The 57,671-nt window shown below is 45.4% G+C and carries 54 protein-coding genes, 1 pseudogene, 2 riboswitches and 1 other annotated feature (2 of these 58 running past the window's edge); of the genes and pseudogenes, 2 read left to right on the plus strand and 53 right to left on the minus strand.

All coding sequences use genetic code 11. The features are described 5' to 3' along the window. Together BV11031_RS10035 and BV11031_RS10040 are read right to left on the minus strand one after the other, a co-directional pair. Nucleotides 1-619, minus strand: the 5' portion of a protein-coding gene (locus BV11031_RS10035) for a DAK2 domain-containing protein (RefSeq protein ID WP_010327887.1). It extends 1,043 nt beyond the left edge of the window; 619 of the gene's 1,662 nt are visible here — the first part of the coding sequence; its start codon is at nt 617-619; its stop codon lies off the left edge, out of view. Between the two features lie 15 nt (nt 620-634). Then, nucleotides 635-997 (minus strand): Asp23/Gls24 family envelope stress response protein, encoded by a 363-nt coding sequence (locus tag BV11031_RS10040; RefSeq protein ID WP_003238605.1) that lies wholly within the window; start codon nt 995-997, stop codon nt 635-637. A gap of 278 nt (nt 998-1,275) precedes the next feature. On the opposite strand from BV11031_RS10040, the gene rpmB reads away from it, so the two are divergent. Continuing rightward, nucleotides 1,276-1,464 (plus strand): 50S ribosomal protein L28, encoded by a 189-nt coding sequence (gene rpmB / locus BV11031_RS10045; protein ID WP_003221548.1) that lies wholly within the window; start codon nt 1,276-1,278, stop codon nt 1,462-1,464. 72 nt (nt 1,465-1,536) lie between these two features. Here rpmB and spoVM read toward each other — a convergent pair whose 3' ends face one another. The 17 genes from spoVM to BV11031_RS10130 all read right to left on the minus strand — a co-directional run bounded on the left by spoVM (nt 1,537) and on the right by BV11031_RS10130 (nt 19,095). After that, complete coding sequence (gene spoVM, locus BV11031_RS10050; RefSeq protein WP_003221545.1) at nt 1,537-1,617, minus strand: stage V sporulation protein SpoVM; 81 nt, start codon at nt 1,615-1,617, stop codon at nt 1,537-1,539. Between the two features lie 70 nt (nt 1,618-1,687). Beyond that, nucleotides 1,688-2,332: a thiamine diphosphokinase gene (locus tag BV11031_RS10055; RefSeq protein WP_010327888.1), complete on the minus strand. Its 645-nt coding sequence runs from the start codon at nt 2,330-2,332 to the stop codon at nt 1,688-1,690. Nucleotides 2,333-2,402: 70 nt separating this feature from the next. Continuing rightward, nucleotides 2,403-3,056, minus strand: coding sequence for a ribulose-phosphate 3-epimerase (gene rpe, locus BV11031_RS10060; protein WP_010327889.1), 654 nt, complete (start codon nt 3,054-3,056; stop codon nt 2,403-2,405). A 4-nt stretch (nt 3,057-3,060) separates the two neighbouring features. After that, a complete protein-coding gene (rsgA, locus tag BV11031_RS10065; RefSeq protein WP_010327890.1) occupies nt 3,061-3,957 on the minus strand; it encodes a ribosome small subunit-dependent GTPase A in 897 nt (298 codons plus the stop codon). Between the two features lie 14 nt (nt 3,958-3,971). Then, a complete protein-coding gene (gene prkC / locus BV11031_RS10070; protein WP_129550751.1) occupies nt 3,972-5,918 on the minus strand; it encodes a serine/threonine protein kinase PrkC in 1,947 nt (648 codons plus the stop codon). After that, a complete protein-coding gene (gene prpC / locus BV11031_RS10075; RefSeq protein ID WP_010327891.1) occupies nt 5,912-6,676 on the minus strand; it encodes a protein-serine/threonine phosphatase PrpC in 765 nt (254 codons plus the stop codon). Before prpC ends, prkC begins: the two co-directional genes overlap by 7 nt. Before the next feature lie 6 nt (nt 6,677-6,682). After that, nucleotides 6,683-7,774, minus strand: a complete 1,092-nt coding sequence (gene rlmN, locus BV11031_RS10080) for a dual-specificity RNA methyltransferase RlmN (protein ID WP_010327892.1) — start codon at nt 7,772-7,774, stop codon at nt 6,683-6,685. Between the two features lie 2 nt (nt 7,775-7,776). Next, nucleotides 7,777-9,120: a 16S rRNA (cytosine(967)-C(5))-methyltransferase RsmB gene (rsmB, locus tag BV11031_RS10085; RefSeq protein ID WP_010327893.1), complete on the minus strand. Its 1,344-nt coding sequence runs from the start codon at nt 9,118-9,120 to the stop codon at nt 7,777-7,779. After that, entirely contained in the window at nt 9,110-10,060 is a 951-nt protein-coding gene (gene fmt / locus BV11031_RS10090) for a methionyl-tRNA formyltransferase (protein ID WP_010327894.1), read from the minus strand. Before fmt ends, rsmB begins: the two co-directional genes overlap by 11 nt. A 4-nt stretch (nt 10,061-10,064) precedes the next feature. Beyond that, nucleotides 10,065-10,547, minus strand: coding sequence for a peptide deformylase (gene def, locus BV11031_RS10095; RefSeq protein ID WP_010327895.1), 483 nt, complete (start codon nt 10,545-10,547; stop codon nt 10,065-10,067). Nucleotides 10,548-10,573: 26 nt separating this feature from the next. Continuing rightward, nucleotides 10,574-12,991, minus strand: coding sequence for a primosomal protein N' (gene priA, locus BV11031_RS10100; protein WP_010327896.1), 2,418 nt, complete (start codon nt 12,989-12,991; stop codon nt 10,574-10,576). Beyond that, on the minus strand, nt 12,988-14,208 hold the full coding sequence (gene coaBC, locus BV11031_RS10105; protein ID WP_010327897.1) for a bifunctional phosphopantothenoylcysteine decarboxylase/phosphopantothenate--cysteine ligase CoaBC: 1,221 nt from the start codon (nt 14,206-14,208) through the stop codon (nt 12,988-12,990). The genes priA and coaBC overlap by 4 nt, the downstream gene beginning before the upstream one ends. An 81-nt stretch (nt 14,209-14,289) precedes the next feature. Continuing rightward, complete coding sequence (rpoZ, locus tag BV11031_RS10110; RefSeq protein ID WP_003221520.1) at nt 14,290-14,493, minus strand: DNA-directed RNA polymerase subunit omega; 204 nt, start codon at nt 14,491-14,493, stop codon at nt 14,290-14,292. 2 nt (nt 14,494-14,495) lie between these two features. Next, nucleotides 14,496-15,110: a guanylate kinase gene (gene gmk, locus BV11031_RS10115; RefSeq protein WP_010327898.1), complete on the minus strand. Its 615-nt coding sequence runs from the start codon at nt 15,108-15,110 to the stop codon at nt 14,496-14,498. 7 nt (nt 15,111-15,117) lie between these two features. Next, nucleotides 15,118-15,387 carry an extracellular matrix/biofilm regulator RemA gene (gene remA / locus BV11031_RS10120; RefSeq protein WP_003154355.1) on the minus strand — a complete coding sequence of 90 codons (270 nt, stop codon included), beginning with the start codon at nt 15,385-15,387 and terminating at the stop codon, nt 15,118-15,120. Between the two features lie 76 nt (nt 15,388-15,463). Beyond that, entirely contained in the window at nt 15,464-16,339 is an 876-nt protein-coding gene (locus BV11031_RS10125) for a YicC/YloC family endoribonuclease (RefSeq protein WP_010327899.1), read from the minus strand. 83 nt (nt 16,340-16,422) lie between these two features. Further along, nucleotides 16,423-19,095 carry a calcium-translocating P-type ATPase, SERCA-type gene (locus BV11031_RS10130; RefSeq protein WP_010327900.1) on the minus strand — a complete coding sequence of 891 codons (2,673 nt, stop codon included), beginning with the start codon at nt 19,093-19,095 and terminating at the stop codon, nt 16,423-16,425. A 121-nt stretch (nt 19,096-19,216) separates the two neighbouring features. Here BV11031_RS10130 and rqcH point away from each other — a divergent pair, with 121 nt between their 5' ends. After that, a complete protein-coding gene (rqcH, locus tag BV11031_RS10135; protein ID WP_010327901.1) occupies nt 19,217-20,929 on the plus strand; it encodes a tRNA modification protein RqcH in 1,713 nt (570 codons plus the stop codon). Nucleotides 20,930-20,967: 38 nt separating this feature from the next. Here the strand turns inward: rqcH and sirC are convergent, their stop codons facing one another. The 34 genes and pseudogenes from sirC to BV11031_RS10305 all read right to left on the minus strand — a co-directional run. Then, a complete protein-coding gene (gene sirC / locus BV11031_RS10140; RefSeq protein WP_010327902.1) occupies nt 20,968-21,456 on the minus strand; it encodes a precorrin-2 dehydrogenase in 489 nt (162 codons plus the stop codon). Beyond that, the gene (gene sirB / locus BV11031_RS10145) at nt 21,437-22,222 is read right to left on the minus strand and encodes a sirohydrochlorin chelatase (protein ID WP_010327903.1); all 786 of its coding nucleotides are present in this window, start codon (nt 22,220-22,222) and stop codon (nt 21,437-21,439) included. Before sirB ends, sirC begins: the two co-directional genes overlap by 20 nt. A gap of 2 nt (nt 22,223-22,224) precedes the next feature. Further along, complete coding sequence (gene cobA, locus BV11031_RS10150; RefSeq protein ID WP_010327904.1) at nt 22,225-22,998, minus strand: uroporphyrinogen-III C-methyltransferase; 774 nt, start codon at nt 22,996-22,998, stop codon at nt 22,225-22,227. A gap of 98 nt (nt 22,999-23,096) precedes the next feature. Beyond that, nucleotides 23,097-23,690, minus strand: coding sequence for an adenylyl-sulfate kinase (gene cysC / locus BV11031_RS10155; protein WP_010327905.1), 594 nt, complete (start codon nt 23,688-23,690; stop codon nt 23,097-23,099). 12 nt (nt 23,691-23,702) lie between these two features. Further along, complete coding sequence (gene sat / locus BV11031_RS10160) at nt 23,703-24,851, minus strand: sulfate adenylyltransferase (RefSeq protein WP_010327906.1); 1,149 nt, start codon at nt 24,849-24,851, stop codon at nt 23,703-23,705. A 48-nt stretch (nt 24,852-24,899) separates the two neighbouring features. After that, on the minus strand, nt 24,900-25,964 hold the full coding sequence (cysP, locus tag BV11031_RS10165; RefSeq protein ID WP_010327907.1) for a sulfate permease: 1,065 nt from the start codon (nt 25,962-25,964) through the stop codon (nt 24,900-24,902). An 11-nt stretch (nt 25,965-25,975) separates the two neighbouring features. Continuing rightward, on the minus strand, nt 25,976-26,677 hold the full coding sequence (locus tag BV11031_RS10170; RefSeq protein WP_010327908.1) for a phosphoadenylyl-sulfate reductase: 702 nt from the start codon (nt 26,675-26,677) through the stop codon (nt 25,976-25,978). Nucleotides 26,678-26,837: 160 nt separating this feature from the next. After that, nucleotides 26,838-26,943, minus strand: a riboswitch (SAM riboswitch). Nucleotides 26,944-27,087: 144 nt separating this feature from the next. Continuing rightward, nucleotides 27,088-27,720 carry an orotate phosphoribosyltransferase gene (gene pyrE / locus BV11031_RS10175; protein WP_010327910.1) on the minus strand — a complete coding sequence of 211 codons (633 nt, stop codon included), beginning with the start codon at nt 27,718-27,720 and terminating at the stop codon, nt 27,088-27,090. Continuing rightward, nucleotides 27,717-28,436 carry an orotidine-5'-phosphate decarboxylase gene (gene pyrF, locus BV11031_RS10180; RefSeq protein ID WP_010327911.1) on the minus strand — a complete coding sequence of 240 codons (720 nt, stop codon included), beginning with the start codon at nt 28,434-28,436 and terminating at the stop codon, nt 27,717-27,719. The genes pyrE and pyrF overlap by 4 nt, the downstream gene beginning before the upstream one ends. Further along, a complete protein-coding gene (locus BV11031_RS10185; protein ID WP_010327912.1) occupies nt 28,405-29,340 on the minus strand; it encodes a dihydroorotate dehydrogenase in 936 nt (311 codons plus the stop codon). The genes pyrF and BV11031_RS10185 overlap by 32 nt, the downstream gene beginning before the upstream one ends. Next, on the minus strand, nt 29,340-30,110 hold the full coding sequence (pyrK, locus tag BV11031_RS10190; protein WP_010327913.1) for a dihydroorotate oxidase B electron transfer subunit: 771 nt from the start codon (nt 30,108-30,110) through the stop codon (nt 29,340-29,342). Before pyrK ends, BV11031_RS10185 begins: the two co-directional genes overlap by 1 nt. Then, entirely contained in the window at nt 30,107-33,322 is a 3,216-nt protein-coding gene (carB, locus tag BV11031_RS10195) for a carbamoyl-phosphate synthase (glutamine-hydrolyzing) large subunit (RefSeq protein WP_010327914.1), read from the minus strand. Before carB ends, pyrK begins: the two co-directional genes overlap by 4 nt. Further along, a complete protein-coding gene (locus BV11031_RS10200) occupies nt 33,307-34,401 on the minus strand; it encodes a carbamoyl phosphate synthase small subunit (protein ID WP_010327915.1) in 1,095 nt (364 codons plus the stop codon). Before BV11031_RS10200 ends, carB begins: the two co-directional genes overlap by 16 nt. Then, nucleotides 34,398-35,684 carry a dihydroorotase gene (locus BV11031_RS10205; protein ID WP_010327916.1) on the minus strand — a complete coding sequence of 429 codons (1,287 nt, stop codon included), beginning with the start codon at nt 35,682-35,684 and terminating at the stop codon, nt 34,398-34,400. The genes BV11031_RS10200 and BV11031_RS10205 overlap by 4 nt, the downstream gene beginning before the upstream one ends. Further along, entirely contained in the window at nt 35,668-36,582 is a 915-nt protein-coding gene (locus tag BV11031_RS10210; protein WP_010327917.1) for an aspartate carbamoyltransferase catalytic subunit, read from the minus strand. Before BV11031_RS10210 ends, BV11031_RS10205 begins: the two co-directional genes overlap by 17 nt. 145 nt (nt 36,583-36,727) lie before the next feature. After that, on the minus strand, nt 36,728-38,035 hold the full coding sequence (gene pyrP, locus BV11031_RS10215) for a uracil permease PyrP (RefSeq protein WP_010327918.1): 1,308 nt from the start codon (nt 38,033-38,035) through the stop codon (nt 36,728-36,730). 174 nt (nt 38,036-38,209) lie between these two features. Further along, the gene (pyrR, locus tag BV11031_RS10220; RefSeq protein ID WP_010327919.1) at nt 38,210-38,755 is read right to left on the minus strand and encodes a bifunctional pyrimidine operon transcriptional regulator/uracil phosphoribosyltransferase; all 546 of its coding nucleotides are present in this window, start codon (nt 38,753-38,755) and stop codon (nt 38,210-38,212) included. Between the two features lie 182 nt (nt 38,756-38,937). Further along, a complete protein-coding gene (locus BV11031_RS10225) occupies nt 38,938-39,849 on the minus strand; it encodes an RluA family pseudouridine synthase (RefSeq protein WP_010327920.1) in 912 nt (303 codons plus the stop codon). A gap of 1 nt (nt 39,850) precedes the next feature. Next, nucleotides 39,851-40,315 carry a signal peptidase II gene (gene lspA, locus BV11031_RS10230; RefSeq protein WP_010327921.1) on the minus strand — a complete coding sequence of 155 codons (465 nt, stop codon included), beginning with the start codon at nt 40,313-40,315 and terminating at the stop codon, nt 39,851-39,853. A gap of 102 nt (nt 40,316-40,417) precedes the next feature. Next, complete coding sequence (locus BV11031_RS10235; protein ID WP_010327922.1) at nt 40,418-40,792, minus strand: TraR/DksA family transcriptional regulator; 375 nt, start codon at nt 40,790-40,792, stop codon at nt 40,418-40,420. Nucleotides 40,793-40,936: 144 nt separating this feature from the next. After that, on the minus strand, nt 40,937-43,702 hold the full coding sequence (gene ileS / locus BV11031_RS10240; RefSeq protein ID WP_010327923.1) for an isoleucine--tRNA ligase: 2,766 nt from the start codon (nt 43,700-43,702) through the stop codon (nt 40,937-40,939). A 52-nt stretch (nt 43,703-43,754) separates the two neighbouring features. Beyond that, nucleotides 43,755-43,981: a binding site (T-box leader), on the minus strand. A gap of 62 nt (nt 43,982-44,043) precedes the next feature. Further along, nucleotides 44,044-44,538 (minus strand): septum site-determining protein DivIVA, encoded by a 495-nt coding sequence (gene divIVA, locus BV11031_RS10245; protein WP_003221468.1) that lies wholly within the window; start codon nt 44,536-44,538, stop codon nt 44,044-44,046. Nucleotides 44,539-44,631: 93 nt separating this feature from the next. Then, a complete protein-coding gene (locus BV11031_RS10250; RefSeq protein WP_010327924.1) occupies nt 44,632-45,405 on the minus strand; it encodes a YlmH family RNA-binding protein in 774 nt (257 codons plus the stop codon). Nucleotides 45,406-45,465: 60 nt separating this feature from the next. Beyond that, the gene (locus tag BV11031_RS10255) at nt 45,466-45,738 is read right to left on the minus strand and encodes a YggT family protein (protein WP_010327925.1); all 273 of its coding nucleotides are present in this window, start codon (nt 45,736-45,738) and stop codon (nt 45,466-45,468) included. Between the two features lie 6 nt (nt 45,739-45,744). Continuing rightward, nucleotides 45,745-46,200, minus strand: a complete 456-nt coding sequence (gene sepF / locus BV11031_RS10260) for a cell division protein SepF (protein ID WP_010327926.1) — start codon at nt 46,198-46,200, stop codon at nt 45,745-45,747. Further along, a complete protein-coding gene (locus tag BV11031_RS10265) occupies nt 46,197-46,889 on the minus strand; it encodes a YggS family pyridoxal phosphate-dependent enzyme (protein WP_129550752.1) in 693 nt (230 codons plus the stop codon). Before BV11031_RS10265 ends, sepF begins: the two co-directional genes overlap by 4 nt. A gap of 6 nt (nt 46,890-46,895) precedes the next feature. Beyond that, nucleotides 46,896-47,731, minus strand: a pseudogene (gene pgeF, locus BV11031_RS10270) (peptidoglycan editing factor PgeF). A 162-nt stretch (nt 47,732-47,893) separates the two neighbouring features. Continuing rightward, nucleotides 47,894-48,139 carry a YlmC/YmxH family sporulation protein gene (locus tag BV11031_RS10275; RefSeq protein WP_003232153.1) on the minus strand — a complete coding sequence of 82 codons (246 nt, stop codon included), beginning with the start codon at nt 48,137-48,139 and terminating at the stop codon, nt 47,894-47,896. A gap of 82 nt (nt 48,140-48,221) precedes the next feature. Further along, nucleotides 48,222-49,502 (minus strand): acetylornithine deacetylase, encoded by a 1,281-nt coding sequence (locus BV11031_RS10280; RefSeq protein ID WP_010328074.1) that lies wholly within the window; start codon nt 49,500-49,502, stop codon nt 48,222-48,224. Nucleotides 49,503-49,586: 84 nt separating this feature from the next. After that, a riboswitch (TPP riboswitch) is annotated at nt 49,587-49,689 on the minus strand. A 12-nt stretch (nt 49,690-49,701) separates the two neighbouring features. Next, nucleotides 49,702-50,496, minus strand: coding sequence for an ABC transporter ATP-binding protein (locus BV11031_RS10285; protein WP_010328073.1), 795 nt, complete (start codon nt 50,494-50,496; stop codon nt 49,702-49,704). A 148-nt stretch (nt 50,497-50,644) separates the two neighbouring features. Continuing rightward, nucleotides 50,645-51,427, minus strand: a complete 783-nt coding sequence (gene sigG, locus BV11031_RS10290) for an RNA polymerase sporulation sigma factor SigG (protein ID WP_003221449.1) — start codon at nt 51,425-51,427, stop codon at nt 50,645-50,647. Between the two features lie 140 nt (nt 51,428-51,567). After that, nucleotides 51,568-52,287, minus strand: coding sequence for an RNA polymerase sporulation sigma factor SigE (gene sigE / locus BV11031_RS10295; RefSeq protein ID WP_003221446.1), 720 nt, complete (start codon nt 52,285-52,287; stop codon nt 51,568-51,570). Between the two features lie 62 nt (nt 52,288-52,349). After that, complete coding sequence (gene spoIIGA, locus BV11031_RS10300) at nt 52,350-53,279, minus strand: sigma-E processing peptidase SpoIIGA (RefSeq protein WP_010328072.1); 930 nt, start codon at nt 53,277-53,279, stop codon at nt 52,350-52,352. Between the two features lie 188 nt (nt 53,280-53,467). Beyond that, a protein-coding gene (locus tag BV11031_RS10305) for a S8 family peptidase (RefSeq protein WP_010328071.1) crosses the window boundary here: on the minus strand, nt 53,468-57,671 show its 3' portion. The gene runs 101 nt beyond the window's last position; only the last 4,204 of its 4,305 coding nucleotides appear in the window; the start codon falls outside the window, past its right edge — the gene reads right to left on this strand; it ends in the stop codon at nt 53,468-53,470.

The raw sequence follows: 57,671 nt of genomic DNA on the forward strand, positions 1-57,671 counted from the left end.
TTTCACCTTTTAATGAAGCGAGGAAACCTTCATACACACAAAGCAGGCCTTTGCCCCCGCTGTCGACGACTCCTACTTCCTTTAGAACTGGAAGCAATTCAGGTGTCCTGTTTAAAGATGCCTCTGCTTCCTCTGTCACTGCAGTCATCAGCGCTGTGATATCGGTTTCTTTTTCTGCCAGAGCCACCGCTTTTTTCGCAGCGTCTTTTGCAACTGTTAAAATGGTGCCCTCTACAGGCTTCATGACAGCTTTATACGCCATATCAACACCGGCTTGCAGCGCAGCGGCAAACTCTTGTGCATTCATTTCTTTTTTCGTTTCAATGCTTTTACTGAATCCGCGGAACAATTGGGACAGGATCACTCCTGAATTTCCGCGCGCTCCCATGAGCAGCCCTTTCGATAACGCGGAACCCACCTTACCGATATCATCCGTATCCATTTGCTCCACTTCTCTTGCTCCGGAAGTCATCGACAGGTTCATATTTGTCCCCGTATCGCCGTCCGGCACCGGAAACACGTTGAGCGCATCAACCGCACTCGCATTTTGAGACAGATTCTGCGCTCCCGCGAGAATCATCCCGGCAAAGGTTCTGCCGTCTAATGTTCTAATAGACAATCCTACTCCTCCTAACTACGGGTTCGTCACTCGGACGCCTTGGACATAAATATTAACAGAGTCCACTGCCAATCCGATGGTTTGATTTACTGTGTACTTTACTTTTGTTTGGACATTATGTGCCACTTCAGAAATTTTCGTTCCATAGCTGACAATGATATACATGTCAATATGTATCTGTTCTCCTTCTTGGCGAACTTGGACGCCTCTGCTGAAATTCTCTTTCCGAAGGATTTCAGTCAGTCCGTCTTTAATCTGGTTTTTAGAGGCCATTCCGACAATGCCGTAACAGTCGATCGCCGCGCCTCCTGCCACCATCGCAATGACTTCATTAGATATATCAATCTGCCCGTACTTCGTTCTTAATTCAATGGACACACTAGTTCCTCCTTCGAATGCATAGAGTTACAGCTATTCTACTATATGGTTTCCATTATGAAAAGAAAAGACCCAGCTATTGCTGCCGTCCCTCTACATATACTATAGCACCGCTGTTTGCGCAAGATGTCAAGTGAATTTTCTTGAAAGATGATGAAACAATAGTTGCAAACGTTTTTTAGCTGTGGTAAATTATTTAAAGTATCCATATCGAAAGCATCTAAGATCATATGAAATGTTAAAAAGTAGATGTTTTGTGCAAGTGAGGAGGGAAACAAATGGCACGTAAATGCGTTATCACAGGTAAAAAAACAACAGCTGGGAATAACCGTTCTCACGCAATGAACGCTTCTAAGCGCACTTGGGGCGCGAATCTTCAAAAGGTTCGTATCCTTGTGAACGGAAAACCTAAAAAAGTATATGTATCTGCTCGAGCTTTGAAATCCGGTAAAGTTGAGCGTGTATAACAAAATGAACGCCTGCCTCTATATGTGGCAGGCGTTTTTATGTGGTGAAAGAGGGCTATGAACCCCTGGGCCTTAATCTTTTCTAAATGAACCCAGCATCGCCCGGACAATTCCTCCTAAAAACTTCGGCAATTTAATGGTGTAAAATTTCATTTTTTGTCCCCTCCTATAACGTCCCGTAACCGCCTGTTCACTGATGTCAGCAAATGAATGAAAGCACATGCTAATCCGTGCTTCTTATCATTATTAATATGCCTTTTGCAAACGAAAAAGTACCTCGTGAATGAATGAGTTCGTTACTAATACATAGTGTTGAACCGAGCGTAATATGACAATTATTCAGCGGATATTTAAAACCGGCCAGTGTCAGCTCATGTATTTCTTCGGAAAACGGTATGAAGGAGATATATCGCTTGTTTTCATCCTTCTCCATATCATATTCACCGGGAGGGAACATTTGAATATGATTTTGTTTGTCTATCAGCCTAATTTTGATATTCGTTTTTATACCTCTGTACAGAAGCTGAATATTTCCTAAAAAATGATCAGCTCTGCCGCCTGTAATGCCGAAAATCTGAATGATATCCGGCTGTTTTTCCAGCGCCCAATCAAGGGCGAGATCTAAATCTGTTTGATCTTTTTCTGCTTGATACACATGAAGTGCGGGAGCGGCATTTTCAATTCGGCTGCGTTCTTGCTCTGTTATGCTGTCAAAATCTCCAAAAGCTTCATCAGGAATGAGCCCGGCATCTAAAAGAGTAACGGTGCCTTTATCAACACCGATCCAAAGGATGTCCCCAGCTGTATAGCCGGTTAGATCAGGAATGAGATCTTTAGGGCCTCCCGCAACGATATTGATTGTTTTCATCTCTGATCCCTTTCTCAGCATACAGGAAAAAGAGCTTAGGCTCTGCATGCCCAGCTCTTTTTCCTGCTGCTTATTTACTTCCTCTGATTTCAGAAATTGCTTTTTGGCGGTCAGGCTGGCTGTAAACAGCTGAGCCGGCTACGAGTAAATTTGCGCCCGCTTCAATCACTAGCGGAGCGGTTTCTTTATTGACGCCGCCGTCTACTTCAATTAACAGATCTTTTTTTCCTCTTTCATCCGCCATTCGCTTAACCTCTTTGATTTTAGGAAGGACAGAATGAATAAATTTCTGCCCGCCAAATCCCGGGTTCACCGTCATTAAAAGAACAAGATCAAGGTCGTCGAAAACATGCTCGATAACTTGTACAGGCGTATGCGGGTTCAGAACAACACCGGCCTTCACCCCTTGCTCTTGAATAAGCTGGATGGTACGGTGCAGGTGCGGACATGCCTCAGCATGCACCGACAGGATATCTGCGCCGGCTTTAGCGAAAGCCGGGATGTAACGATCCGGCTCTTCTATCATTAAATGAACATCCAGCGGCAGGTCTGTTACCGGCCGAACAGCCTCTACAATCAGCGGACCGATCGTGATATTCGGGACAAAGTGGCCGTCCATGACATCAATATGAATACAATCGGCTCCGCCCTTTTCTACATCTTTAATCTCATTGCCTAGAGCGGCAAAATCAGCGGATAGAATAGATGGTGCAACCTTTATCATTATGCTAATACCTCGGCTTTCTGTCTTTAATCTCCGTCATAAATTCAACATAATGGTCGTAGCGGTACTGCTTTAATTCCCCGTCTTCAACAGCTTGTTTGACTGCACATTTTGGTTCTTTCAGATGCAAACAGCCTCTGAATTTGCACGAAGCGCTTTTTTCTCTGATATCAGGGAAGGTATAACCCAGCTCTTCTTCCTCAATGTCTGTAAATTCGAGCGAGCTGAATCCCGGAGTATCTGCAACCAAGCCTCCGGACGTGTGAATCAGCTCTACGTGGCGGGTAGTGTGTTTCCCGCGGCCCAAATGTTCGGAAATCTCGTTAGTTCTTAAACCAAGCTCCGGACTGATCGCGTTGAGAAGCGAGGATTTTCCCACACCGGACTGACCGGCAAATACCGTTGTTTTGTCCTGAAAATGCGGGATGATATCCGTTAAACTGTTTTGGTCCTTAGAGGAGGTGAGATACACGTCATACCCAATATTCCGGTAGTCTTGTGCATAGGTTTGAATCGCATCATGTGTATCCTGATCTTCAATCAGATCCATTTTTGTAATGCATATAATCGGCTGAATATCATTGGCTTCAACGAGAACCAAGAAGCGGTCGAGCAATGCCGTGCTGAAAGAAGGCTGAACCGCTGAGAAAACAAGGACCGCTTGATCCACGTTGCAAATTGGCGGCCTGATAAGCTCATTGGTTCTTTCTTTAATTTCTAGCAGATATCCCTCTTTGTCATTTTCAGCTTGATACACAACGTAATCACCGACAAGAGGGGTAATTTTGTTCTTTCTAAAAATGCCTCTTCCTCTGCATTGAACCACTTTATCTGAATCACCTGATTCATCCAGTACATAGTAAAAACCGCTTAGCGCCTTAATAATTTTGCCCTCGGGCATATTTTCCCTCCTTGTTATTCACCTTTAGGATACTCAATGGTTTTGTAGCTGACGACTTTATTGTTTACCATCACTTGATAGTACCCTTTTTGGCCGGATTCAATCTTCAATTCGATCGTTCGTTCTGCCGGCTCTTTTATCTTAAATTCCTCGTAAGTGTCAGAGATGCTGTGATCCGCATCGTCAATCGCGATTTGCACCTCAAGCTCGTCCCCCTCATTTTCTGGCTCGTAGGGGATCTCGACCTTTTCTTTTACTGTTTTCGCGGGTTTTTTCTCAGGTCCCAGAGAGAATGTCACCTCAACTTCGTTTCCCGGCTTTACTGCCGTTCCTGCCGCTGGCTTTTGTTTGACAACCTGCCCTTCTGGAACATCATCTGAGTATGCTTCTTTTTCTATCAGCTTCAGTCCGTTGTCTTCCAGATATCCAGACGCCGCTTCTTTACTGTACGTTTTCAAGTCTCTAAGCGTAATGTCTTCGGGCCCGATACTGACCGTGAGCTTGACTTGATCTTCACTCGGCACAAGCTCAGTCCCTGCAGACGGATTCTGTTCGATGACAGTGCCAGCGCTTTTCTCGTCGTTCACTTCATTCACTGTAACATGTTTAAATCCTTGGTCCTTTAACGCTATTTTTGCCTGATCGGCCGTTTGGCCTGTCACGTCGCCGATCTCCATTTTAGCTTTTCCGGTGCTTTTATAAAGCGTGACCGTAGCGCCTTCTTTAACTGTGGAGTCTGCTTTAGGATCCGTTTTTACAATCAGGCCTTCGTCAATTTTCTCATCTGAGATTTCCAAAACCTCGGAATCAACCTGCAGGCCGTCTTTTTCCAAAAGGTCTGCCGCCTTTTCGTATTCCATTCCGGAGACATCAGGTATTTTGACATCTTTAAGCATAAAAAGCGACGGGAAAACGGTGACAGCGAGAATTCCAGCTGTGATGAAAATGATGCAAACCGTTAGCAAAACCCACGGCCACTTTTTTCTTTTGCCGTTTTTCTTTGTTTTATTTTCGTTGATGGGTGTCAATTCAGCTTCTTTTTCTGCAACAGCTTTCGCGAGCTCTTCATCTTTAATGATCGGAATCGCTTTTGTCATCTCTTCATCTTCTTGAATCGTAAATTTCTTCTCATTGAGTCTGTCGGCATCAAAAGCTGTTTTTATATCTGCTTCCATATCTTCAGCTGTCTCATAGCGATGAAAAGGGTCTTTGGCAGTTGCCTTTAGGATGATGTTTTCAACGCTTTGGGGCAATGACGGGTTCCACCTTCTCGCCGAAGGAGTTTCCGCCTGTAGATGCTTTAAGGCGATGCTGACTGCCGATTCTCCATCAAACGGGATACGGCCGGTTAAAAGCTCGAAAAGAACGATTCCAAGCGCATAAATATCAGATTTTTTTGTCGCCAAACCGCCCCGCGCCTGTTCAGGTGATAAGTAATGGACTGAGCCCAGCACAGAATTGGTATGGGTGATTGTGGTCGAGCTTAATGCCGTCGCAATTCCGAAATCCGTCACTTTGATATTTCCCATATGGTCGATCAAAATGTTGTGCGGCTTAATGTCTCTGTGAACGATCTGATTTTGATGGGCATGCGCTATGGCTGAGACAATTTGCTCCATGATGTTCAGCGCTTCTTTAGGGTGAAGCGGCCCGTTTGCTGTTATGTATTCTTTAAGCGTCATGCCCTCAACGTATTCCATGACAATATAATAAATATCATCTTCCTCACCCAAATCGTAAATACTGACGATATTCGGGTGATCGAGGCTTGATGCGGATTGGGCTTCTCTTCGGAAACGCCTGATAAACTCATTGTCATTCACATAGTCAAACCGCAGGATTTTGATTGCGACTTCACGGTCTAGAATCATATCCTCAGCTAAGTACACGTTGGCCATTCCTCCGCCGCCTATGACGCGAAGAATTTGGTAACGCCCGCTGATCCGCTTGCCGATTAGCACTGATCTTCACCCTCTTCAACATGTAAAGCAAGCTCAAGCAAAACTGCTGTAATGTTGTCTTCCCCGCCATTCTGATTGGCTTTGTCCACTAGCAGGTTTACTTTTTCCTGAGGAGCTTGATCGCTTTGCAGGATGTCTTTTAATTCAGTGCCTTCCACTTTATTCGTCAGTCCATCAGAACATAGAAGCAGCTTGTCCCCGGGTTCGATATCAAAGGAACGAGTGTCAATGCTAACTGACTGGTCTGTTCCAAGCGCCTTCGTCAGCACATTTTTCCGCGGATGATGTTCAGCGTCTTCTCTGGAAATCTCCCCAGTGCGAACCAGCTCATTTACAAGTGAATGATCTTCTGTCACCTGGATGAAATCACTGTCCTGAAGCAAATAGCATCTGCTGTCACCTATATGGGCAACAGAAACCGTTTTCCCTGTAAAAAGCGCACATACAATCGTTGTTCCCATGCCTTGGCATTCTTCGTGGGCTTGGGCATGCTCGTATATTTTACTGTTTACCGCAAGAATCTGCTCATTTAGCCAATTTTCACATGCTGCGGGCGCAACTGGAATCGTCTCCGCCTCATTCCATTTCTCCCCCATGGCTTTTACAGCCATCTTGCTCGCAACATCTCCAGCAAGATGGCCGCCCATGCCATCAGCGACAACCGCTAATACAAAATCGTCTTTCCCTTTGAATATCCCCGCATCATCTTCGTTATGCTGGCGGATTTTTCCTGTATCTGTTTTTAAGGCTGTTAACAACCCTCATCACCTCGTCTCGTCTTGACGCTCCTTCGCGCGAAGCTGACCGCAGGCTGCGTCAATGTCATGGCCTTGCTCTCTTCGGATTGTGACATTTACTCCGCGGGATTTCAGCGTTTTTTCAAAAGCGAAAATCTGGTCACGCGGTGTGCGCACATAGTCCCGTTCAGGCACGTAGTTTACCGGAATCAAGTTCACGTGGCATTTGATTCCTTCCAGCAAATCGGCAAGTTCTTCCGCGTGCTCCACCTGGTCGTTTACGCCTCCGAACAGCCCGTATTCAAAGCTGATACGGCGTCCCGTTTTGTTAATATAATATTTAACAGCTTCCATTAATTCAGGCAGCTTGTACGCTCTGTTAATCGGCATCAAACGGCTTCTGATTTCTGTATTCGGCGCATGCAGAGAAATCGCAAAGTTAATTTGCATTTTCTGATCAGCGAATTCGTAAATTTTCGGGATGATCCCGCTTGTAGAAACTGTAATGTGGCGCGCGCCGATATTTAGGCCATTATCATGGTTAATGATTTTCAAGAAAGCGAGCATTTCTTCAAAGTTATCAAAAGGTTCACCAATTCCCATGATCACGACAGAGCTCACTCGTTCATCCGTCTCATCAAGAGCTTGTTGGACTTTGACAACTTGAGCGACAATTTCGCCCGCTTCAAGGTTTCGTTTCAAGCCTCCAAGCGTCGAAGCACAGAATGTACAGCCAATGCGGCAGCCGACCTGTGTCGTTACACATACAGAATTACCATACTCGTGTCTCATTAACACGGTTTCGATTGTATAACCGTCATGAAGCTCGAATAAAAACTTCATTGTACCGTCTGAAGAGGTTTGTTTGACGGCCGTTTTCAACGTTGTTAACACAAAATGAGCGCTTAATTTCTCACGCAAATCCTTAGACAGGTTTGTCATTTCTTCAAATGAAGATACGCGTTTTTCATATAGCCATTCAAAAATCTGTGCCGCTCGGAACGGTTTTTCTCCGTTGTCTGTCAGCCATTGTTTGATTTCATCTAATTCAAAAGAATAAATAGACGGACGCTCTGTCCGCAATTCTTTTCTTCCTTTTGTTTTTTTCATTTCTGCCATTGTTATCCCTTCTTTCTCATGCTGCAAATAAAGAAACCATCTGTTCCGAAATAATGAGGAAGGATTTGCACCCTTCCATCCCGAACAAAGGGTCTCGCCTTTTCGGGCAGCCGCTTTTCAAGAGACAAATCGGGTTCAAAATCAGGATGTTCTTGTATAAACGCATGTATGACTTCTTCATTTTCTGTCCGGTCCATTGTACACGTACTGTAGACAAGAGTGCCACCTTTTTTTACTAATGGTGCAATTTCTCTCAAGATCGACAGCTGGATCTCAGCAAGCCGCGCGCTGTCATCTGGCTTTTTCGTATACTTCATATCCGGCTTTCTCCGGATGACACCAAAACCTGAGCACGGAGCATCTACCAAAACCCGGTCAAATTGTTCGTTTTCAAACGTTTCTCCTGCTTTTCTCGCATCCATTTCTTGCGCATCAATGATTGTAAGTCCAAGCCGGTCTGCCGCTTCTTTGATAAGCTTCACTTTATGTTTGTGAAGGTCAAGCGACGAAATACTTCCTTTGTTCTCCATCAATTCGCCGATATGAGCCGACTTTCCGCCAGGCGCCGCACATGCGTCAAGCACCGTTTCACCGGGCTTAGGATCAAGGGCCCGGGCGACGAGCATCGAGCTCTCATCCTGGATGGACACTTCACCGTTTAGGAAAAAATGAGTTCCGGCGATTGTGCCCTTTAGGAGCTTCACAGCATCATCAGCGAGGTCGCCTTTTTCAACTTCAATTCCGTCAGCTGCCATTTGATCAAGCAACTCCGCTCTGTCTGCTTTCATTTGATTGACACGCAGTGTTTGCTTCGGCGGAATAAGATGGATGCGGCAAATCTTTTCAGCCGCATCAAACTCATATGCATCCACCCACTCTTTTACAAGCCATTCCGGATGGCTTGTCTCTGTCGCCAGCCGGCGGACAGGGTCTTCGATGGCGTCAAAGGATGGAACACCTTCCCGCTGTATGGAACGAAGCACACCGTTGACAAATGAAGCAATGCCTTTGTGTCCGCGGATTTTAGCGATCTCAACCGCTTCATGGATGGCAGCCCTATCTGGAATCTTCTCCAGATACTCCATTTGGTATAAGGATAGGCGAAGAAGCTGAATCACCCACGGCTTTACTTTTTGGGGCTTATTAATAAACGGTTTAAGCATATAATCAAGCGCGATCTTATTTTGCAATGTCCCGTAGACAAGTTCAGTCAAAAGCCCTCTGTCCTGATCACTCAGTTCATTTGATTTCATGACCGATTTCAGGAGCAGGTTGCTGTATGCCTGGTTTTGTTCTAGTTTGATCAGCGCCTCAAGGGCGATATCACGAACACTATTATTTTTCATTGTTTACTCCTAACTTTTCACCAGCTTCAACATGGGCGCCGCGCACAAAATCCTCGCCCTTCATGCGTTTTTTTCCAGCCGGCTGAAGTTCGGTTAATAACAGGGCCGTTTCGTTGCCTGTGGCCACGATAATCCCTTGCTTTTCAATCGCCACGACTGTGCCAGGCTCAGCTTTTTTAGGTGCGGGAGTTTTTTTCGACGCCCATACTTTCAAGTTTTGTCCATTCAGAGTCGTATAGGCAACAGGCCAAGGATTTAAGCCGCGGACTTGGTTGTAAAGCTCTTCTCCTGTTCTAGACCAGTCGAGGAGCTCTTGCTCTCTTTTGATATTAGGCGCGTATGTCGCTTTCTCTTCATCCTGCTTTTCAGGTGATATGCTGCCCGAAATGACATTAGGAACGGTTTCAGACAATAGCTTTGCCCCAGCTGCGCTTAATTTATCATGCAGCGTTCCAACATTGTCGGTTTCTTCAATGTCCACTTCCACTTTTGAGATCATATCGCCGGCATCCAATTTTTCCACCATATACATAATGGTTACACCGGTTTTTTTCTTTCCCTGCAAAATGGAGTAATGGATCGGAGCTCCACCGCGCAATTCCGGCAAAAGAGACGCGTGAACGTTAATGCAGCCGTATTTCGGGCTGTCAAGAAGCTCCTTCGGCAATATTTGGCCAAATGCTGCCGTTACGATAAGATCAGGCTTTAATGCCAGCACTTTCTCGATTTCTTCTGTCACCCTGACTTTTTCCGGCTGAAGAACCGGGATGCCGTGACGCAATGCCTCTTCCTTTACCGGAGGAGGTGTCAGCACTTTTTTTCTGCCCTTCGGACGGTCCGGCTGTGTGACGACTCCCACCACTTCATATCCTTCCTCTATCAAGGTTCTTAAAACAGGAACTGAAAAATCCGGCGTCCCCATAAATACGATTCTTGTCATCAAATCATCCTTCCATATCCGCTAGTTCATCTTCTGTATAGTATGTGCTTATTTTAGATGTAAACAGCACCCCGTCTAAATGGTCCATTTCGTGCTGCACGGCTCTCGCTAAAAAGCCTCGCGCTTCCAGAATGAACGGTTTGCCCTGCCGGTTAAACGCACGAACTTTAACGTAATCGGAACGTGTGACATCACCATAGACGCCGGGAAAACTCAGGCATCCTTCTACACCGGTTTGCTCTCCGCTTTTTTCTAAAATCTCTGGATTAACAAGATCAATCCTGCCGCTGTCATCCCCGATGTCTACGACAGTTGCTCTTTTTAAAATGCCGATCTGCGGCGCTGCCAGTCCGACCCCATCCATTTCAAGCATGGTGTCGTACATATCATCAAGCAGTTTTTTTAATTTTTTATCAAAAACAGTCACGGTTTCCGCCGGTGTTTCCAAAACCTCCGCTGGATGTGTGACGATCTTTTTTACTGCCAATTTGTTACCCTCCAAGACGTGAGATCTTACATCATCATATAAGGATTCATATCAATTGAAATCATTACATGCTTTTGTTCAATTTCGCGTTTATAATGTTCCAGTATCCTCTTCAATAAAGCAGATAACTGGGTTTCCTGTTTGTATTTTATCACGCATTGATAGCGATATCTATCTTTGATCCGGGCGATCGGGGACGCACTTGGCCCGAGAATTTTCGTGTCAGCTCCGCAGTTTGATTTCAAAAAGTGAGCGATTTTTTCAGCCGTAACGGCTGCTTTCGTCACTTCCTCATGAGAAACCGTCACAAGGGCCAAATAGTAATAGGGCGGATAGGATTGCTCTCTTCTATGCGCCATCTCATGCTGATAGAACGCTTCATAATCGTGCGACTTCGTCAGCTGGATGCTGTAATGGGACGGTGTGTACGTTTGAATGATGACATTTCCGGGTTTTTCGTGCCTTCCTGCCCGTCCGCTGACTTGCGTTAACAGCTGAAAAGTTTTTTCGGCCGACCTGAAATCAGGAATATGGAGTGTTGTATCAGCACTTAATACGCCGACAAGTGTGACATTCGGAAAATCAAGCCCTTTCGCAATCATTTGCGTTCCGAGAAGAATATCCGCTTTTCCTTCTCCGAAAGCTGACAATAATTTTTCATGCGCGCCCTTTCTTGACGTCGTGTCAACATCCATCCGAATCACTCTTGCATGCGGCAGAACTTTTGTCAGCTCTTCCTCCACTCGCTGTGTGCCCGTCCCGAAAAAGCGGATATGCTCGCTTGCACATTCGGGACAAGTATGCGGAACAGGCTCCTCATGTCCGCAATAATGGCATTTCAGCCTTTGGCCGTAACGATGATATGTCATGGAAATGTCGCAGTGCGGGCATTGCGGGACATATCCGCAATCCCTGCACATCACAAAGGAAGAATAGCCCCTTTTATTTAAGAACAGCACCGCCTGCTCACCCTTGGCAATCGTTTCTTCAAGCTTTTCCATCAACTCAACTGAAAACATTGAACGATTGCCGTTTCTGAGCTCTTCTCTCATATCGACAAGCGAAACCTCAGGCATCACCTGGTGGTTAACGCGGTGCTTCAGCGAAAGAAGCTCGTACACACCCTTTTGCGCCCTTGCATAGGACTCTAATGTCGGCGTAGCACTGCCCAGCACAACAGGGCAGCTGTGGTGTTCAGCCCGCTTGATCGCCACCTCTTTTGCATGATAGCGCGGCATTTCTTCTTGTTTGTAAGAGGACTCATGCTCTTCATCAATAATAATCATTCCGAGATTTTCAAACGGAGCAAAAATGGCCGATCTGGCGCCGACGACAAGCCGCACTTCCTTCCGGTGGATTTTACGCCACTCGTCATATTTTTCCCCTGTGGATAATCCGCTGTGCATGACTGCCACCTGAGAGCCGAAACGGCCCTTGAAGCGATTGACCATCTGCGGCGTCAGGGATATTTCCGGTACGAGAACGATGGCTTCTTTTCCTTTCGCCAGTACTTTCTCAATTGATTGCAAATAAATTTCTGTTTTTCCGCTTCCTGTTACGCCGTGAAGAAGAAACACTTTATGCTCATCGTTGTCCAACGTCTGACGTATGGGCTGAAAGGCAGCGCTCTGTTCGTCTGTCAGCGGGAGCGGCTCTGTTTTTTTGAACATCTTGTCCTGATAGGGATCTCTGTAAACCTCTTCATAGCTTTCCTTCAAAAGCCCCTTTTGGATAAGGGTTTTGATGGTCGCAGAGCTAGCGTCCGTTTTTTTGCACAAATCCGTTGCAGCGATTTTTACCCCTTCCGGCTCAGCGATGAAAAAGTGAAGAATCGCCTGCTGCTTGGCCGCTTGGCGGGATAATCCCTCAGCCTGTTTGCTAAGCTCTTCTTTACTCGCATTTGCCTGAATATGCCTGACCATTTTTTTATTGGTTTTTTGCGCAACTTTATACGTCACATCAATGCTGCCTTTTTGAACATGCTTTTGAATCAGTTTCAGCATATCGTGATCGGGTATATCTGAATACAGAAGAGTCTTTGTTTCAGAAAACAGCCGTTCCACTTGCGGAGGCAGATCGGCACCGTGTGCGATTTTTAGTTCTTTTTCATATTTCGCCTTTAATGCGGCAGGCAGCATCGCTTGAAGCGCCGTTATTTTAAAAGACAGCGTTTTGTCGGACAGCCATGAAGACAGATTCATCAGCTCCTCTGTCAAAACGGGTGTAAGATCTAATAAATCCTCTACTTCCTTGACAGATTTCCCCGAGAGATCAGATGCGTCCTTCACAGCTGTTACAAACCCTTGGATTTTACGGGGGCCAAATGGAACAATGACCCGCATTCCCGTTTTTATCATGCCTTTGAGATGGTCTGGGATTTTATAATCAAAAGGCCTGTCTATATTTTTGGTGCTGACATCAACGATGACCTCGGCAACATTCATGATTGCTCTCCGGTTTGTTTTGATAGGGCTGCGACTTCCTTAAGTATTTCAAAAGAAACATCGAGCTTAGACATGATGGGAAGCTCGCGTTTGCGCCCGTCTTCCAAAAAGATTGTCACGATATTCGTATCAGCACCAAAACCGGCCCCATTAGCTTTCACATCATTTGCCACGACCATATCAAGATTTTTGGCGGCGAGCTTTTGACGGGCATAGAGTTCAACGTCTTGTGTTTCAGCGGCGAAGCCAACCAATAGCTGCCCCTGCTTTTTCTCGCCCAATTCTTTTAAAATATCAACCGTTCTAATCAGTTCAAGGGTCATACCGCCGTTTTGTTTTTTCATTTTATGGTCAAAAACGGTTTTCGGCGTAAAATCAGCTACCGCAGCAGTTTTGATGACAATATCACTCGAGTCATATACAGAGAGCACCGCATCATGCATATCAGCAGCCGATTGAACAGGGATAAACTGAGCAAGGCCTTTCGGCTGATCTAATAAAACAGGGCCAGAAATTAAAGTTACCTGTGCGCCGAGCTGAACAGCAGCCTCCGCTAATGCGTATCCCATTTTACCCGTTGATTTATTGGTGAAAAATCGGACAGGATCAATCGCTTCCCGGGTCGGACCAGCTGTAATGACCACATGTTTGCCTTCTAAAGGAGCGATTTTTTCTTTAGCAAAGTGCTTTTCAGCCAGCGACACGATACGTTCTGGCTCTTCTAATCTGCCTTTTCCTACGTAACCGCACGCTAAATAGCCCTCGCTCGGCTCAATAAAACAATAGCCATCCTGATAAAGAATAGAAATATTTCGTTTAACTGCCGGGTTGTCATACATGTGAACGTTCATGGCTGGCGCGATCCATACTGGAGCCGTTGCCGCTAACAACGTAGTCGTCAGCATATCGTCAGCGATGCCATTTGCCAGTTTTCCAATTACATTAGCCGTAGCAGGCGCCACGATAATCAAGTCAGCCCAGTCTGCGGCATCAATATGAGAAATGACGCTTGGATTTTGTTCTTTAAATGTATCTGTATATACTTCGTGGCGGCTCAATGCCTGAAATGTCAGCGGTGAGACGAATTGGCATGCTGATTCAGTCATAATCACTTTGACATTTGCTCCTGCCTGTACCAGCTTGCTCGTTAACGCACAGGCTTTATAAACAGCGATGCCCCCGCTCACGCAAAGCAACACATTTCGATTGTTAAGCAATGACTTCTCCCCCTCTGCACTTTACAAAAACCGCACGGAAAAAAATAACAACCTACATGATATAGGTTGCTACTTGTGCTACTATTCGCGGTCTTCCTTTTCAAACGAAAGCAGGCCTGCATCAATTTCTTCTAAAGCTTTGCCTACATATTTGTGTGAAATCGTATGTTCAATCATTTGGTCTTTTTTGATTTGCATTTCACGCGCGCGTCTCGCAGAAACAGTGACGAGCGTATATTTGGAATCTAATTTATTCATTAATGAGTCAATTGACGGATCTAACATCGTTATTCAACCTCCAGCATTTTCTTATATCTTGGTGCAACGCGCTCACGCTTCAAATGTTCAGCGAGAACGATTGCTTTGATCTTATCGCATGCCTTTTCTACATTATCGTTTTCAACGACATAATCATAAGCATCCATCATTTCGATCTCAGCTTTTGCGGCTTTCATTCGATTTTCAATCAGAGCGTCTGTTTCCGTACCCCGTGTCACGATTCTGTTCTTCAGTTCAGAAAGGCTTGGAGGCGCAAGGAAAATAAACAGTCCTTCCGGGAAAGCATTTCTCACTTGAAGAGCGCCTTGAACTTCGATTTCTAAAAAGACGTCTTTTCCGTCTTGAAGCGTCTGTTCAACATAATCGACAGGCGTGCCGTAATAATTGCCGACATATTCTGCCCATTCGAGCAGCTTGTTGTCTGCAATCATTTGCTCGAATTCTTCTCTCGTTTTGAAAAAATAATCGACTCCGTTCACTTCGCCCTCTCGCGGACTTCTTGTTGTTACTGAGATCGAATATTCAAATTTTGTGTCTTCCTGCGAAAAGATCGCTTGCCGAACCGTTCCTTTACCAACTCCTGAGGGACCTGAGAGAACGATTAATAACCCTCTTTCTTTCATGCGGCAACTATCCCTGCCCTTCATCCATAATTTCTTCTTTAACAGAAAGTCTGTGTGCAACTGTCTCAGGCTGGACGGCAGATAAGATAATGTGGTCACTATCCATGACGACAACTGCACGGGTTCTTCGTCCGTATGTAGCGTCTATAAGCATTCCGCGGTCTCTTGCATCCTGGATCATCCGTTTGATTGGCGCAGACTCCGGGCTGACAATCGAAATCATCCGATTGGCGGAGATAATATTGCCAAATCCGATATTAATCAGTTTAATCGTCATCTTCTACGTTCCCCCTGTAAAATAGACGTCTCTAGTTTAGCCTAGTAAGACCGTCTGTAAACAATACGCACAGTCACTATTCTATATTTTGCACTTGTTCTTTTATTTTTTCAATAGAACTTTTCATTTCGACGACAAGCTTTGTGATCTGGTGATCATTTGCTTTTGAGCCGATTGTATTCGCTTCCCGATTCAGCTCCTGAACGAGAAAGTCGAGTTTGCGCCCGACAGCTCCGCCTTCAGCTAATATATCACGAAACTGGGCGAAGTGGCTCTTCAGCCTGGTAATCTCTTCAGTGATATCCGAGCGGTCTGCAAAAATAGCGCATTCTGTTACAAGCCGGCACTCGTCTAACACGTCTTCAGTCCATTCTTTTATTCTGGCGTACAGCCGTTCCCGGTAACGGGATACGACGTCTGCTGCAAGCAATTCGGTTTCATTCACCAGCTCTTCAAGCTGGTCAATATGCATCAGGCAGTCTTTTGCTAAAAGCAGCCCCTCTTTTTCACGCATTGCACAGAGCCCTTTTACCGCTTTCTCTGCAGCAGCGATGATTAATGCCTCCAGCCTGTCGTTTTGCGTCTGTTCTTCATGAATCTGAACGACATGATCAAGCTTGAAGAAATCCATTACATCAGGCTCTGCAGCCAATTGATACCGCTTCTTCATATCTCCCGCAGCTGCGACGAACTCATCGAGCAGCGCCCAATCAATTTCAAGCCTTTTCTCAACAAGCATATCGCTGTCAACGGTTACGAAAAGCTCAATTCGTCCGCGCTGGATATGCTCCAGAATCGTCTGTTTCAGCTTATCTTCAACATATAGCAAAGGCCTTGGCAAACGAGCGTTCACTTCTTTAAACCTGTAGTTCACAGATTTAAGTTCAACGCTTACAGAGAGATCATCTTGTGTTTTGCTTGCACTGCCGAAGCCTGTCATACTTCGTATCATTTTAAAACACCCAATTCTTCCCTGGTTCTCATAATAAAAGGGCAATAGACATGCTATTACCCCTAAGATTATATCATATGAATTTATTTTTTTCTTGTCAAAAGTGACCCAGCCAGCAAAAAAGTAGGAATGGCGGACATGCCGATGACGAGCATCCAGTCCCCCGGCGTGATAGCAACGGTATGGAAAATCGGCTGAAGCGGCGCATAGTAGATCACAACAAGCATCAGCAAAATGGATGATAATACCGCACCGATTAAGTACATATTTTGAAACGGATTTCTGGAAAAAACAGATGTCTCGCTTCGACAGTCAAAAACGTGAATCAGCTGAGCCAGCACCAAAGTGGCAAACGCGATCGTCTGGGCATAAGCCAAATTCTCCGGATTTCGGTGATATACAATGACGAACGCTAAAATGGTGGCAGCTCCGATCAAAAATCCTCTGGAGACGACCTTCCATCCAAGCTTGCGGGCAAACACCCCTTCTTTCGGGTGGCGCGGCTTCCGCCTCATCACATCTCCTTCCGGCTGATCCATGCCAAGCGCCATTGCCGGCAATCCGTCCGTCACCAAGTTGACCCATAAAATCTGAATCGGCACGAGCGGCAAAGGGAGGGCAAGCAGCATCGCAAACAGCATGACAAGGATTTCTCCGACGTTAGAAGCCAACAGGTACCTGATAAACTTTCTGATATTTTCATAGATGTTTCTGCCCTCTTTTATCGCAGATTTGATCGTCGCAAAATTATCATCCACGAGAACAAGGGATGACGCTTCCTTGGCCACATCTGTCCCGGTAATGCCCATAGCCACTCCGATGTCAGCTTGTTTAATGGCAGGGGCGTCATTGACGCCGTCTCCGGTCATCGCCACAATATGCCCGTTTTCCTGGAAAGCTTTCACGATTTTCAATTTATGCTCAGGAGAAACGCGGGCAAATACATAAACATCCTCCACGACATTTGAAAGCTCTTCTTGAGAAAGTTCATTCAGCATGTTACCGTCCATGATTTTGCCGCTTTTCGGAAGGAGGCGCAAGTCTTTGGCTATCGCTTTAGCAGTCTCCACATGATCGCCTGTAATCATGACGGTCTTGATACCCGCTTCACGACATTCTTTAATTGCCTGTCTGACTTCCGGCCGCGGCGGATCAATGATGCCCGAAAGACCGAGCAACGTCAAATCTTTTTCCGCCTGCTCCATAGACGGTGTTTCACCTGTTTTTATCGGCCTGTAAGCAATTGCTATCGTTCTGAGCGCCTGGGATGCCAAATGTCTTAACACCGACTCTGTTTCTGCTTTTCTCTCATTAGTAAAAAGCGCCGCTGAGCCGTCATAATAAATACGGGAAGAGCGTTGCATCAGCACATCCGGTGCACCTTTTGTGATGATATACCGCTTTCTGTCCTGATCTTCTACAATGACAGTCATCATTTTCCGTGCAGAGTCAAACGGAAACTCTTCAATCACCCGATAATGAGATTCAACAAACTCCTTAGAAAAACCGCCTTTTCTTGCCGCGGTGAGCAGCGCCCCCTCCGTCGGATCTCCATCAAGCACATATTCACCGTCTCTTTTCTCAATATTGGAGTTGTTACACAACGCTCCGAACAGCAAAATCTGCTGAAGCGGCATATGCTCATTGACACTGACCTCTTTTTCGTTCAGTGTAAAGCTTCCTTGCGGTTCATAGCCGGCCCCTGTCACTCTCCATGTTTTCCCCCCGGACCAGACATGTGTTACTGTCATTTTGTTTTGCGTCAATGTCCCTGTTTTGTCTGAACAAATAATAGACGCACATCCAAGTGTTTCTACAGCAGGAAGCTTTCTTACGATTGATTTTTGCTTAATCATCCGCTGCACGCCAAGTGATAACGCCGCTGTCACAATTGCCGGGAGCCCCTCCGGAATAGCAGCTACCGCTAACGATACACCCGCTAAAAACATAGTGTACAAGTCATGCCCCTGAAGAACACCGACAGCAACGACAAGCACCGTCAGCAGCAACGCAACAACAATTAAAATCTTCCCGAGTTGCTCCAGCCTTCTTTGCAGCGGTGTTGACAGTGTCCCTGCCGATTCAAGCATGTCGGCAATTTTCCCCATTGCCGTATTCATTCCTGTGCCTACAACGACCCCCACACCGCTGCCGCGTGTCACAATCGTTCCCATAAAAGCCATATTCGTAATATCGCCGAGCGAAACATCCGGTTTTTTTAATTTATCGGCATGCTTTACAACCGGGATTGATTCCCCGGTCAGGGCTGATTCTTCTATTTCAAGGCTTTTCGCTTCGACAATTCGAACGTCCGCGCCAATCCTGTCACCGCTCGTAAATTTCACAATATCACCCGGCACAAGGTCTTTAGAAGGGATCTTTATCCAGCTCCCCTCCCTAAGCGCCATGACATGCGGTGTCGAAAGCTCTTTTAGAGCCTGAAGAGATTGCTCAGCACGCCTTTCTTGAAAGAAACCGAGTATGCCATTCACAAGCACAATCGCAATAATCGCAACCGCGTCTACATATTCACCAAGAAATCCTGAGATTAACGTGGCAGCCAAAAGCACAAGCACCATAAAATCTTTGAACTGCGCGAAGAACAAGAGAAGCGCTGATGTTTTTTTCCCTTCTTGCAGCTCGTTTGGCCCATGCTTATCGAGGCGTTTTTTCACCTCTTTTTCTGTTAATCCTTGTTTCATGGACGTATTGGTTGCCTCTAGTAAATCTGTTTGTTCCATTTCATGAAACTTCATTCGCCTCGTCCACTCCCCTGCTCTCTTATAGAGATATCACTCTATAAGCATGCTTATTCTGACTCGTCCCATTTCATGCTATAATTATCGAATGCAGGAAGAATGAGAGGGTGTATTGCATATGTCGTTTGATGGCATGTTTACATACGGAATGACACACGAACTTAACGAGAAAATGTTGGGCGGACGAATTACGAAAGTCCACCAGCCATATAAGCACGAAGTGGTCCTCCACATTCGCGCGAATGGAAAAAACCAAAAACTATTATTATCGGCACACCCGAGCTATTCACGGGTGCACATCACGACGCAAGCCTATGAAAACCCAAGTGAACCGCCAATGTTCTGCATGCTGCTGAGAAAGCATATCGAAGGCGGGTTTATTGAAAAAATTGAACAGGCGGGCCTAGACCGCATTATGATTTTTCATATCAAAAGCCGGAACGAAATTGGCGACGAAACTGTCCGAAAGCTTTATGTAGAAATTATGGGACGCCACAGCAATATCATTTTGACAGACGGAGCGGAAAATATGATCATCGACGGGCTAAAGCATTTATCGCCTTCAATGAACAGCTACCGTACAGTACTGCCCGGCCAAGATTATAAACTTCCGCCGGCCCAGAACAAAATCTCGCCGCTAGAGGCGTCAGAAGACGATATGTTACGTCATCTCAATTTTCAAGAAGGACGGCTTGAAAAACAAATTGTCGAGCACTTTTCAGGTGTATCACCGCTCTTTGCCAAAGAAGCGGTTCACAGGGCGGGCCTTGCCAACAAAGTCACATTACCAAAAGCATTGCTGGAGCTTTTTGCCGAAGTAAAAGAGCACCGCTTCATTCCCAACATTACAACTGTAAACGGTAAGGAATATTTTTATCTGCTGGAGCTGACTCATCTCAAGGGCGAAGCGCGCCGTTTTGATTCATTAAGCGAGCTGCTCGACCGTTTTTATTTCGGCAAAGCTGAACGAGACCGCGTCAAACAGCAGGCACAAGATCTTGAGCGATTTGTTGTCAATGAAAGGAAGAAGAATGCCAACAAAATCAAAAAGTTGGAAAAAACGCTGGAGTATTCGGAAAACGCGAAGGAATTTCAGCTATATGGCGAGCTTTTAACCGCTAATCTCTATATGCTGAAAAAAGGTGATAAACAGGCTGAGGTCATGAACTATTACGATGAAGAAAGTCCGACAATTACAATTCCTTTAAACCCGAATAAAACACCTTCTGAAAATGCACAAGCCTACTTCACGAAGTATCAGAAAGCGAAAAATTCGGTCGCGGTTGTCGAAGAACAAATCAGGCTTGCACAGGAAGAGATCGAATACTTTGATCAGCTGATTCAGCAGCTTTCGTCCGCTTCTCCTCGAGATATTAGCGAAATCAGAGAGGAGCTTGTGGAGGGCAAATATTTGCGCCCTAAGCAGCAAAAAGGGCAGAAAAAACAAAAACCTCACAACCCGGTTATAGAGACCTATGAATCCTCATCAGGCTTGACGATATTAGTAGGGAAAAACAACCGCCAAAATGAGTATGTAACGACCAGAGCGGCAGCCAGAGAGGATATTTGGCTTCACACGAAAGATATTCCAGGCTCTCACGTTGTGATCAGAAGCAGCGAACCGGATGAGCAAACAATCATTGAAGCTGCGACAATTGCTGCTTATTTTTCAAAAGCTAAAGATTCGAGTTCAGTGCCTGTAGATTATACGAAAATCAGGCATGTCAAAAAACCGAGCGGCGCGAAGCCCGGCTTCGTCACCTATGACAGCCAGCATACCGTCTTTGTCACACCTGATGCTGATACTGTCATTAAGCTGAAAAAAAGCTGAGACGCATAAAGAAAAGCCAGAGCATTGTTTGCTCTGGCTTATTTCTTTCTTCTCAGCTGATAGAGTCTGTCAACTTCAGCGACAAAATCGCCGTCAATCAGCTTATTCACCTGTTCAGCCAGCTCCTTTGTATGCTTTGGACTGGCTCCGTTTGTAGAAACAGATACCGTGACATGCCCTCTTTTTACGATTTTTGGCATGTATACATCGCCAAGCTCAGCATCACTGACACAATTGACAAGCTGAAGAGGCGAAGCGGTTTGAGCAATTTCTTTGTTTACTGCCGCATTATCCGTGGCAGCAATGATCAAAAAAGCATCGAGATAATCTTCTTTTTTAATCGTACGGCCGATCCATCTGATGAGGTGATTGGCGGCCATCTGCTTGATTTCAGGCTCAACATCCGGACTGACAAGCGTAATATCAGCTCCCTCAGAAAGCACCGTTTTCAGCCTTCTGAGCGCGATACTGCCGCCACCCGCAATGACAACCTTTTTCTTCTCCAGGCTAATGTGCAGCGGGAGCATATGAACCTCCGGCAAAATCAAATTTCCCCTCTGGATTTTCGGAAGTCTCTTTCACACGATTTAAAAATGCGTTTTTCACATGAGGGTGGAAACCGATATATGAAGAAAGGTGGACATTCGGATTATGAGACTTTAATTCCTGAACCTCTCGTTCGATTTCATTCATCAGCATACCTGTAAAGAGCAAATAAGGTACGATAAAGGTTGTCACGCCGTCAGCTTTTTTAAGTTCTGAAAAAACCTCTTTGTAATTCGGGCCGCATGCTGTCAAAAAGCACGGGATGACTTCCTTGACAGGAATCATCTTTTGAAGAAGATTGGCAATACCGGTTACGTCTCTTTTTACAGCGGGATCTGAACTTCCCCTCCCGATGAGCACGACTCTGGCATTTTCATACGGAACACCTATGTCCTTCATTCGGTGATATACGGCCTTGACCACTTCTTCATCAATCCCGATCGGCTTTCCGTATGAAACACGGATCGAAGGATATCGGGATGCAACACGCGCAATTTCTTCCGGAATATCCTGTTTTGCATGTGCAGCTGTTAAAAGAAGCAGAGGCACCACTGCGATATGAGTGGCGCCTTGTTTCACACATGCTTCAAACCCAGTCTCAATTGTCGGCTCCTGAAGCTCTAAAAAACTGATTTCCTGTACAGGTGCAGGGACGTGCGCCTTGCATCCTTCCAAAAAGGCCGCGGCTTCTTGCTGCGCCTTTTTTACCCGGCTGCCATGGCCGACATATAAAATGGCTTGTTTCATTTTTACAACGCCTCGCTTAAATCTTGTTTTTTTAGTTCAGATTCAAACCATTCCAGCTTATAGTGATAATTTACAACATTTCCAATGACAATTAAACTCGGATTTTTAATATCTTCTTTTATCACCGTTTCTGAAAGGGTATCAACTGTACAAAAAACAGATTTTTGCTTGTCCGTTGTTCCCCAGTGAATAAAGGCTGCCGGCGTAGATCCGCACCTGCCGTTTTCAAGGAGTTTTCTTTCAATCTGCTGCACGTTTTTGATACCCATATAGATAACAAGTGTATCAATTCCTGTGGACAGCGCTTTCCACTTTTCGTCAAAATCTTCTTCTTTTTTATAATGACCCGTTACAAAAGCGACGTTAGAGCCCGCATCTCGATGAGTAACAGGAATCCCCGCGTAAGCCGCTGCCGCAATTCCTGATGTAATGCCAGGGATGATTTCAAACGGAATTCCGTTGTCAGAGAGGCATTCCGCTTCTTCTCCCCCTCTGCCGAACACAAAAGGGTCTCCGCCTTTCAATCTGACAACGATTTTCCCTTTTTGCGCATACTTCACAAGAAATCGATTAATGGTTTCCTGCTTCATCGTATGAAAATCTGGAAGCTTCCCGCAGTAGATCAGGTCTGCTTGCTCTTTGGCATATTGTAAAATTTCTTTATTTACTAATCTGTCATATAAGATGACATCAGCTTTTTCAATGGCTTTCAGTGCTTTAATTGTCAGCAGATCAGGGTCACCGGGACCCGCTCCTACAATATATACTTTCCCCATCGTATTTCCCCCGATCTATTCGAGTTCTTCCAGAAACATTCACTGTCATGTTGTTCTCGCTTGCATTCCGGCATCTGTAAAGAACACAGCAGATCATATTAGCTCAATTTTCGTTCAACAAACTCAATCAGCTGGTTTTTACAAGCTTCACGGTCATGCTGTCCTGAATCAAGAATGAGTTCCGGTGCTTCCGGCTCTTCATAAGGAGAATCAATTCCTGTGAAGAAAGGAATTTCCCCGTTTCTTGCTTTTTTGTAGAGCCCTTTCGGATCTCTTTGTTCACAAATATCGAGATCGCATTTAATGTATACCTCATTGAATTCGCCTGCTCCTACAAGCTGGCGAACCTGTTCCCTGTCCTCACGGAAAGGAGAGATAAAAGCAGTAATCACAATGGTGCCCTGCTGGACAAACAACTTCGCCACCTCTCCGATTCGGCGGATGTTTTCTTTTCGGTCTTCGTCAGAAAAACCAAGATCCTTATTTAAACCGTGCCGAATATTATCTCCGTCCAGAACAATGACTTGATAGCCCTGCTCAAACAGTTCTCTTGCAGCGGCATTGGCAATCGTTGATTTACCTGAACCGCTTAATCCTGTCAGCCAGAGAATGGAGCTTTTGTGCTTGTTTTTTTGTTGGTACTCTTCTTTTGTAATAGAGGCTTCATGCCATACGATATCGCGATTTGTCACTGCCAGTCCCCCTTAAAATACGCCTGCTTCTTCTTTTTTCTTCATTCCTCTGATCAATACTTCTACGACTTCTGCGCGGCTGAATTCAGCAGGCGGCAGCACACCGTCTCTCAACATGCCTCTCACCTTAGTGCCTGATAAAATGACGTGATGCTCTCTGCCGTGAGGGCAAGTTTTCGCTGTTCCCATATTTCCGCATTTTTTGCAGAAGAAGCTGTGCTCGAATTTTAGCGGTGTAATCCCGAGTTCTTCAGGTTTAAATGTGTCAAACAGCTCCTGCGCCTCATATGTTCCGTAATAATCGCCTACACCAGCATGGTCGCGCCCGACGATGAAATGCGTGCAGCCGTAGTTCTTTCTGACAAGCGCGTGGAAAATCGCTTCTCTCGGCCCTGCATAACGCATCGCTGCTAAGAAGACACCAAGGAACACGCGATCTTTCGGATAATAATTGTCAAGAAGCACTTGGTAGCTTTCCATCCGCACGTCAGCTGGGATGTCATCAGATTTCGTTTCACCTACCAGCGGGTTTAAAAACAAACCGTCTACTGTTTCAAGAGCGGTTTTTTGAATGTATTCATGTGCTCTGTGAACAGGATTTCTTGTTTGGAAACCGACAATTGTATTCCAGCCATTTTCTGCAAACTGGCGTCTAGTTTCTGCCGGTTCGAACGTAAATTCAGGGAACTGTTTTGAAGCTTTTTTAATCAATGTGATCGGTCCGCCCACATATGTATCGCCGCGGCTGAACAGCTTTTTAACACCCGGGTGTTTCTGATCGTCTGTTTTGTACACATTGACTGCTTCTTTTTGTTTGTCAGGCACGTACAGGTCTTCAATTTGTACCACGCCGTATGTTTCTCCTTCATACGTTAACTTTACCGTTTCACCGACTGACAGATCAGCTGCTTTTTGAGCGCTGACCGGGAGCGTGATCGGGAGAGACCAGACAACACCGGAAGAAAGTCGCATGTTTTCAACAACAGATACGTAATCTTCTTCATTAAAGAAGCCTTCGATCGGGCTGTACCCGCCGATTCCAATTAACTCTAAATCTGCAAAAGATATCAAATCAAGTTCAATTTCTTTTTGAATGCTGCTTATATCATATGATTCATCTACTCTGTTTACTAATGTTCCTCCGTGAGGTGCTAAGCTCATAATATCCACTTCCTCCTAGTTAACATATAAAAAAACTCAGATTAATAATCAGATTCCCCCGCCTTGTTCATGGACAGATCGCCTCTCTTTACGTATGGCCTTCGTCAGGCTGACGGCACCCACCGTCGCTAAGAGCACGCTTACCATGATAAAGATTGCATAATAATCCGCTTTTAAAAACAAGGATACGAGCATATAAGAAATCGATAAAGATAAAAACGGCGATACAATCCATACCTTCAGCATCGTTTGAACAACTTGTTTATGGAACACATTCGGACCGTTTTTTGCCATGCCTATTCCGATAATAGACGATGACGTGACTTGAGCCAAAGGCACCGGCATCCCAAATACAGAACTGATGATCACCAGTCCCGCTCCTGTACTGGATAAGAGAATGCCCTCTCCTTTTGAAAATCTCGTAATTTTCTTCCCGTTTGTTTCTAATACCCGCCGGCCTAATAACAGCGCGCCAAGTGCAACAAAAACCCCTCCGTACCAGGTTCCTTTCGCGACATCCAGCACACCGGCCGCAACTAACGGGCCAACGGCATTCGCCACGTTGTTCATGCCAGCAGAGAACGCTTCGAAAAATCCGGCACCTAACAACGCAATGCCAAGGATTTTTTGCTTTTTAGACGATTTCAATTCAATCTTAAAATAACGAAACAGCTTATACACGAAATATGTGAAACCGAAAGCGAACAGCGGGACAAAAATCCAAAACGACACAATGACCAGAAGGCTGTTCACAAACAATACCTTGTAAGCCACTCCCACGCCGACAACAGCGCCGACCGTTACTTCACTTGTCGACAAAGGAATGCCGAGCAGGTTAGCTGTAAAGAGTGACAGCGCAGCGGCTCCAATAATAATGCAAACAACCGTCAGTGTAATGGTCTGCTCAGGGATAATCCCAGAGCTGATGGTTTTTACAACCTCGCCCCCGCCAATGACCGCTCCAGCGAGCACACCGACTGCGCACAGAATTAAAGCGTATGTTTTCTCTTTGATGGCTCCAGAGCCGTAAGCAACTCCCATCGAAGCTGCAGCGCCGCTTGCACCAATATTCATCGCGAAAAACAAGCTAAATAAAATAGCGGCTAATTCCATTTTACAGCTCCTTATTCATGCAGTCCGCATTCTGTTTTCGCCATACCATTCCATCTTCCTGAGCGTAAATCCTCTGCAGTAAAAGCTGGAGCGGTACAAGGCGCGCAGCCAATACTTGGATATCCTTGGTCATGAAGCGGATTGTAGTCCAGCTCATTCCGGGATGTGTATCTCCAAATGTCTTTCCAAGTCCAGTGGATAAGCGGACATACTTTTACTGATTTGAATTTTTCATCTTTGTTTAAGAAATTCGTATTGGCACGACTCGGCCCTTGATCACGGCGCAGACCGGAAAGCCAGGCCGGATGTCCCGAAAGCGCCTCTCTTAAAGGAACGATCTTTCTGAGATAGCAGCATTGATTCGGTTCTCTCTCCCACAGTTTGTCGCCATATTCACCAGCTTGCTCCTCAAGCGTGAGATCTGGTTTTTTCAGGATGATATGAAGACCCGGGCAACGCTCTTTCACTCGTTCAATCGTTTCATAGGTTTCTTTAAAATGAAGTCCTGTATCAAGAAACACAATCTCTGCGTCTTTTTTCACTTTATAAATTAAATCAATCAGAACGATTCCCTCAATTCCGAAACTGCAGGCATAAACAAGCTGATTGCCGTAATGGCCGTATGCCCACTTTAAAACTGACAGCGCTCCTTTATAAGGATCGTCTTCCGGAAATGTAATCGTTGGCTCTTCCCAATTATCGTACGTTAACATTTCTTCTTTCCTCCTTTCGGAGACAAACAGTCGCTTTCTGCTGATTGCCTTTTTCCAATTGTAATGTCATGCGCGGCTGCGGTGATTGCCGCCATCCCTTCTTCCTCTTAAAATAAAAAACTTTCGATCCGGCGGAAAGAAAGACAAGAACAGCATGCAGCCCTTATCTTTCAAAATGGATTTCATTTTGCTGGAAGTAGCACCTTACAAACTGTGCAGGTTGCCGGGCTTCATAGGTCCAGTCCCTCAGCCGCTCTTGATAAGTTTTTAGATTTGTAGTAAATTTTAGCACAATTCTAACATAAGTCAACCCGACTTTTTTTATAGGATTAATAAAAAAACAGACCTCGGGGCCTGTTTTCAACTGCATCAAGGCTTTGAGGCCTCTGTGCATCTGCGAAATTTATTTGTTATTTTTTAAACCAATCTTTTGACTCGGGATTTCGTTTCCACGTTTTCAGCTTTTCTAAATCCCCTGAATGAATATTTCCGTTTTCAAGCGCGACCTGTGTGAGCGCATCATAATCAGTTAAAGAGTAGTATGGCAGTTCTGCCTTCTCAAACGCTTCCTGCGCTTGAGAAAGCCCGTACGTAAAGATTGAGACGACACCAAGCACTTCACAGCCAGCCGCTTGTAAAGCTGCCGCAGCTTCAAGCACGCTGCCTCCTGTAGAGATTAAGTCTTCAATGACGACCGTTTTTTGCCCCTTTTGCACGGCTCCCTCAATCTGATTGCCTTTTCCGTGCGCTTTCGGCTTGCTTCTCACATAACACATCGGAAGGTTCAAACGGTCAGCCGCCAGAGCAGCATGAGGAATACCGGCTGTCGCTGTACCCGCAATCATTTCAGCTTCAGGAAAATGCTCTTCGACAAGCTTGTGGATGCCTGAGGCCACATCATTTCTGACTTCCGGGAAAGATAGCGTAAGGCGGTTGTCACAGTAAATTGGCGATAAAATGCCGCTTGCCCATGTAAATGGCTCGTTCGGGCGTAAAAATACAGCTTGAATGTCTAATAAATGTTTTGCGATGGTTTGCTTCATGACTTGAATCCCTCCCATTCGAGTTTGACAGCTTCATAGGCTTTTACTGGGTTTTTCGCTTTTGTAATCGAGCGTCCTACTACAATTGCGGATGACCCTTTCTCTCTTGCAATTGCAGGTGTCGCTACGCGGATTTGGTCATTCGCAGCGTCTTCTGACAGCCTGATCCCTGGAGTGACAGTCAGAAATGAAGACGGCACCGCTTGGTAAATGGCTTTTGCTTCATGAACAGAGCAGACCACTCCATCCAATCCGCTTTCTTCTGTTAGTTTGCTGTAGTGGACGACCGTGTCAATCAAAGGCTTTTCGATCAGCAGTTCATCTTTCATGATTTGTTCAGATGTGCTTGTCAGCTGGGTTACCGCGATAAGGGAAGGGCGTTTTTTCCCGGATGGCGTCCCTTCTTCTAAGCCTTCCAGAGCTGCTTGCATCATTTTTTTGCCTCCGGCCGCATGAACATTGACGAGGTCTACCCCAAGAGCGGCTAAGCGCTTCATCGCTTTGTGCACAGTGGTCGGGATGTCATGAAGCTTTAAATCTAAAAACAGCTCGCACTCTCTTTCTTTTAGTTGTTTAACAATCGACGGCCCTTCTTGATAAAAAAGCTCCATTCCAACCTTTACAAATAACGGTTTTTGCTGAAAAGGCGCTAAGAACGCAAGTGTTTCTTCAGCTGATGCAAAATCAAGCGCGATGATGGGCAGGTCGTTTTTCATGGTTCCAGCTCCTTCCGATACATTCTTCAATTGATTCATAGCCGTATTGGCGCAATACAGATGGCAGCTGTTCAATCATGTCCGGGCATGCAAAAGGATTCACAAAGTTTGCCGTTCCGACAGCGACCGCGCTTGCTCCTGCGAGAAGAAACTCCAGTGCATCTTCTGCCGTCTGCACGCCTCCCATTCCGATAATCGGGATGTTGACAGCCTGGCTGACTTCATACACCATGCGAATGGCAACCGGCTTCACAGCAGGTCCGGAGAGCCCGCCTGTTTGATTCGCTAATATCGGCTTGCCTGATGTTAAATCAAGCCTCATGCCGATTAGTGTGTTAATCATCGTAAGACCGTCCGCTCCCGCCTCTTCGATCGCTGATGCAATTTCTGTGATATTTGCCACATTCGGAGAAAGCTTCACATAAACGGGCACATCTGAAACCTCTTTAACCGCTTTTGTCAAATCGGCAGCCATTTCCGGGTTCGTGCCAAAAGCGATTCCGCCTGTTTTCACATTCGGGCAGGAAATGTTCAACTCAAGTGCATGAACGTTGGGCGCTTTACCGATATTCGCCGCGACCTGTACATAATCCTCGACTTTGGAACCTGCGACATTGGCGATGATCGGCGTATCAAACTGCTCAAGCCATGGCAGCTCATTTTGCAAAACGCTTTCCAGCCCCGGGTTTTGCAGACCGATCGCATTGAGCATTCCAGCGCCAGTCTCGGCTACCCTTGGGGTCGGATTCCCGAAGCGAGGCTCCTTTGTCGTCGCTTTGATCATAATGGCTCCGAGACAAGATAAATCATAAAAACGCGCAAACTCTTTTCCAAAACCGAAGCAGCCTGATGCAGGAATGATCGGATTTTTCAAATCAAGTCCCGGCAATTTCACCTCTAGCATTACAGCGCCACCTCCTGAGCTTTAAATACAGGTCCGTCGAGACATACTTTTACGTAGGATGTCTCACTTTCGTTTGTGTGGCACACACACGCGAAGCATGCCCCAATACCGCAACCCATTCGTTCCTCCATGGACAGGTAAACTTCTTTATGGGCATAATCCTGCTTTAACGCCTTCAGCATCGGTGTCGGCCCGCAACTAAGAAGAATATCAAACTCTAAGTTTTTCTGTTTTATCACATCTGTGACAAATCCGGTCTCCCCATAGCTTCCGTCAGCTGTTGCGACATATGTGTCCCCGTATTGCCGGCACTCTTCTTCGTAAAAAATATCCTTTGCCGATTGGAATCCTAACACGTGTATGACCTTTATCCCTTTTTCGTGCAAGCGTTTCGACAGCTCTTGGAGAGGCGGCACACCTACACCGCCTCCCACCAGCAAAGCCGTCTTTCCGGGTTGGACTTCATTGACAGGAAAGCCATTTCCCAATGGTCCGAGGACATCCACAAGTTCCCCTCGTTGCTTCAGAGATAAGAGTCTTGTCCCTTCCCCATCTACTCGATAAATGATGGTGACTTCATTTTTTTCAAAGTTGACGTCGGCGATGCTGATTGGCCTTCGCAAAAGAGGCGTAACCGCTTCGCTCACTTTAAGATGGAGGAACTGCCCCGGGGTTGTAAACCCTTGGACAAGTTCCCCTTTCAGAACCATTTGATACACCCGGTCTGCAATTTGCTGGTTAGAACATACTGTCAAATACGCTTTTTTCATATTGTGACTGCCGCCTCCTGATTTGTGTTGACTGCCGGCATTTGATCAGCACGGAATGTCATGCTTTCAAGCACTCGCAATATCGCTTCTGCCGTATCTAATGACGTCAAGCAGGCAACACCGTTTTCTACTGATTCACGTCTGATTCTAAATCCGTCTCTTGCCGGCTGCTTTCCTTTTGTCAGCGTATTGATGACAAACTGCGCTTCTCCGTTTCTGATCACATCAAGCAAGTTCGGGCCGTCCTGGCCGATTTTTCCGACGACCTTCGCTGGAATGGAGGCTTCTTTCAGATAACCTGCCGTTCCTTCCGTCGCTAAAATGTTGTAGCCGATCGCATGAAACCTCTTAGCGACAGCAAGCCCTTCTTCTTTGTCCTTATCAGCCACTGTTAAAAGCACGGAACCGTAGTTAGGGATTTGAATGCCTGAAGCAATCAACGCTTTATAGAGCGCTTTTTCAAGGGTGGAATCTTTCCCCATGACCTCACCAGTTGATTTCATTTCAGGGCCTAGCGTAATGTCCACTCTTCTCAGCTTAGCGAAGGAGAAGACCGGTGCTTTTACAAACACCCCTTGCTGTTCAGGCTGAAGGCCCTCGGCGTAGCCGAACGCAGCCAGTTTTTGGCCGAGAATGACTTTTGTGGCGAGGTTCGCCATTGGGATACCCGTAATTTTACTTAAGAACGGTACGGTTCTGCTTGATCTTGGATTGACTTCAAGCACGTACACTTCGCCTTGTGATAACACGAATTGGATATTGAGCAACCCGACAATGTTCAGCCCTTTGGCTAATGCGATCGTGTATTGTTCAATTTTTTTCTGAATGTCTTCTGTGAGAGACTGAGGCGGATAAACCGCGATTGAGTCTCCGGAGTGAACGCCCGCCCGTTCAATGTGCTCCATAATTCCCGGAATGACAACTGTTTCACCGTCAGATACTGCATCCACTTCAATTTCTTTCCCGGTTAAATATCTGTCAATTAATACAGGGTGCTGCGGATTGATTTTGACTGCGTTTTTCATGTAATGAAGCAGCTCTTCCTCATGATACACAATCTCCATCGCCCGGCCGCCAAGTACATAGGAAGGGCGCACCAATACCGGATAGCCGATGTTACTCGCGATGCTGACCGCCTGCTCAACTGATGTCGCTGTTTTGCCAAGCGGCTGCGGAACACCAAGAGCTCCAAGCGCTTGTTCAAATTTATCCCGGTCTTCCGCACGGTCTAAATCTTCTAATGAAGTCCCAAGGATGTTGACTCCGCGTGCAGAAAGCTCGTCTGCCAGGTTAATGGCAGTTTGTCCGCCAAACTGTACGACAACCCCCATTGGCTGTTCGAGATCAATGATGTGCATGACATCTTCAATCGTAAGCGGTTCAAAATACAGCTTGTCTGAGATGCTGAAGTCTGTTGAAACGGTTTCCGGGTTGTTATTGACAATAATGGCTTCATAGCCTGCCTGTTTAATCGCCCACACAGAGTGAACAGTTGCGTAGTCAAACTCAACACCCTGACCGATTCGAATCGGACCGGAACCAAGCACGATCACACTTTTCTTTTCTGTAACGACAGATTCATTTTCCTCTTCGTATGTGCTGTAAAAGTATGGCGTTTCTGATTCAAATTCCGCAGCACACGTATCTACCATTTTGAATACCGGCGCAATTTCCGCTTGCTTTCTTAAGCTATAAAGCTCCGATTCTTTCATTTTCCACTCACGGCTGATGTACTGATCAGAGAATCCGAGTTCTTTTGCCTGTCTCAACACATCCTTATCGCCCGCTTTTGCCTTCAGTTCTTTTTCAAACTGTACGATTCCGAACAGCTTATGCAGGAAGAAAACATCGATTGTGGAAAATTCATGGAGATCTTCTACCGTGTAGCCTCTTCTGTACGCTTCAGCTAAGTAGAATAAGCGTTCATCACCGGCCTTTTTAATTCGTTTTTCAAGAAGCTCATCTGAAATGTCAGCAGCGTCTTTCAATTCAAGATGATACACATCCGCTTCCAGTGAACGCACAGCCTTCAGCAGTGACTCTTCGAGCGTGCGGCCGATCGCCATGACCTCTCCTGTCGCTTTCATTTGCGTGCCGAGCTTTCTGTTTGCTGATTCAAACTTATCAAACGGCCAGCGCGGAATTTTGGAGACGACATAGTCAAGAGCCGGTTCAAATGCTGCATATGTTTTTCCTGTTACCGGATTCATCATTTCATCTAACGAAAGGCCGACGGCAATTTTAGCAGCAAGCTTCGCAATCGGATATCCCGTCGCTTTTGACGCAAGAGCGGATGAACGGCTGACACGCGGGTTTACCTCAATAATATAGTATTGGAAGCTGTCTGGATCTAAAGCGAGCTGTACGTTACACCCGCCTTCAATTCCAAGCGCGCGAATGAGTTTTAATGATACATTCCGCAAGAGCTGATATTCGCGATCGCTGAGCGTTTGGCTCGGCGCGACAACAATGCTGTCGCCAGTATGGATTCCGACCGGATCAATATTTTCCATATTACAAACGACAATGGCGTGGTCTTGGCTGTCTCTCATGACTTCATATTCGATTTCTTTATAGCCGGCGATGCTTTTTTCAAGCAGACATTGGTGAACCGGGCTTAATTTTAAGCCGTTCTCAACAATTTCTTTCAGCTCAGTTTCATTCGAGCAGATGCCGCCGCCTGTTCCGCCTAATGTATATGCCGGGCGGACAATGACAGGGAATCCAATTTGGCTGACGAAGGCTTCTGCTTCTTCCAGGGAGTGGATGATCTCACTTTCAGGCACCGGTTCATTCAGCTCATTCATCAGTGTTCTAAACAAGTCGCGGTCTTCAGCCTGCTGAATCGCAGACAGCTTCGTTCCAAGCACTTCGACGCCGCACTCTTCCAGCACGCCTCTTTCAGAAAGCTCAACCGCAAGATTCAAGCCGGTTTGGCCTCCAAGAGTAGGAAGAATCGCATCCGGTCGCTCTTTTCTGATGATTCGCGTCAGGAATTCAGGAGTGAGCGGTTCGATGTAAACCTTGTCAGCCATTTCTGTATCTGTCATGATCGTGGCAGGGTTTGAGTTGACAAGGATGACTTCATAGCCTTCTTCTTTCAACGCAAGGCAGGCTTGCGTTCCCGCATAGTCAAATTCTGCTGCTTGGCCGATGATGATCGGTCCAGACCCGATTACTAAAATTTTGTTAATGTCTACACGTTTTGGCATACCGCTTCCCCTTCTTTCTCTGTTGTTTCGATCATTTCGATGAATCTGTCAAATAGATGGTTGGCATCCTCAGGGCCTGGCGAAGCTTCGGGATGATATTGAACCGTAAATGCCGGTAATGTTTTATGCTTGAGCCCCTCAATCGTATCGTCGTTAATTGCGATATGTGTCACTTCCAGCTCTGTTTCGCTGATGGATGACACTGTATAGCCATGGTTTTGGGATGTTAAAGCTACTTTTCCGGTGGCCAGCTCTTTTACCGGATGGTTTGAGCCCCTGTGGCCGAATTTCATTTTTTCAGTATTCGCTCCGCACGCCAGCGCAAATAACTGGTGGCCGAGGCATATTCCGAATAATGGCACTTTTCCGAGAATACCTTTGATCATTTCAATCGCTTCAGGCACATCTTTCGGATCTCCAGGTCCATTAGAAAGCATGATGCCGTCCGGTTTCAGCTGAAGCACTTCTTCCGCTGTAATGTTGTAAGGCACAACAATAACGTCGCATTTCCGTTTGTTCAGCTCTCTAAGAATGCCGTGCTTCATGCCGAAGTCAACCAAGACGATACGCTTGCCTCTTCCCGGGCTCGGATATGCTGTTTTGGCTGATACTTGGGATACTTGATGTCTCGGGAGTTCAGTTTCAGTGAGCCTTTTCAGCACTGCTTCTATATCTTCATCTGGTGCAGCGAATGTTCCTTTCAGCGCGCCTGATGTGCGGATCATTCTTGTCAGTTTTCTTGTATCAATCCCCTGCAGTCCTGGAATGTTTTTCATTTTTAAATATTCGTCTAAAGTGTATGCGGAACGCCAGTTTGAAGGCAGTTCACACAATTCTTTGACGACCAGCCCTTTTACAAAAGGGGTAATGGATTCAAAATCATCACGGTTAATGCCGTAATTCCCAATAAGCGGATACGTTAATGTTACGATCTGCCCGCAGTAAGAAGGATCAGATAAAATTTCCTGATAACCTGTCATTCCCGTGTTAAAAACGACTTCTCCCATGCTGTGTTCTAAGCTTCCGAAGGCTTTTCCCTCGAATACCGCTCCGTTTTCCAGTACTAATCGTCTCTTCATTTGACAAGTCTCCCCTCTTCATAAGCAAGCTTCCCTGCCGCAATTGTGGCGACCGGCCAGCCGGTGCAGCTGATGCCGTTGAATGGTGTGTTTTTTCCTTTTGATAAAAATGTCTCTTTGTCGATCGCCGCTTCTTTTTCCAAATCAATTAACGTCATATCGGCAACTTGCCCCGTTTGTAATGTTCCGTATGGGAGACCGAACGCTTCGCATGGTTTGATTGTCATGTAGTCAATCAGCTGTTTCAGCGACCAGCTGCCATTTTTGACAAAGTGTGTGTAAAGAAGCGGGAATGCTGTTTCTAAACCGACAATTCCGAATGGCGCCAGCTTCATTTCTGTGTTTTTCTCTTCTTCTGTATGCGGCGCATGATCTGTTGCGATAAAATCAATTGTTCCATCTAAAAGACCCTCGATTAAAGCAGCTCTGTCTTCTGCGCTGCGAAGCGGAGGATTCATTTTATAATTTGTGTCAAGTCCTGGAATGTCCTCATCACAAAGGAGCAAATGATGCGGTGACACTTCTGCTGTCACTTTGATTCCCGCTTTTTTCGCATCACGCACGACCCTGACAGACTCTTTTGTGCTGATATGGCATACATGGTAATGGCAGCCTGCCGCCTCAGCCAGCAACACATCGCGGGCAATATGAACCGATTCACACACAGAAGGAATGCCGTTGAGCCCGTTTGCTTTTGAGAATGTTCCCTCATGCACACTTCCTCCGTAAATTAAGGAGTTGTCTTCGCAATGTGCAACAATCGCTTTGTCGATCGCAGCTGCCCGTTTCATCGCTTCATACATCATTCCTGCTGTCTGTATACCGACGCCGTCATCTGTAAAAGCAAATGCTCCGGCTTCTGTTAAAGCTTCAAAGTTTGTCATCTCATCACCGATTTGTCTGATCGTAATGGACGCATATGGAAGAACTCTGACACATGAGGTTTCTTTAATTCTGTTTTGCACCCATTCCATTTGCTCTTTCGTATCAGGAACCGGCCGCGTATTCGGCATTGCCGCCACAGTTGTATATCCGCCGCGCGCCGCTGCTTTTGCTCCGGTTTCAATGGTTTCTTTCTTCTCACCGCCCGGCTCTCTGAAGTGGACGTGGAGATCGACAAACCCAGGTGAAACGAGCAATCCGTTTGCATCAATGACCGTTTCTCCCTCCGCTGCATCAAGCTTGCCGACTTCGGAGATGATTTCTCCTGTCACTCGAATATCCGCTTCTGTTTTTTCACCATTTTCGTTAAGTATCCAGCCGTTTTTAATGAGATATGACATACGCTGCTTCTCCTCTTTTCACTTTGGTTTGTAAGGCACGCTGTATCACTGCCATTCTGATAAATACGCCGTTTTGCATTTGCTTGAAGATTCTTGATTTTTCGCTTTCTACTAAGCTGTCATCAATCTCCACTCCTCTGTTTACCGGAGCAGGATGCATAATGATCGCATGCTGCTTCATACGCTCAGCCCGTTCTACGGTCAAGCCGTATTTGTTTAAATAACCGTCTTGGCTACGAGCGGACTGATGTCTTTCATTTTGAATGCGCAGCAGCATCACGACATCGGAAGACTCAACTGCTTCATCCATTGAGACATATGTGCCGAATGTGTTTTCTTCATCTTGCCATTCCGAAGGACCGGAAAACAGTACGCGGGCACCCAGTCTTGCCAAAACCTCCGCATTCGACCTTGCCACTCTGCTGTGCTTGATATCGCCGTGAATGGAGACGGTAAGACCTTTGAATGTATTGAACTCTTCATAAATCGTCATGACATCAAGCAGTGATTGTGTCGGATGCTGGCCGCATCCGTCCCCGGCATTCAGAATCGGAATATTCACCTGGCTGGCAAGCTCTTTATAGTACTCATCTTCACTGTGCCTGATGACGCATACGTCCACACCGATTGATTCAAGCGTCCGGATGGTGTCATATAGGGTTTCGCCTTTTTGCACGCTTGTGCTTGTTCCATCAAGGTTCAGGACATTCATGCCCAGCTTTTTTTCCGCGACTTCGAAGCTAAACCGTGTTCTTGTGCTCGGTTCAAAAAACAGGTTCGCTGCAAATTTCCCCGCAAGCCAATTGTCTGTTTTTCCGCTTTTGAGATCGTGTGCTGTTTGAAGCAAATCTTTGATTTCCTCAGTGCTGAGTTCACTCATCGTCGTTAAATGCTTCATGTTCTTTCCCCTCTCATTTCAACTTTAAGGCTGAAAAAAACCCCGGTCTAAGATAGACTCGGGGTATGGTTAAATAGAGGGCAGCATTGAAGCTTCCTTCTCTTCATAACCCTTCCAAGCCTCTCTGGACTTTCATTAAAAGGTTTTAAATATGATGTTGTTCAGATGTATCCACCTGCTCTTCTTTCGCCTGCGGAAGAATCAGGTTTAAAATGACACCGACAATCGCAGCAAGCGCCATTCCTGATACTTGGAATCCTCCTTGAGACACTTGGATAAACGCGCCTCCTACACCAATCACAAGGATAACCGATGTGATAATGAGGTTTCTGTTGTTTTCATAATCAATTTTGTTGTCTATCAGCATTCTCAGACCGCTTGAAGCAATGATTCCGAACAGCAGGAAGGAGACGCCTCCCATGACCGCTGACGGCACTGAACTGATCAGCGCTGAGATTTTGCCGATAAAGCCGAAGCATAATGCAATTACTGCAGCGCCGCCGATGACAAAGACGCTGAATACTCTTGTAATGGCCAGCACGCCAATGTTTTCTCCGTAAGTCGTTGTCGGCGGACCGCCGATCAGGGAAGCCAGAATTGTCGCCACGCTGTCACCCATGATGGAGCGATGAAGCCCCGGCTTTTTAATGAAATCTTGTCCGACAACTTTGCTTAGCACCATTTGATGGCCGATATGCTCAGACATTGTCACAAACGCGACAGGAACCATGGCCGCTGCGATGCCGAGTGTTATTGACGGTGAATAGTCTTTGAACGGGATGATAAATTCAGGCACTGCAAACCATTTCGCGTCAAGCACCGGCTGGAAGTTGACAATCCCTTGTATAAGGGCAAATAGGTATCCGCCGATAATGCCAATCAGAACCGGTATCAGGCTTAAAAATCCTCGCAAGTAAATTGCGCATATAATCGTGATGGCCAGCGTAACCCCTGCGACACTAAAATGCTTTAAGCTGTAGACCAATTCACTCGCGTTCGGATCAGCGTACATCGCCATGTTTACCGCAGTGCTTGCCAGCCCCAGCCCGATGACGATAATAACAGGGCCTACGACTACAGGAGGGAGAACCTTCATCAGCCAGCCTGTTCCTAGCTGCCTGATCAATAAGGCAATCAGCCCATACACTAACCCCGCAAGAAACGCTCCGACCATGGCCGCTCCCGGCCCGCCGGTCGCTTTGACCAATATGATCGGAGAAATAAAAGCGAAGGATGAACCGAGATACGCAGGAATTTGCCCTTTCGTAATGAGAAGGTAAGCCAGTGTCCCGATGCCGCTTGTCACCAATGCCACTGCAGGACTCATTCCGACCAGCTTCGGAACCAAAATCGTTGAACCAAACATGGCAAACAAATGCTGCAGGCTGAATGAAACCCACGAGAAAGGTGTCGGGACATCCCTGACTCCTAAATTTACTTTTTTCTTACTCATGATGATTTTCCCCCTGATTGTTAACTTTATATTAGGATGACTCAATGACTGTATAAAAAAACCTCTTTGCTATTTTTACGCAAAGAGGCATACAAAGTCCTGCCGAATACGTTCGGGACTTTGTTTTTGTACCTCTTTGCAACCTCTCTGGATTGCCTTTAAAAAGGTGATCTATTATTCATTTTCATAAATGGCCACGAGATCGTTTTGATCTACCTCATGAAGCTGAACCATTACCTTTTCAGCCTTTGATGTCGGGATGTTTTTCCCGATATAATCCGCTCGGATCGGCAGCTCCCGGTGCCCTCTGTCCACAAGCACAGCCAGCTGAATGGAAGAAGGTCTGCCTACATCAACGAGTGCATCCATGCCTGCTCTGACCGTTCTTCCGGTATATAGGACATCATCAACAAGAATAACTTTTTGATCGTTGATGTCTACCGGAATATCTGCACCTTTCACAAGCGGCTCCTCGTTGCTCGTTTTTTTGGAAAGATCGTCTCTGTAAAGAGTAATATCAATTTCACCGACTGTTACAGGACTTCCTTCAATCTGCTCGATTCGTTCCGCAAGGCGTTTCGCCAAGTAAATTCCTCTTGTCTTGATCCCAACAAGAATGCAGTTATTCATTCCTTTATTGCGTTCGATCATTTCGTGAGCAATTCTGGTCAGCGCCCGTCTGATTGCTTGTTCGTCGAGAATGACAGCTTTTTGATTCAATGTGTGACACCTCACAGTTCATATAGAAGAAAAAACCCCTCTTGCCAGAGCATAGAGGGGTTTTAGGACAAGGTACGCGCCAACACACGCATCCCGTCTATCCATTATCCTTCTCAGCCTCTCTGGACTGTTTTAAAGAATCTATTCAGCTTCGTTTATTATTTCAGAAAAGAAACAGCCTGTCAACCGTTTTTTCTGAGGCTTTCGATTAATTCTGCCATATCGTCCGGAAGCGGCGCTTCAAATTCGACATATTCACCGGTGCGAGGATGATCAAAACCTAAAATGCCGGCGTGGAGGGCCTGGCCGTTAAAATCAATCGTTTTTCTTGGCCCGTATTTTGGATCGCCCGCTAATGGAAATCCGATATATTTCATATGCACACGAATTTGGTGCGTTCTTCCTGTTTCAAGCTGGCATTCCACCAGCGTAAAATCTTGAAAACGCTCAAGTACATGAAAATGAGTGACGGCGTTTTTGCCATCACGCGCTACAGTCATGCTTTGACGGTCTTTCTTGTCCCGGCCGATCGGCGCGTCAATAGTGCCGTCATCGTGAGAAATAAGCCCGTGGACAACCGCCGTATATTTACGCGTAACCGTTTTGTTGACCAATTGGTTCACGAGTGACTCATGCGCCATATCATTTTTCGCCACCATCAATAAGCCGGACGTGTCCTTATCGATTCTGTGAACAATCCCCGGACGCATCACGCCATTAATGCCGGAAAGATCCGTGCAATGAGCCATAAGGCCGTTTACAAGTGTCCCCGTAAGATGCCCGGGGGCTGGGTGAACAACCATTCCGCGAGGTTTATTGACGACCAGCACATCCTGGTCTTCATAATAAATATCAAGATCCATAGGTTCTGCCAGCACGTCGAGCGCTTCTGGCTCAGGTACAGTGACAGTCACCTGATCACCCGGCTGAATTTTATAATTGGATTTTACGGGGCTTCCGTTTACGACAATTTGTCCGTCTTTCACCCATTGCTGCACCTGGGTTCTCGACCAATCATTCTCAGTCGATGCCAGAAATTTATCAATCCGCTCACTTTTTTGTTCTTCTGAGGCGGTTATATCAATTTGATTCATGCTATTGCTCCTTTTTCTTTTTCCCGCTGTCCAACAGCATTTGTATAAATAAAAGCATGACGCCGACACATAGTGAAGAGTCCGCGATATTAAAAATCGGGTAATTGTAATCCACAATGATGACATGGATAAAATCCACAACTTCCTGTCTGAAGACCCTGTCGATGAAGTTGCCGATGGCACCGCCAAGCATAAGTCCGAGAGCTACGCCAAGAAGCCTTTGTCCTTTAGTATAACGCTGTATGTAATAAACAATGCCAATAATAACCGCGGTTGTAATGAGGTAGAAAAACCACATCTGACCGGCCAATATCCCCCATGCAGCACCCGTATTGCGATGGGAGGTGATATAGAATACCTGATCAATGATCGGAATGCTTTGTCCAAGCTCCATGTTCTTGACGACTAGCCATTTTGTCAATTGATCGGCTGCAATAATAAGAAGTGCAATGATATAATACAGCACAAACGTTCCTCCAGTTTACGGTTACTTTAATCCATTATGCATTTTATCAATAAAAAGCACCGGAGTAAAGATATATCAGGCATATAAACCAGACAGGCACTGTTATTCATACAGTGCCTGTCCATATTCGATATCCGTTGATTTCCACAGCGGAAGCGTTTTTTTTTCAAATTGGACAGAATAAATAAAATCGTTTGCTGTACGGGCTGTCGGCAGTACAGCAAGCTTTGAAAGAGGAATGGGAGTCCCAGATTCTTCACAATATCCGAATGTGCCGTTTTCGATTTTGGACAAAGCGAGAAGAACGTCTTGAAGCTCTTCTTTAATGTGATAGACCAGAGTTGCTTTTTGTTTATGATTGATTGCTGCTTGCGGGCTTGTTGAAGCCTGAAAGCAAGAATACTCAAATAATCTCGACTGTAATTCTTCTTTCATTAGAAGAAGTTCCGTATAAATTGCGGTCAGTTGATCATTCATTCATCACAACTCCTGCTCTTAACGTAATACCTATATTGTTGCCTGTGAATGATGATCTAAAGCCCATAAGATTTTTCCTGCCGTTCTAAACGATGTCACTCTTGGCACAAAAAAAGCCCGGCTTTTACGCCAGGCTATTTTTCATTAATTTTGATAGTATTTTTCAACGATTTCAGCGTTTCGCAATGAAAGTGTAGGATATTTCGGATTTGCCCCCACGTCTTTTGAAATCACTCGGGATCTTTCACACATTTCGCCTTCGGCTTTCTCGACAGCGATTTTACCTGTCGCGAAGCTTTGCGCATCGTTCGGCGCTTCATTTTCTTCGCTGATTGTCAGTTCAGAAACAATAAACAGCTGAGAAAGATTTTCTTTAATCGAAGCCAAGAGCTCTTGGTTTTCTTTGTTTGGATACAGTTTCAAGTTCGCTTCCAATGATTTACCGATAATTTTTTCATTCCGGGCAGTTTCTAACGCTTTTAGCACATCGTCACGGAAAGTCAAAAAGCGGTCAAATTTATCTTCTGTCATTTCGCTGTTTGGAACCGCGATTGTTTCCGGCATATCTGTCAGCTGAACGCTCTGCTCTTCAACAAATGCTAAATGAGCCCATAATTCGTCAGCGGTATGAGGAAGGATAGGCGCTGAAAGCTTCACTAATGCTAGAAGCGTTTCATAGAATACCGTCTGCATGCTGCGTCTGTCCGGATGATCCGCATGCTCGATGTAGACAATATCTTTTGCGAAATCAAGATAGAATGAGCTCAATTCGATTGTGCAGAAATTATGGATGCTGTGGTACACAACTGCAAATTCATACTCATCATACGCTTTTTTCACTTTGTCAATCAATTTGTTCAGCTTAATCAGCATATACTGATCCACTTCGCGAAGATCTTCGACAGCCACCGCATTCGTTTTTGGATCAAAGTCGAATAGGTTGCCGTGAAGGAAACGGAACGTATTGCGGATTTTACGGTATACTTCAGCAACCTGCTTTAGGATTGCGTCTGACACGCGAACATCCGCCTGATAATCAACTGAAGACACCCATAATCTCAAGATATCGGCACCAAGCTGTTTCATAACTTTAGCTGGAACAACGACGTTACCGATTGATTTACTCATCTTGCGCCCTTCTCCATCCAGTGCGAAACCATGGCTGAGCACACCTTTATATGGCGCCTTTCCTGTTACGGCTACCGCTGTAGAAAGAGATGAGTTAAACCAGCCGCGATATTGGTCAGATCCTTCAAGGTATAAATCAGCCGGTCGAACGAGGTCTTCACGCTCTTCAAGCACCGCTTGATGGGAAGAGCCTGAATCAAACCAAACATCCATGATGTCCTGTTCTTTTGTGAACGTGCCGTTCGGGCTGCCAGGATGCGTAAAGCCTTCCGGAAGAAGATCCTTCGCTTCTTTTTCAAACCAGATGTTTGATCCGTGCTGTCTGAACAATTCAGAAACATGTTCAATGGTTTCATCTGTAATAATCGGTTCTCCGTTTTCAGCATAGAAAACCGGAATCGGCACACCCCACGCACGCTGTCTGGAAATACACCAGTCTCCGCGGTCACGAACCATGTTGTGCAAACGCTGCTCGCCCCATTCAGGGACCCATTTGGTTTCTTTAATGGCATCCAGCAGGTCTGATCTGAAATCTTTAATTGAAGCAAACCATTGCGCTGTCGCTCTGAAAATGGTTGGTTTTTTTGTTCTCCAATCGTGCGGATAAGAGTGGGTAATGAATTCAAGCTTCACAAGCGCGCCTTTTTCATCAAGCTGCTGTGTGATCGCTTTGTTCGCATCATCATAGAACATGCCTTCAAAGCCTGGCGCTTCGCTTGTCATGACACCTTTTGCATCAACCGGACATAGTACATCCAGACCGTATTTTTGGCCGATGATAAAGTCATCTTCCCCGTGTCCCGGCGCAGTATGAACACAGCCTGTTCCGGCATCAGTTGTTACGTGTTCGCCAAGCATTACAAGAGAGTCTCTGCCATATAGCGGGTGTTCGGCGACAATGTTCTCAAGGTCTTTCCCTTTGATCGTTCTTGTCACTTCATACTGATCAAACCCACATGCAGACGCCACATTTTCGACTAAAGCACTTGCTACAACAAAACGGTCTTCTCCTACTGCAATCACGCTGTACTCAAGGTCAGGATGCACCGAAATTCCGAGGTTCGCCGGAATTGTCCAAGGCGTTGTTGTCCAAATGATGATGCGCTCGCCGCTGTCCAGAACGCCTTTTCCGTCTTTCACACCGAAAGCAACGTAAATAGATGCAGAGCGTTTGTCTTGATATTCGATCTCGGCTTCAGCCAACGCAGACTCACTTGAAGGTGACCAGTTAACCGGTTTAAGACCTTTATAAATGTAGCCTCGTTTTGCCATCTCACCAAAAACGCGGATTTGCTGCGCTTCGTATTCCGGTTTTAATGTCACATATGGGTTTTCCCAATCACCGCGGACACCAAGGCGCTTGAACTGCTCACGCTGGCCCTCGATTTGCTTCCAAGCGTACTCTTCGCACAGTTTGCGGAATTCCGCTACAGACATTTCTTTGCGGTTGACTTTTTTGTTTTTTGTAAGGGCTGTTTCAATCGGCAACCCGTGTGTATCCCAGCCCGGTACATACGGCGCGTTGTAGCCGCTCATTGATTTGTAGCGGACAATAAAGTCCTTTAAAATCTTGTTAAGCGCGTGGCCCATATGGATATCGCCGTTTGCATACGGAGGTCCGTCATGTAAAACAAATTTCGGGCGGTCTTTCGTCCGTTCTTGCACAAGACGGTAGATATCCTCTTCTTCCCATTTCTTTTGCATATCAGGCTCACGATTTGGCAAATTTCCTCGCATCGGGAAATCTGTTTTCGGCATTAAGAGCGTGTCTTTAAAATCCATTTTCATTCCTCCACTGCATTTTTTCAGAAAATAAAAAAAGCCCTCTCATCCCATAAGGGACGAGAAAGCTTATCTCGCGGTACCACCCTTTTAGAAAAAGCAAACAGGCGCTTTTTCCTCTCGAGCATCGTAACGTGATGAGCGTCCTAACCTACTGATAGTTCAGAAAGGAAACTTAAGGGCTGATCTACATGATTCCGGCCATCCCGGACTCTCACCATCTCCGGGTCGCTATGAAAGCCTGAAGGAAACATGACTGTCCCTTTCAACCGTCTTTTCATCTGAATTTATGAACGTATTATATTCGACAAGCTAAGAACATGTCAAGGCAATCAGAGAATTTATTCCTTTTCCTCAAATACTGCGTCGACTTCATACTCAAGCAGATGATCCCAATCGTCATTTTTCAGAAGATCGAGCTGAGCTTCAATCAGCATTTGGAAACGTGTTCTGAATACTTTAGACTGTTTTTTCAGCTCTTCAATTTCCATGGCGATTTTTCTTGATTTTGATAAAGATTCGTTAATAATGCGATCAGCGTTTTTCTCCGCTTCCCGAACGATCAGCTTTGCTTCTTTTTGAGAATTGCGTTTTACGTCTTCAGCCGCCTCTTGAGCAACTAAAATCGATTTATTCAGCGTTTCTTCAATATTGGCAAAGTGTCCGATTCTTTCATCAAGTTCATTGACTTTCGCTTCCAGCTCCGTTTTCTTACGGAGAACAATTTCGTAATCTTTTCTGACTTGCGCTAGGAATTCATTTACTTCATCTTCATCATATCCGCGAAAGCTTTTTGTAAACGTCTTGTTGTGAATATCATTTGGCGTTAATGGCATGATGCCACCTCCATTTTTACATTTCAGTACGGTTATCTAGTTCACATTATAAAACAAATTTTGCACAGATGGAGAAAAAAACTGAAAAACCGACTATTTTTGTCGTTCAAACGTTACTCTCCATTTGTCTTTTTTGGTTTTTCCTTCGATTTTTGTTAAGCTGCAGCGGCCAAAGCCTCTGATAGACAGCATGTCCCCTTCTGCCACTATGTATGAAGGATCTTCAACTACCTTCCAGTTCACTTTCACGAGGCCGTTTTTTACAAGCGTCTGTGATTTCTGGCGGGATTGTCTGCTCATAGAGGCGCAGACGGCGTCAAGCCTTAAAGAAGAAACCGTGTCATCTCTTATTTCGACATCAACTGCTGGAATGTTAAGGTCTGACAAGTCAATTTTCTCAAGGCTGACCGCCGCTTTCCCTGCTTGGGTCAGCTGTGCCGCCACAAAATCAGCGGTATCGGCTGAGACAATCAATTGCACTGCCGTCTCAGAAAACACGATATCACCAAATTTTTGCCGCTTTAAGCCTATGCCCATCAATGCACCAAGCAGAGCACGGTGATCTACTGAGACAAATTTTTCAGCGTACCGGACGTGAAACGCCTGCAATTCAAAATCCGACTCTTCCGGAGTGATGTACTCTGGATACAGGATCGCCCGTTTTCGCTCCGCTCTGTCATAGCCGCCGAAAAAAGCAAGTCCAACATCGGCCTGTCCCGTAACAGCAGAGAGGATGACCTGCTCTCGAGGGTCTAAAAAGTCGGTCAGCTTCATTCTGTACTGTTCCTGGACAATTCTTTTCCATTCGAGCGCCTGGTCTATAAAGGCCCGCTCGTCTTTTCTGAAGTGCTGATAGATATCGCTCATCGTCTTTCCCTTCTATGTAAAGAGGCTTGGCTGCTGCCAAGCCCCTATCAAACTGTCACTTTAAAACGCAATCATGCGATAAAGCCCCCACAAGCCGGTTGTCGCAAACCGAAGCACAAGAATAGCCACAATCGGTGAAATATCGAGCATTCCGATTGGCGGGATGATTTTTCTGAATGGTTCGAGATACGGTTCACAAATCTGGGCTAAAAACCGCCCGACCGCTGTTTCTCTTGTACTCGGCACCCATGACATAAAAATATATATGATCAGGGCAAATGAGTATATTGTAATTAATAAGCTTAAAACCGAAAAAACTTGATAAAGGATCATCTCGCTTTACCACCTCTGATGTTCGTCTTCAGATATGAGCTCAGAAATTGTGCCTGATACGTCTACGTTGTCAGGCGTGCAGAGAAAAATATCAGAGCCGATCCTTTGAATATCGCCGCCGATGGCATAAACGGTTCCGCTTAGAAAGTCAACAATTCGCTTAGCCTGGTCATGCTGGATCCGCTGAAGATTGACGACAACTGCCCGCCGGTTTTTCAAATGGTCTGCTATTTCCTGCGCCTCCGCATAAACGCGCGGCTCACTCAACACCACTTTAGAGGATTTCTGAACACTTTGCAAGCTCACTACATTCTGTTTGCCCGCAGGTTTTTGGGCAGCGTAAGCCGGCTTTTCTTTTTGCTCCTGCTCCCCGTCAGATTCCCGCTCTGTCTCAATATATTCATATTCGTATTCTTCATCTTCCATTGAGAAAAAGTTTTTCAGTTTATTTTTCATACTCATTGCTGTACACCCCCTGTTTCATTTCCGACTAACGATGAGCCGATTCTAATATAAGTAGCCCCTTCTTCAATTGCAATTTCAAAATCATTTGACATGCCCATCGACAGTTCTGTACACGGAGCGTTCGGCTGTTTTAGCTCCTGAACCTGGTCACGGAGTTCTCTCAGCGCTTTGAAACAGCTTCTGATCTGATCTTGATCATCAGTCAGCGGAGCCATTGTCATCAGTCCGGCCACAACGATATGGCTAAAACCGGAAAGCTCCTGTATGAATGGAATGACTTCCTCTTTTTTTATGCCGTGTTTAGAAGGCTCAAGAGAGGTATTGACCTGCACAAAGCACTTGACAGTACCTTCAGCCCGTTTTTCAATTTCTTTCGCTAATGAGAGCCGGTCTAAGGAATGGATATAAGAAACCGCATTGACAACGGCTTTTGCTTTTCTTGATTGCAGACTGCCGATAAAATGCCATTCCGGATTCCCTTTTATGATTTCCTGTTTGCGGAGCAGTTCCGCGTCCCGGTTCTCTCCGAGGCAGGTGATGCCCGCATCCACTGCCTCCTGTGCTCTTTCAGGCGATACATATTTCGTGACTGCAATAACCGTAACTTCATCGGAGCTGCGGCCCGATCTGTTACATGCTTCGTTTATTCGTTCGTTTATATGTCGTAAATGATCAACAACACGCAAGATCTTTTATGCCTCCTTCATTCCGATAAAGGACATCATCCGTCCAGTTTTCCCCTGATCGCGGCGGTGTGAATAGAAAAGAGACGGCTCACTTTCCGTGCATAAACCGCTGACAGAGATCTGTTCATTTGCCAAACCGCTGTCGATCAGTATGAGGCGGTTCAGTTCTTTCAAGTCAAGCTGATATTGTCCCTGTCCCGTCTGATTTACGGCACGTTCTGCCGAAACCGGCAATGCGCGGACAGCATTCATGACTCGATCGTCTACCGTATAGCATGCTCCGCTGATAGACGGTCCAATCACAGCATAAATATCTGAGGGATTTGAACCTTCCTGTTCGGCCCATTGCTTCACCATTTCTCTGCCAATCTGTTTGACAGTGCCTTTCCACCCGGCATGGGCAACCCCGACAAGCGATGTAACCGGATCATAAAAGAAAAGAGGCACACAATCAGCAAAGCATAATGCCAAAAATACATTCTTTTCATTTGTATAGAGCCCGTCTGTTGCTTTTAAAGCTGTCTGATACTCACGGGCGCCTTTTCCCCTATCACTGTGCGTCACTTTTTGGACGCGATTATCGTGTGTCTGATCAGCAAATACCCAAGACTGCAAATCAATATTAAACATATCGGCAATATATTCACGATTTTTAACTACATCTGCATCTTTGTCATGAACGTGCAATCCTGTATTTAACGATTCAAAAGGCTTCTGGCTGACACCGCCGTTTTTCGTTGTAAACCCGGCGATGACTTCTCTGTCGTTTTGAATCGCTTGTGTCCAGTCTTGTATCATGAGTGTCGAGGTGTGGTAAGACTGAATGGGTGATATGTATTCATGGTGATCCAACCTTTCGACAAACATTAAAAAAAGCGGAATTTCCCACTTATTTTACCACATCTTTCTGCATTCGTTGAGCGCCGATTTGCATATTTCTAAATGAAATGTGCCGAAAGAATCTAGGCTTCCGGCATTTGCCAATCAACGGCATACAAAACAGGTTATGCATGCGGCTCACTTAATCGGACCAAGATCACATCTTCCCCGATTTTTACTATATTTCGCCATGGAATGACCAATTCCTCTTCTTTTCCAAAAAATCCGAGAACTTTCCCATTTCCCCCCAGTATGATTGCCTGAATTTTGCCTGTGGTCACATTGATATCGATATCGCCAATGCTCCCCAGCTTTTTTCCGTTTGAGACATTAACGACATCCTTCACCTGAAATTCAGAAATGCTGATCATTCCATCACGTCCTTTTTCCGTCCTTTTTTCAAGTATATGAACGGGCGGGCTGAACCTTGTCAGCAAGAAGAAATTTTCGTAGTTACTGTTCTTTTTTACCGCTGCACCACCTGATGATAAAATCAAGCATGATTTTTGTGTAATCTATCAGCTGCTCAATCGATACCTCCTCGTTCACAGAGTGTGCATTGTGCAGATCACCAGGACCGTAGATTACGCTTGGTATGCCGGCATTATACAGCCACCCCCCGTCTGTAACGGATTGAGAAACGTCCATAACCGGACGCTCCCGTTTCACCTCCTCATGAGACGCCGTAAGCGCTAAGACGCCTGGGTGGTATGGGTCAACTTCCAGTGCCGGGAAAATTTCTCCTCTGTCTTCAATCATAGAAGAGCCTCCCCACTTAAAAACAGGGCGGTTTTCCCTCAGCCAAATATCACTGTCACTCAGGCGGTTGATGTAATCTTCTATTTCCTCTGCCACTTGTTCATGGGTTTCATTTGGGTAAAAATGGACTGTGATCCATAGCCGGCACTCGTCCGCTATAAAAGCCGCATGTCTGCCGCCTTCTATGACAGCCGGGTTAATCGTATTTGTGCCTGGTGTAAAACCGGGATAACTTTTCATAATGGACCAGTGGCGTTCTAGTTCACCGAGCCCCGCAATGATTTTTGCCATTTTTTCAATTGCGCTTGCTCCGAATGTTCCCCCGCCTGCGTGAATCATATTCCGCCTCGTCGCATCATGAAACGTTTGACTGCTTTTGATTTCAATCCAGCCTGTAATGACTCCGCCTTGGCCTTGTATATGCATATCACTCGTATCCGCCACAACTGCAAAATCAGCATGATAGCCCCTTTTGCAGCATTCAAGCGTGCCGGCTTCTCCAACTTCCTCCCCGATCACCGATTGCAGAATCAAGTCACCGGGAAGTTCAATACCGGCTTCACGAATCAATTTCACCGCAAACAGCACACACGCCATTCCGCCTTTCATATCAGAAGCGCCTCGCCCGATTAAGAGACCGTTTTTTTCAATTGGGTGAAATGGATCATCCTCCCACTCCTCATCCTCTTTTACCTCTGCCACATCTACATGGCCATTGATGATCAAGCTATGATAATCTGCTGAATCTGTTCCCTTTAGCAAGCCTACAACATTGGGGTCTCCCGGGTACACGTCCCATTTGTCGATCAAGAATCCATTTTTCTTTAAAAATTCTGCAACCCATGACTGAATGCCGGCTGTATTTCTTGCAGGCGGAGCAGGTGTTTTATAGGAAATCAGCGTTTTTGCTAGCTGAATAAGCTCCTCCTTTTGACCTTCCGCTCTTTTTATCAGAGAGTCTATTTGTGGCTTCATGTCATCCGCTCCTTTTTTAAAAATCAAAAAGCCGTTTCACATGTATGAAACGGCTTCATCAAAATAAACAGAGTCCTATGTACTCCGAATTTTTCACCGCTTCCCTCCGCTGGCATGATCCAGATCAGGTCAAAAGGGTTGAGACCTATGTCTCTCTCAGCTTCGAAAAGCACCCCTAGGATGAATCAATATGAGTTTGTCAGGCATTCGTGATCGGCTCGGCTCTTGTTAAATACGGCCGGCCCTGATTCCATAATACATGGATTGGCGTATCAAAAAAAGCGGAAAGTATATGATCAGTAAGCATTCCCTTCATTTCTCCCGATTGAAAGACCTCTCCCTGTTTTAATAAAAGGGCTTTGTCAAAGACCGGCAAAATTTCTTCCGCATGATGAGTCACGTAAAGGATCGATGGCGCATTTTCTTTACTTGCAATGTATGTAATCGTATCTAACAGCTTTTCCCGGGCAATAAAATCCAGCCCTGTCACTGGTTCGTCCAGTATCAACAGCTCAGGATCGGCCATTAGCGCTCTTGCAATCAAAGCTCTTTGTTTTTCTCCTTGAGAAAGCGTCTCATAACGGCGGTCCGCATATTCAATTGCCCCCAAGTCCTCTAACAAACCGATCGCTTTTTCCCTGATTTGCGCACTTGGCGTTTCATATAATCCAATTGAAGCGTAAGCTCCGCTCAAAGCAATTTCAAATGCTGAATCTGCCGGATAAAATTTTTGCTGAAGTGCCGCTGAGACGAGGCCGATTTTCCGTCTAAGCTTCTCCCCAAGCTCCGTTTTGCCAAATTCATGGCCAAGCACCTGCATCTCGCCTGATGTTGGAAAATAATAAGAGCAAAGCATATTTAACAGCGCGGTCTTGCCGGCTCCATTCAGCCCGTAAAGCACCCAATTTTCCTTTTTTTCCACCTTCCAATGAATATTTTTCAGTATCCATTTTCCATTTCGTTTTAGTGAGACATTGTCAAGCTGCAAAATCATCGTGGTCCCCCTCTTTACTGCCTTTGATAATTATTTAAATTTTCATAAAACTTTGTACAGACTAGGATACCTTATTTTTTCCAAGACGTAAACCACGTGCAATCAATAGAAAAGCCTTTAAAACAAAAACTGTTTTAAAGGCTTTTCATTATTGGTGAATATTCTTATTCATTTGTTTGATAGCCGCTTTTTCAAGCCTGGACACCTGAGCTTGGGAAATCCCGATTTCCTCGGCTACTTCCATTTGTGTTTTCCCTTGGAAGAACCGCTTTCTCAAAATCATTTTTTCCCTATCATTCAGCCTTCTCATGCCCTCTTTTAAAGCTAGCTCTTCAATCCATTGTGAATCTTTATTGCGCTCATCACTAATTTGGTCCATTACATAGATCGGATCTCCGCCATCGTTATAGATCGGCTCAAATAGAGAAACCGGGTCCTGGATAGCATCGAGCGCAAATACGATTTCCTCATGCGGTACTTCAAGAACTTTTGCGATGTCTTCTGCAGTCGGCTCCTTGCTTGTCTCACTGATTAACCGCTCTCTTACCTGAAGTGCCTTGTAAGCGATATCCCGGAGTGATCTTGAAACACGAATCGGGTTATTATCGCGTAAATACCTGCGGATTTCTCCGATAATCATAGGTACAGCGTATGTTGAAAACTTAACATTGTGGCTTAGGTCAAAATTATCAATGGATTTCATTAGTCCGATGCAGCCGACCTGAAATAAGTCATCAACATACTCTCCTCTGTTATTAAATCTTTGAATGACACTTAAGACAAGACGCAAGTTCCCGTTTACAAGTTTTTCTCTCGCTGAATCATCGCCTTCATCCTGCAGCTGCCTAAACAGCTTTCTCATCTCTTCATTCTTGAGTACTGGTAATTTGGAGGTATCCACCCCGCAGATTTCGACTTTATTTCTCGACACTTTTTTCCCTCCCTACAGGAGCTGCTGTACAACGTTAAGTATCTCCTTGGGTGGGAAAAATATGCACTGCACGGAGACCGAAAAACAGTCGAATCCAGGAAATCCCTGTAAAATCAAGGGGTTCCAAACCACAAAAATTTTTACACCATTTTGTTGAACTCTTTTCTCAGCCTTTTTATAATTCTTTTCTCCAGACGCGAAATATAGGACTGAGAAATTCCCATCATATCCGCTACATCCTTTTGGGTCTTTTCTTCTTCACCGACAAGCCCAAACCGCAGCTCCATGATTTGCTTTTCCCTCTCATTAAGCTGTTCAAGCGCTTTTTTCAAAAGCTTTTTATCTACATTTGCTTCTATGTCTTTTGTGATAATGTCATCGTCAGTGCCGAGCACATCAGAAAGCAAAAGCTCATTGCCGTCCCAATCAATATTTAGCGGCTCATCAAAGGAAACCTCTGATCGGATTTTGTTGTTTCTTCTTAAATACATGAGGATTTCATTTTCTATACAGCGTGAGGCATAGGTCGCCAGCTTGATTTTCTTTTCTGGATTGAATGTATTCACAGCTTTGATTAATCCGATGGTGCCGATGCTGATTAAATCCTCTATATTAATTCCCGTATTTTCGAATTTACGGGCGATATAGACGACGAGGCGCAAATTGCGTTCAATCAAAATGGCGCGAGCCGCCTGATCGCCGTTTGGGAGCTTCATTAACAGAACCTGTTCCTCATCTTTAGATAATGGAGGCGGCAGGGCTTCACTCCCGCCTATGTAATAGACTTCATCACTTTTCAGCCCAAGTTTCATCAGCAGCTTATACCAGAGGTGCGTCAATCGCAATTTCAGTTTTTTCATCTTCCTCTCCCTTCTAAATGTCACGTCTTTTGAGTATGATAAGTAACGGACATTTGCGAACATTATGAAACGTGTTTGATGGCCTTGCCCGAAAGCATTTTCGGATGAATAATGGCGTCGAACTCTCCATCTGCTGATAGCTTTGTTGTGCTGATTCCGATTAAGCATTTATCCGCAGAAATCATTTCTTCTTTTGTCATAATTGTTACGTGATCCGGTTTAACGCATAATAAAAATTGATTTTGCTGACCTACTCCCCTATATGGAATCAGCCTCAGTTTATCTAAAAAGCGAAACGAATCATCGAGCTGTTGGGTGGCTTCCAATGGATCTGTGTTGCGAATGATCATTGTTTCGGCTGCTCCGAAAATCGATTCCAGTTTATCAATGTGAATAATCATGACCGGCGTTTTAGTAAGCGGATCGTACAACTGATTACCAGAATCAACCAGTCCTCTGGCATGAAGCGTTTGGCCGCCTAAATCCGCCTGAATGCTGACTCGTTCCTCATACTGAATGTTTTTTGTATCAATATCTTCAATTCTTCTCTTAGAAAAAAACCACAATGCTGGAAAGCCAGCAACAATAAACAACCAGCTGATCGGGTCTCCAAACCCAGTTTGATTGGTGATCATGACACCGTTTCGAACAACGGAATTGGTCTGCAGCAAAGAATGGGCACCGATAATTCCTCCCCCCATTAAAAAAGTGGCAAAATAAAAGGAAAACAAATTTTGAAAGAAATAACGAAATCTTTTAAAGCCAAATGTCACCATCACAATAACAACTGAAAAAGCCAGCTTACCGGCCGGGTGTTCAACAATTGGCGAAAAAGGAGTAAACACCAACACGACAATACTTGAACCGATGAACGCTCCGCCTATCACTCTTCTTTTTTTCACATGCCGTTTTAAAATAAATGCCGTGAGCAAAAGCAAAAGCGCATCAAAACAAAAGTTTAACAGCCAAATGACATCTAAATAGATTTTCACATCTGACTCCTTTCTTGCATCACGCTGCTCCCCTTCTTGTTTCATAGTATAAATCAAGCTCTGTGGGAAAGTCTGTCAGTTAATGTTGAGAGGAAAATACAATTTTTCAGAGATATCTGCTTAATTTGTCGAGGGAATATATGAGAGTATAGATAAAAAAGCTGCCGTTGACCGGCAGCTTTTTACTCTTAATTTTCAGTATTGATATAGAGTTTTCCATTCGCTGTTTTTCTTGCTTCATTTCCATAATCATCACGTACAATCACTTCTACTTTTGCTCCGTTAGCTTTAATAGAAGAAGTAGCTGTCCAATAGCCTTCATATCTCCCCGGAGAGATTTCTCTTAACGGGAGCTCTGTGGCGTTTTGCACACTCGCTCTTGCATTTGTCAGCGGCATACGAATGACAAACGTTGCATCCAAATCTTCAGCGCTTGAGAATGCGATTTTTACAGATTCACCGGCTTTTAAGATTTTGTCCTCTCCCGGAATCAAACCGGAGATGACAGGCTTGTCAAAGTTGACATCGATGACAGCCTTTTTCGTTGTTTTGTTGCCTGCTAAGTCTGTAGCAATCACCTTGATTTCATTGCTTCCATTCTCTAAAAGAATACGGGCTGAGTATGAACCATCAGTTACCGTTGCTTTTTTGCCATTCACCTTGACATCTTTCAGATTGTCATCGGATACAGACCCTTTGACAGTCAGCGCTTCTTTGTTTGTTTTCTCGCCATTCTTTGGATTGTCCAGCGTTAATTCAGGCTTGTTTTGGTCAAGGGTAATTGTCACGGGGCTGGAAGCATCCGTAGTCCCTTTGTCTGTTGATGCAGTGGCCGTCAGCTCATTTTCACCCTCGCTGAGTGAGACGCTTGCCTGGAACGTGCCATCAGCAGAAGCTTTTGTTTCTCCTGCTTCTTGCTCTCCATTATAAAGGTGTACCGTTGTTCCCGGAGAGGCTTTTCCTTTTACGGTGACGCTCTCCTTATTTGTGTATGATTTGTCTGCCGGTGAAGTGATCTCAGGTACAGCCGCTTCATAATCAACCAATGCGCGGATCATATAGTTGCCGTCGGCTTCATCACCCGGCAGCCATTCCCCGTCTATATATTGCCAGTTGCGGCCCGAATTCTGACCGGTTTCATCCATTGCCAGTCCTGGTGAATATGGATCTGGTTTCGATTGGATGTATACGAGATAAAAATCTTTATCGACCATAATCCCTTTTGAACTGAGATCAACCTTAGTCCATTCGCCATTGCGAAGGGCTTCAGCATTAAATGGCCCGGCAATTTTCTTGCCCGGTGCTCCGTCTTCTCCTGTAGCATCGTAAACCTCAACCTTAAACTCTGTCCCTCCAGGATCAGGGAACTCTGTATCCCAGAATCTGAACAGCCCTCCTGTAAGCATGCCTTTGTCCTTGCCGTCAGCCAGCGTCATTTTGACCGCCCATCCGTTACCGGCTGCAAAATAGGAATTGGCATTCTCCGCCGTCCCGTCATCATATGCAATCTCACCCGGATAACCGACGAAAGGCTTTAGTACAGTTTCTTTCGTAACATCGCCTTTTAAATCAACGGTAAATTCATCGCTATAGTAACCCGCTGCAGCGATTCTAATCGTATAGGAGCCTTCATAGGCCTCAAGCGCATATTCACCTTTGTCGTTTGTCGTAGCAGGTTCTACCGCAGCATCCTCCACAACATAAACGGAGGCTCCTTTTACCGGCTCTCCTGTCGTTTTATTAATGACTGTGCCTTTTAAGGTGCCTTTCTTCAATTCTTCTAACGTAAAGTTAGCCTGTGTCGTCTGATCTGCCTGCAGAGAAACCTTTTGCGATTTCGATTGATAGCCGTATGCTTCTGCCATAAGCGTATAGTCTCCCGCTTTGTGCGTCAGCGTAAACTGCCCTGTGGATTGATCAGAATATGTTGATTTTCCCGTTTCTGCAACACTGACTTGCGCCCTGAGCGGCAAAACTTGAGGCTGTATCGCTTTGCTCTGAGCCTTTACCGCTTGGTTAGCAGATGGCTTAGCTTTTTTCGGATTCACCGTCTTTTTCTTTTGCTTTCCAGGCGATTTTTTTTCAACACCCAGTTTATTCTTTTTGACTGTTTTTCCGGCTGATTTGTCAGAAAGCACTACATCATCAATATACCAGCCCTCTTTTGCAATGCTATCATCGGATTGAAGGTTAAACATGACTTGAATATTTTGACCTTTATAAGCGGATAAATCAATTTCTTCATCCATCCAGCTTGATGTTTTTCCATTATAAACACGAGCCTGCTCCCAATTCTTTTCACCTTCAGGCAAAACAAAAACGTAGCCATAATCAAAATCATCCTCTACATTGTGCCAGCTTTTAAATTGGAGATACAGGTTTCCGTCATCCGGCACTTTAATAGGAGGCATCATGAGATTCATATTTGCTGAGTTGGCGTAGTTTCCTGCCAGATTTGTTCCATATACTTTTTCTCCCGAAGCTGCTGTAGCTGGGCCTACTGACGGAACTCCCCATTCCCAGCTGTTATTTGTTCCGCTTGACATCCAGCCTCCGGGTTCAGTTTCAAAGTCTTGCTTATAGCCCGTTGTGATGCTTGGTTTCACTATAACATCGTATATATCAGATTCAACGCTATGGCCGCCAAAATCCTGAATCATCCACTTATAGCTTAGGGCAGTTCCTTTTACGTTCGGGATCACCGCCTGATACGTTCCTTTCAGGTGATCTCCGCTGATTCGTTTAGCCGTTACTTCTGTCCACTCCCCTTGATCAAGCTTATAGGACAGTTTGACAGATGTCACACTTACATTGTCTTCAGCTACCAAAGTCAGCGGCAGGTTCGCGCCTTCATAGGCTTCTGTTGCTTTCTCATGCTGATAGACAGGGGGCTCTTGATCGTCTCCCTCTACAGAAACCTGTCCCTCTGCTTTTCCTAAACCATCTGTAACAGCTGACACAGCATCAAAAGCGTTCACCAAACCATGGCCGTATCCGTTATTCGGAGAATCGGGAAATGTTGAATCCGTCAACGGTTCAGCCGTGCTCGTTAATATATCCTCCATCTGATCAACAGAAAGTGAGGCATCCGCCTGTTTCAGCAATGCAGCAACAGCGGACACATGCGGTCCTGCCATTGATGTGCCGTCCCATCCGTCCTCATATGTCTGGCCAGGAACGGAAGACCGGATATTTACACCCGGGGCAGAAATTTCTGGTTTTATTTCGTCATATGGAGATGGTCCTTGAAGAGAAAAGTCAGCAAGCTTTTTGTTAATATCAGTCGCTCCCGTTGCAAACGATTCCGGATAGTTTGCCGGATTTGCAATAGAACCGGGACCGCCCGGAATAAAGATATCAGTATTTCCTGCTGAAAACTCAGGGAAAATATCGGCCGCACGCCAAGCATTGACCATGTCTCTGTACCATTCGTCAAGTCCTGAGCCTCCACCCCATGAATTATTGACAACATCAGGAGCCATTTCCGGATGAGGATTGCCCTCTGCGTCCTTTGGAGCTAAAACCCATTCACCTGCATCCAAAATGTCAGCATCAGTGCCGCCATCTTCGGAGAACGCTTTAACAGCAATCCATTTTGCGCCTGGGGCTACACCGATTTGATTTGTACCATCGGGTTCAGATCCCACCATCGTTCCTGTCACGTGAGTTCCATGAGCCAAATCATCGTAAGGGCTTGCTTCGCCCGTTACGGCATCATACCAGTTCATTTCATGATCAGGCTCATCAGGATTTTCTGGATGATATCCGCGATATTTCTCTTTTAATGCCGGATGGTTCCATTCCACGCCTGTATCAATGGACGCGACAACCGTACCAGTTCCATCGTATCCAAGCGCCCAAGCTTTCGGGGCGTCGATTTGGTCTATATTCCATTCCACACCGTCAGTTGCTTTGACAGCTTTTTGCGCTTTTTTCATATTAAATGGAGAAGATGACCTAAACAGCTGCCGTTTCTCATTTGGAAGCACCTTTTCCACTTCAGGGAACTGCGCTACTTTTTCCATCACTTCTTTTGAGGCATGAACAGCGATCCCATTCACTACATAATAAGAGTGAATTTGGTCTGCATTTCCCTTATTTTTCTGGCTGTTCAAGTATGTTAAGACATCTCTCTGGGATTCATCGGCTGTGACTTTTAAAGATGACACAACGGCAGAACGCTTTTGATATTCCGTCTTAGCGGCAGTCAGCTTCTTCGATTTCGCTTTTTTAACAGCCGCTTTTGCCGCTTTTTCTGTGTTAGCTTTGTCTTTAAATTTAATCAAAAAGGTTGTTTTTTCTTTCTTTTTAAAGCTTTTCTTTAATGAACTCGAGATCTTGTTTTGAATGGATTCAGCAGATTGAAGCTCCTGTTTAACAGAAGTTGAGGCA

The sequence above is a fragment of the Bacillus vallismortis genome (assembly GCF_004116955.1).
In the GTDB taxonomy this organism is placed as follows: domain Bacteria; phylum Bacillota; class Bacilli; order Bacillales; family Bacillaceae; genus Bacillus; species Bacillus vallismortis.

Coding starts and splice junctions, on each gene's coding strand:
- rpmB (WP_003221548.1), top strand. CDS start 1,276: ATGGCACGTAAATGCGTTATCACAGGTAAAAAAACAACAGCTGGGAAT.
- spoVM (WP_003221545.1), bottom strand. CDS start 1,617: ATGAAATTTTACACCATTAAATTGCCGAAGTTTTTAGGAGGAATTGTC.
- BV11031_RS10055 (WP_010327888.1), bottom strand. CDS start 2,332: ATGAAAACAATCAATATCGTTGCGGGAGGCCCTAAAGATCTCATTCCT.
- rpe (WP_010327889.1), bottom strand. CDS start 3,056: ATGATAAAGGTTGCACCATCTATTCTATCCGCTGATTTTGCCGCTCTA.
- rsgA (WP_010327890.1), bottom strand. CDS start 3,957: ATGCCCGAGGGCAAAATTATTAAGGCGCTAAGCGGTTTTTACTATGTA.
- rlmN (WP_010327892.1), bottom strand. CDS start 7,774: ATGGCAGAAATGAAAAAAACAAAAGGAAGAAAAGAATTGCGGACAGAG.
- rsmB (WP_010327893.1), bottom strand. CDS start 9,120: ATGAAAAATAATAGTGTTCGTGATATCGCCCTTGAGGCGCTGATCAAA.
- fmt (WP_010327894.1), bottom strand. CDS start 10,060: ATGACAAGAATCGTATTTATGGGGACGCCGGATTTTTCAGTTCCTGTT.
- priA (WP_010327896.1), bottom strand. CDS start 12,991: ATGAATGTTGCCGAGGTCATCGTTGATGTCAGCACCAAAAATATAGAC.
- rpoZ (WP_003221520.1), bottom strand. CDS start 14,493: ATGTTAGATCCGTCAATTGACTCATTAATGAATAAATTAGATTCCAAA.
- gmk (WP_010327898.1), bottom strand. CDS start 15,110: ATGAAAGAAAGAGGGTTATTAATCGTTCTCTCAGGTCCCTCAGGAGTT.
- remA (WP_003154355.1), bottom strand. CDS start 15,387: ATGACGATTAAACTGATTAATATCGGATTTGGCAATATTATCTCCGCC.
- BV11031_RS10125 (WP_010327899.1), bottom strand. CDS start 16,339: ATGATACGAAGTATGACAGGCTTCGGCAGTGCAAGCAAAACACAAGAT.
- BV11031_RS10130 (WP_010327900.1), bottom strand. CDS start 19,095: ATGAAGTTTCATGAAATGGAACAAACAGATTTACTAGAGGCAACCAAT.
- rqcH (WP_010327901.1), top strand. CDS start 19,217: ATGTCGTTTGATGGCATGTTTACATACGGAATGACACACGAACTTAAC.
- sirC (WP_010327902.1), bottom strand. CDS start 21,456: ATGCTCCCGCTGCACATTAGCCTGGAGAAGAAAAAGGTTGTCATTGCG.
- sirB (WP_010327903.1), bottom strand. CDS start 22,222: ATGAAACAAGCCATTTTATATGTCGGCCATGGCAGCCGGGTAAAAAAG.
- cobA (WP_010327904.1), bottom strand. CDS start 22,998: ATGGGGAAAGTATATATTGTAGGAGCGGGTCCCGGTGACCCTGATCTG.
- sat (WP_010327906.1), bottom strand. CDS start 24,851: ATGAGCTTAGCACCTCACGGAGGAACATTAGTAAACAGAGTAGATGAA.
- cysP (WP_010327907.1), bottom strand. CDS start 25,964: ATGGAATTAGCCGCTATTTTATTTAGCTTGTTTTTCGCGATGAATATT.
- BV11031_RS10170 (WP_010327908.1), bottom strand. CDS start 26,677: ATGTTAACGTACGATAATTGGGAAGAGCCAACGATTACATTTCCGGAA.
- pyrE (WP_010327910.1), bottom strand. CDS start 27,720: ATGAAGCAAACCATCGCAAAACATTTATTAGACATTCAAGCTGTATTT.
- pyrF (WP_010327911.1), bottom strand. CDS start 28,436: ATGAAAAACGACCTGCCCATCATCGCGCTTGATTTTGCATCAGCTGAA.
- BV11031_RS10185 (WP_010327912.1), bottom strand. CDS start 29,340: ATGCTAGAGGTGAAATTGCCGGGACTTGATTTGAAAAATCCGATCATT.
- pyrK (WP_010327913.1), bottom strand. CDS start 30,110: ATGAAAAAAGCGTATTTGACAGTATGTTCTAACCAGCAAATTGCAGAC.
- carB (WP_010327914.1), bottom strand. CDS start 33,322: ATGCCAAAACGTGTAGACATTAACAAAATTTTAGTAATCGGGTCTGGA.
- BV11031_RS10200 (WP_010327915.1), bottom strand. CDS start 34,401: ATGAAGAGACGATTAGTACTGGAAAACGGAGCGGTATTCGAGGGAAAA.
- BV11031_RS10205 (WP_010327916.1), bottom strand. CDS start 35,684: ATGTCATATCTCATTAAAAACGGCTGGATACTTAACGAAAATGGTGAA.
- BV11031_RS10210 (WP_010327917.1), bottom strand. CDS start 36,582: ATGAAGCATTTAACGACGATGAGTGAACTCAGCACTGAGGAAATCAAA.
- pyrP (WP_010327918.1), bottom strand. CDS start 38,035: ATGAGTAAGAAAAAAGTAAATTTAGGAGTCAGGGATGTCCCGACACCT.
- BV11031_RS10225 (WP_010327920.1), bottom strand. CDS start 39,849: ATGAATCAAATTGATATAACCGCCTCAGAAGAACAAAAAAGTGAGCGG.
- BV11031_RS10235 (WP_010327922.1), bottom strand. CDS start 40,792: ATGAATGATCAACTGACCGCAATTTATACGGAACTTCTTCTAATGAAA.
- ileS (WP_010327923.1), bottom strand. CDS start 43,702: ATGGATTTTAAAGACACGCTCTTAATGCCGAAAACAGATTTCCCGATG.
- divIVA (WP_003221468.1), bottom strand. CDS start 44,538: ATGCCATTAACGCCAAATGATATTCACAACAAGACGTTTACAAAAAGC.
- BV11031_RS10250 (WP_010327924.1), bottom strand. CDS start 45,405: ATGAGCGATATCTATCAGCACTTCAGAAAAGACGAGCGGGCCTTTATA.
- BV11031_RS10255 (WP_010327925.1), bottom strand. CDS start 45,738: ATGATCCTTTATCAAGTTTTTTCGGTTTTAAGCTTATTAATTACAATA.
- sepF (WP_010327926.1), bottom strand. CDS start 46,200: ATGAGTATGAAAAATAAACTGAAAAACTTTTTCTCAATGGAAGATGAA.
- BV11031_RS10275 (WP_003232153.1), bottom strand. CDS start 48,139: ATGATCAGCATTTCTGAATTTCAGGTGAAGGATGTCGTTAATGTCTCA.
- BV11031_RS10280 (WP_010328074.1), bottom strand. CDS start 49,502: ATGAAGCCACAAATAGACTCTCTGATAAAAAGAGCGGAAGGTCAAAAG.
- BV11031_RS10285 (WP_010328073.1), bottom strand. CDS start 50,496: ATGATTTTGCAGCTTGACAATGTCTCACTAAAACGAAATGGAAAATGG.
- sigE (WP_003221446.1), bottom strand. CDS start 52,287: ATGAAAAAACTGAAATTGCGATTGACGCACCTCTGGTATAAGCTGCTG.